Origin of the sequence: Marinifaba aquimaris, assembly GCF_013328345.1 — a bacterium.
Classification (GTDB): Bacteria; Pseudomonadota; Gammaproteobacteria; order Enterobacterales; family Alteromonadaceae; genus Marinifaba; species Marinifaba aquimaris.
Map to the genome: position 1 here is coordinate 1 of NZ_JABULX010000021.1, position 57,671 is coordinate 57,671.

Consider the following 57,671-nt stretch of genomic DNA (forward strand, 5'->3'; position numbering starts at 1 on the left):
GTTCAATGACAGATGGTTATGACTGCTATCAAAATGCACTGGCTGAGAGAGTAAACGGTATTCTTAAAAACGAATACGTGTTAATGAAACCAAATAACCTAAATGAGGCAAGGGAAATGGTAAAACAATCAGTCGATTTATATAATCAACAAAGGCCACATTCGGCCTTAAAATACAAAACGCCCGATGAAATTCATCAGGCGTTTTAATCAAAAAAGTGTCAACCCATACTAGGATGGGTCATATGGGGTAAATGTTGGTTTATGCGCCACAGCACTTTTTGTATTTTTTGCCACTGCCACAAGAGCAGGGGGCATTGCGCTTTGGGGTACTAGAGACCGTTTCTGATTTAGGCTTATTTAATACTGCTTCAAGCTCAACAATATCTTCTGGTTTTTCGCTATCGATTTGAATATCTGCAACGAGTTCGTGCTCGCTTAGCATTGCTTGAATTTCTAACTTACGTTCCTGTGAGTTGACCAACAAAGTCAATGGTTTGAGCTTAGTGCCAAGTTTAACCACATTTTTAGGGTTATAACCTGACGTACCGTATTGACCTTTTTTAGTAATACGACCTTTATAAAAAAACTTTGACATAATGGCCTCTGAGCAGAAAAACAGCAAAGGATATTAACTATCCCAATTTCGGGCGCATTATCCAGCTATTTAAGATGAAAAACAAATGATAACCACAGACTACAGCTAGCTTGCTTGTTTATTAACAACCTTTGAGTAAGCGATGACTTTATTTCTTCCCGTGCGTTTTGCTGTATAGAGGGCCTCATCTGCGTGTTTAAGGAGATCGGCTATTTCCTCATGTGGTTGCATCTGGGCTACACCAAAAGAACTAGTAAGCATTAAATTCTCAGGCCAAACACCATTTGCTATTATCTGTCTTAGTTTTTCAGCAAATAACACGCCATCTGCTTCTGTAGTGACAGGACAAAAAAGCACAAACTCTTCTCCTCCCCAACGAACTAAAATATCTGTGTCGCGTTTATTTGCTTTAATCAAGTTGGCAAAACCTTGTAGTACCAGATCACCCACATCATGGCCGTTTTCATCATTGACACTTTTAAAGTGATCAATATCGAGAAAAACCACACTCGTTGATTCCCCTAGCTCTTTTACACCGCGAGAGAGGGCCGGTAAATATTGACTAAGACCGTGTCTGTTATAAACATCTGTAAGTGAGTCTTTGGTACTGATGTCTGCCAGTTCTTGTTTTTCAATCTCCAATGCCTGATTAATTTTTTCTAATTCATCTTTGAGCTTGCGCTGTTTTTTGGCTTCTAGCGTAGTTTGGTAATAACTTTGTCCTAAAAAGGCAAAACCAAACGCTATCCAAAGCACTAAAATTAACATCAACAAAAGCTCTTTGCTTATCCACTTTCCGTGTAAACGGATATCGTCGATGTATATGGTGTGCTTTCCTGCTTCTCTAAAGTCGCCAGTTGACACTTCTATATAATAGACATTGCTTAATTCGGTTGCCGCATCAAAAGGGGAAAGTGATCTTTCATGCAGCCACCAAGAGGGCACAACAAAGGTATTCAGTGGTATTTTCAGTGGCGCTTGATGTTTGTTGGTATCAAATTGTATTTCATTAATTTTATAGGTCTCCATTTTGGCTTTATCTGTATAAGCATCATCAGCATGGCGCAGATAAAAACGTACTTTTTGCGGGCCTTCGCCAAAAGATAAAATGGATAATTCAATGTGGCTGAACTCAGAAAAATCGATGCCTTTGTCTTGTGCTATTTGAAAACTAACTTCACAAAAAGGCCAGCGATAGCTTTTTTCGATTGTGCAATGCAAAATATAGGAGTCGTCATCTTTGGTGTGGCTAACAAGACTTTTGCCACCGTGGACCTGATCTGACACGATTTGACTATCAATTAAGGTATCGTCGTCTAAAACAAATGTTTTGGTCATACCAAAGTGATGCCAAGTAATTAAACTCAATGTAATTATAATTAACGAGCTAAACAGCGTCTTTAAATTGAGCACAGCGATAAACCAAGTAATTAAATTGGCTATATTTTCCCACAAAAAAATACTTTTAATGTTTCTGTAGCGTTTCTACTTGCTCCTTTATTATTAAAAATTGTTTCAGTAATTTCATTTCTCAATATTTATTACTTTCTGCGATTAATAAGCCTGTCATGTTATTCAAGTTTAATAAAAATTCAGCACTTAATTTTTTCTGCTGATGACGTATTTTCCATCATCAATGTGAATTTAAACGTGTTTTTGTTGGTTAATATTTATTCATACTTTTAAATGACTGTTGCAGTTTTTCGGCAAAAACATGTCAATCCACTTGAAATGAGTTTTAGTCAATTAACTGAGTTTTGGCCGTAGGTAAATTGCTTTGAAACTTATATGTTATGGGGTTTGGCTGTTTATCGTGATGGTTTTTAATCTGTTTTTATTTCTTTGTTATATTTCAAATTGTCATTTTATTAACTCAAAAGTGTAACTTTTTTGTCATTTTGCCCCCGTAATCTTTGCCGCAATTCTAATTAAATCAAAAACAATTCCTTGGGGAAGCAAAAATGCAACTTAAAGATTTATTTAAATTGTCAGCAATCACAGCTGCACTTGTATTAGCTGGTTGTGGTGGTGACATCAAAATTGACGCAACAGAAGATGCGGAAAACATCGTAGTTAAAAACCCAGAGCCATCAGAGCCTACTGAACCAACTGACCCAGTTGTTGAATACCCTGCTGAATCACCAATCACTAAAGGTTTAGCAACACGTGACGCTGCTTTATCTGATCGTTTAGGTAAAGAAGTTTACACAGTTGAAGGTACAATCACTGAAGAAATTTACTTCCACAATGACGTAGTATGGGCATTAAACGGTGCTGTATTTATCGGTCAAGATTCTGCTGAAGGTACAGTGACTGAAGGTACTTCTGTATTATCAATTCAAGCTGGTACAACGGTTATCGGTAAATCAGGTGCTGACGTTTTAGTTGTTTCTCGTGGCTCTCGTATCGAAGCTGCAGGTACTGCTGCTGACCCAATCGTATTCACATCATTCCAAGACGCTGAAGGTACAGTTGACCCAGCAGACTCAGGTTTATGGGGTGGTTTAGTTATCAATGGTCGCGCACCAAACTCAAAAGGTGACAACGTACCTGGTGAAGCAAACACGGGTACATACGGTGGTGACATTGCAGATGATAACTCTGGTACATTACGTTATGTTCAAGTTCGTTTCGCAGGTTTCAAAGTAGACGGTGAAAACGAATTAAACGGTATCGCTTTCCAATCTGTAGGTTCAGCAACAACAGTTGAATACATCCAAGTTCACAACAACTCTGATGATGGTGTTGAGTTCTTCGGTGGTACAGTTAACGCTAAATACGTAGTGTTAACGGGCAACCAAGATGACAGCATGGACTGGACTCAAGGTTGGACAGGTAAAGTACAACACGTTTACATCAAGCAAAACAACGAAGGTGGCGACCACGGTTTTGAAGGTGACGGTTCAGGTTCAGCTGATTCAACACCTAACTCTATGCCACAAATTGCTAACATCACTTTCTTAGGCGGTACGGGCGAGAAATCTAACGGTATGGATATCCGTAAAGGTTCTCAAGGTGCTTTCTATAACTTCGCTTTCAAAGCAACTAACGACAACGCTTGTTTAGATATTGATGACGCTGATGCATTAGGTTATGCAGCAGATGGTTCATTAGATATTCAATACTCTTTCCTAGAGTGTGCTAACAACTACGCAGAAGCTAAAGCAGACGGTTTTGACGCAACAGCTATCCAAACTTGGTTTGAAGGTACTGATACAGATATGAACCGCACAGGTGCTGCTCAGTTAGTTAACTACATGCCTGCTCCAAGTTCACCTTTATTAGGTACGGGCTTAAACGTAGCAAACGAAGTTGATTCATTCTTCGACGAAGTTAACTACGTTGGTGCTTTTGATGGTGAGAATGACTGGACATTAGGTTGGACTTACGGCATCCATAACACAGTTTCACAGTGTCCTTCAGGTACAGTTGAAGTCGCTTCTGTAGATGGTTCAACATTAACGTGTGCTATCTCAGGTACAGTTAAAGGTGAAGTAACATTATCACCTGGCGCACACTACCAGTTATCTGGTGCAGTATTTGTTGGTGACGACACTGCAACTGAAGGTTACACATCTGCTGATGCGGGTGTTTTAAATATCGAGCCAGGTGTAACAGTATTTGGTCAATCAGGTGCTGATTACTTAGTGGTTAGCCGTGGTTCACAAATCAACGCTGTAGGTACAGCTCAAGCGCCAGTTGTGATGACTTCTTACTCTGATGTTATCGGTACAGTAGCTGCTGATGATTCAGGTTTATGGGGTGGTTTAATCATTAACGGTCAAGCGCCAAATTCTAAAGGTGCTAACGTTCCTGGTGAAGCAAATACAGGTACTTACGGTGGTGACATCGCTGATGACAACTCTGGTGCATTAAAGTACTTACAAGTTAAATTCGCTGGCTTTAAAGTTGACGGTGAAAACGAATTAAACGGTATCGCTTTCCAATCTGTAGGTTCTGCTACAGAAGTTGATTACATCCAAGTTCACAACAACTCTGATGACGGTGTTGAGTTCTTCGGCGGTTCAGTAAACGTTAAACACTTAGTATTAACGGGCAACCAAGACGACAGCTTAGACTGGACTCAAGGTTGGACAGGTAAAGTACAACACGTATTAATCAAGCAAAACGATGTGGGCGGCGACCACGCATTTGAAGGTGACGGTTCAGGTTCTGCTGACTCTACACCAAACTCAATGCCTACAATTGCTAACGTAACTTACATCGGTAGCGCAGTAGCGGCTAAATCTAACGGTATGGATATCCGTAAAGGTTCACAAGGTCACTTCTATAACTTCGTATTCGATGCTAAGTCTGAAAACTCTTGTTTAGATATCGATGATGCAGACGCTAAGTCATACGCATTAGACGGTTCTTTATCTCTACAAACTTCAGCTATCGATTGTGTTAAGCCATTCGCTGGTGAAGGTGAAGTAGAAGCTTGGTTCAACATGCCAGGTAACAACGAACAAGTTTCAGGCATCATGGTTGATGAAGCGACATTCGTTCCTGCTTCAACAGGTACAGTTACAGCAACTGATATGAGCACTGTTGATGCATTCTTCGACGCAACTGATTACATCGGTGGTGTTAGAGATGCAAGCGACGAGTGGTGGAAAGGTTGGACTGCAGGTCTTTAATAAAACGGCCTTCTAACTGAATCAGAAGGCGCTCAAAGCGCCTTCTTTTTTGGCTGACGATTCAATCTTTTTTTGAGGCAGAAAAATGAAAAACTCTATTCTTACAAGATCAAGATTAAGTACTTGTATCTTAGCTGCACTGTCTTGCTCAGTAATCCCTTCTCAAGCTTTTGCTAACGAATCTGAAGAAATTCAAATGGAAGAGGTTGTTGCAACCGCTTCTCGTTTAAAAGGTAGTGCTGGCGCTGTATTAGAAGAGCGTAAACAGCAAGCTTTCGTAGCAGACTTACTTGGCGCAGAGCAAATTTCACGTACAGGTGATAGCGACGCGGCATCAGCATTAAAACGTGTTACCGGTTTAACACTTGTTGATGGTAAATTTATTTATGTGCGTGGTTTAGGTGAGCGTTATTCATCAACGACATTAAACGGTGCAAACGTACCGTCACCGGATCCTACGCGTAAAGTTGTACCATTAGATATGTTCCCTGCGGGCATCATCGAGAACTTATCGGTACAAAAAGCTTATTCACCTAGCATGGCAGGTGAGTTTGGTGGTGGTGCGATTGATATTCGTACTAAATCTATTCCTGATGAGTTTGTGTTAAACGTTTCAGGCAAGTTAGGTTACAACACTGAAAACAGTGATGATGGCTTAACGATTTCGGGTGCGGGTAAAGATTTATCAGAGTCAACTCGTCGTAACGCCATTAACTATGGCGTTATCAACGAACAGATTTTATCTATCAAGCTAAACAACCCAGAAGAAGCACAACGCATTGTTGATGAGAGCGCTTTATCTTTCACTAATTCTAACCAAGTGCAAGAAGATAGCATCGACCCTGACTATGGCGTGGGCTTCTCAGTAGCTAACCGTTTTGATATCGACAATGACCAAGTATTTGGTTTCTCTTTTGCGGTTGATTACGAAGATAGCTGGGATAATTCTGAAAAACGTAAAGTGCGTTACGATACGGCTACAGATGGCATTAATGCGATTGAAGACCGTTCAATTTTAAGCACTGAGAACAACATTGATACCAGCGGTATTTTAAACTTAGGTTATGAGTTCAACTCAAACCACCGTTTTGAAACAACCAGTATCTACTTAAACAACGAGCGCGATAAAGTAGAGCGTTCTTCAGGTGAAAGCTTCGACTTTGACTCGTATTCAGATGAATACACGTTATTGTTTGAAGAGCGAGAATTAGTTACGCACCAAATTCGCGGTATGCACAACTTCCCTGAGTGGTGGAATATTGGAGTTGATTGGCAATTCAGTGATTCAAAAGCTGAGCGTAGCGCTCCAGATGAGCGTGGCATTGTTTACTTACCGCGCGGCGGTGAGCAAGGCGGTCAATTAGCATTAGCTGACCAATCAGTGACTCCTGCACTGACGCGTTTCTTCTCTAATCTTGAAGATGAAGCGGAGACATTCCAGTGGAATGCATCATTACCTATTTATACCAACGATTATGAAATCGAATTAAAAGTAGGTGGCGATCACTCTGATAGCTGGCGTGAATCACGTGCTTATTTCTTCCAATACTTATTCAAAAATGGCGATTACTTAACGAACCCAATCGATGAAGTATTAACACCTGAAGTGTTAACATCTGACGATACGCGTTTCCAACAGTTACTTCGTGTTGATGACTACGTAGCTGCACGTAAAATCGATGCAGGTTACGGCCAGTTTGATGTGTTGTACAAAGGTGAGTACCGCATCAGTGGTGGTGTTCGTTACGAAGATTGGCGTCAAGCTATTGTACCTGTAGGTTTTGAAGATAACCGTAAAACACCATTAGACCCAACGCCTGTAGTAGAAGACGTATGGTTACCGGCTTTATCATTCACTTATATTCTTGACCAAGAAAACCAAGTGCGTTTAGGTTACGGTAAAACAATTGTTCGTCCTGATTTAAAAGAGCTTTCACCGGTTCGTTATCTAGACCCATTAACGGATAATCCAATTTTTGGTAACCCATCACTAGAAGTGACAGAGATCCAAAACTTCGATTTACGTTGGGAAAACTATGCTGATAACGGTGATAACTTATCGGTTGCGTTATTCTACAAAGATTTAGATAACCCAATTGAAAACGTGCAATTACCAGGTGCCGATGAGAGTAACGTCACTTTCATTAACGCTAAATCGGGTGAAGTATATGGTGTGGAAGTTGAGTTCTTAAAAGACTTAAGCTTCATGGGTGACTTTATGTCTCAGTTCTTCTTATCAGGTAACGTGACATTAAGTGATTCTGAAATCACTATCCCAGATACTTACTACTATTACAGCCTTGCTAACCAAGCATTATTACCTATTACATCTGATGACAATGCTTATGTGACAAACAAATCTCGTCGCATGACAGGTCATTCAGAATATGTAATTAACATGCAGCTGGGTTATGACTCAGTGAATGGTGAGCACTCAGCATCTGTTGTATACAACGTATTTGGTGAGCGTGTGATGAGTGCAGGTATCGATAACATGCCTGACTTAGAAGAAGAGCCAATTCACTCTTTAGACTTGGTTTACACGTATTACCCAACGTTTGAAACTAAGGTTAACTTCAAGATCAAAAATATCTTAGATGAGAGCCAAGAATTCACTCGTATGGGACAAACAGCCGAAGAAAAAACAAAGGGTACAGAGTTTAGTTTAGGTTTCTCTTGGGACTTCTAATCTAACTTTTTCCTAGGTTTATTCAAAAGCCCCGCATTTTGCGGGGCTTTTTGCGTTTTGAAACACTCATAATAATGACAAATGGCAAAGGCACTGGAATAATATAATAAGAAACAAGGTTAATTTAAGGCTGTTATGTCAGACGCAATACAGAGTCGAATTCAAACATTAATTCAAACACTCAACGACTATAACCATCAGTACTATGTACTTGATCAACCAACGGTACCAGATGCAGAGTACGACAGGTTGATGATTGAGTTGAAAGAACTTGAAGCCAAGCACCCTGAATATTTGCAGGTTGACTCACCCAGCCAAAAAGTCGGTGGCGCCGCATTAGATGCATTTGAGCAAATTGAACACGAACTACCTATGTTGTCGCTTGATAATGCTTTTAGCGATGATGACTTACAAGCCTTTGAAAAACGTATCCACGATAGGTTAAAAGATAACGCAGCGATCACCTTTTGCTGTGAACCCAAACTTGATGGTTTGGCGGTGTCCTTGTTATATCGAGATGGTAAATTAATTCGCGGTGCTACGCGCGGTGATGGTCGTATTGGCGAGAATATTACTGAAAATGTTAAAACGATTCGCAGTATTCCACTTTCACTTCGCGGCGAAGTGGGCGTTGATTTCCCTACGGTATTGGAAGTTCGCGGCGAAGTTTTTATGCCAAAAGCGGGTTTTGACAAATTAAACGAAACACAAAAAGCCAAAAGGGAAAAAACGTTTGCTAACCCGAGAAATGCCGCTGCTGGCAGCCTTCGCCAGCTAGATTCAAAAATTACTGCGACAAGACCGCTTAGCTTTTACGCCTACTCAGTAGGTTATATTGAAGGCGATACCAATTTACTTGCCGATAGCCATTATCAGCGAATGCAGCAATTAAAAACGCTTGGTTTACCTGTTAGCCCTGAAGTTAAACAAGCCATTAGCGCCGTTGAATGTGCACTTTACTACGGTTTAATTGGTAGTAAGCGAGATGCACTACCTTATGAAATTGACGGTGTCGTTTACAAAGTCGATAACATTGCATTACAGGAACAACTTGGCTTTGTTGCCCGAGCACCGCGCTGGGCCACATCACATAAGTTTCCTGCTCAAGAAGAAATTACCACCTTACTTGATGTTGAATTTCAGGTTGGACGAACAGGTGCAATCACTCCCGTAGCCCGCCTTGAGCCAGTATTTGTCGGTGGTGTTACCGTATCTAATGCTACTTTACACAATGCTGATGAGATAGCGCGTTTGGGCATTAAAATTGGCGATAGCGTTGTTATTCGACGAGCAGGTGATGTGATACCACAAATCGCCTCGGTTGTACTTGAGCGCCGCCCAGAAGATGCTAAAGCCATTACCTTCCCAACACAGTGTCCAGTTTGTGACTCAGATGTTGAACGCGTGGCAGATGAAGCCGTCACACGATGTAGCGCAGGCCTTTATTGCCAGGCTCAATTAAAAGAATCACTGAAACACTTTGTATCGCGAAAAGCGCTAAATGTTGATGGCTTAGGTGACAAACTAATTGAAGCTCTCGTTGATAAAGAAATGGTGAAAACGCCTGCTGACTTATTTCGCTTACACGAATTTGATGTCGCATGTATGGAGCGAATGGGACAAAAGTCTGCAGCTAAATTGATTAAAAACCTCGACAAAGCTAAAGCAACTAGCCTAGCTAAATTTGTCTATTCTTTAGGTATCCGTGAAGTTGGGGAAGCAACGGCGCAAAACCTCGCTAATCATTTTTTAACACTCGAAAATATACAAGCTGCCAATGAAGAGGCCTTACTTGCTGTATCTGATATCGGTCAAATAGTGGCAAAGCACATCCTTGCCTTTTTCAAAGAACCACATAATCAAACCGTTGTTAATGAGTTGCTTGAACTGGGTTTATCTTGGGCTGATATCGAAGTTAAAGATGAAGGCGATTTAGTACTCGCTGGGCAAACATTTGTTTTGACTGGTACGTTATCGTCAATGGGACGCAATGATGCAAAAGCAAAATTACAAGCTTTAGGTGCAAAAGTCGCTGGCAGTGTTTCTGCTAAAACGCATTGTTTAGTTGCGGGTGAAAAAGCGGGTTCAAAATTAACTAAAGCGCAAGATCTCGGTGTACAAGTATGGACCGAGGAAGATATGCTGAAGTTCTTTACCGAACAAGGTGTATAAACGCTCGTCAAATGGGTAATCAACTGCCGATAGGTATATTTGACTCTGGAATAGGTGGCTTGTCTTTACTTAGAGAAGTTCAGGCTAAGCTACCGTCCGAACATCTCATTTATATTGCCGATACTGCTTATGCGCCCTATGGCGATAAAACCGCTGAGGTTATTGAAGCGCGTGCTTTTGCTCTAACCCAATATTTAATTGAACAAGGCGCAAAAGTCATTCTTGTTGCCTGTAATACGGCCACAGTCAATGTCATTAATTTATTACGAGTAGAGTTTCCAAATATCCCTTTTGTGGGTATTGAGCCTGCCGTTAAACCTGCCATTTTAGACAAAAATACTAAAGTAGTTACTGTTTGGGCAACTGCAAAAACAGCAACTAGCCAAAGGCTTAAAGATTTAGTTGATACTCATTACTGCCCACAAACCAAAGTACATATTCAGGCTTGTCATGGGCTGGCATCTGAAATTGAAAAAGGTGATATCGCTTCCATTTCACTTGAGCAGTTAGTCACCGAATATCTAAATGAGCTTGTTGTAACTGGCACGGATACTTTAGTACTAGCTTGTACTCACTACCCTTTTGTTTTGCCTGTTATAGAGGCTATTTGGCCAACGTTGAGCCAGCAATCGTTAACGGTTATTGAACCCGCTGGTGCTGTGGTTAAACACCTTAAACATATTTTGAACGATAAAACCTTATTAAACTCCGATGAATTTGAAGGGGAGACGTGTTATCTAACCACAGGCGTTGCTGGTGCGTTAAAACAAAGTATTCTTTCTTTGTTTAATAAAAATGTGTCAGTAGATAAGATTGAGGTTTAAATGCAGGCATTTTTAATAAAGCTAAGTCAGTTTACTCGTCCTTACCTAGATGAAGTTGCTTTGGCTGTTGTGGCTACACTTATGGTCATTTACGGTGATGTGATCAATAAACACATACGCCAAATGTTAAAAAATTTGCCTTTTATTGTTCGTGCTTTTTTGTTTATTTGGATTTGTGCATTCGGCTACGGTGCCGCCATTATCTTTTTAACACCTTTTACCACCCAACTACTTAGCCAAATTGGTAATCAATATTTGTTTGTCGCATTAATGGGTATTTTCACGACATTAGGTTTGCTCGCTGAACGAAGACGTTATATGTAAGTCGTCTTTTATAATGATATGGGATAAGAAATGAGCTGGGAATTGTTTTTATCTGCGGTGGTTTTTATTGCTTCTGCTTCTATTACGCCAGGCCCAAACAATATTATGATCATGACATCGGGGTTAAACCACGGTGTTAAAGCCAGTTTAAATCACTTATTGGGCATCAGTATTGGTTTTCCTTGTTTATTTATTGCTATGGGGCTAGGGGCAGGGCAGCTATTTGAGACCTGGCCATTTCTTCATACCCTGATCACAGCTTTGGGTTTGGTGTATTTACTGTATCTTGCTTATTTGATTGCCACTTCAGACCCAACAGAACTCAAAGGCAAACAGCGTCAACCTCTTACATTTATACAAGCAGCTGGTTTTCAGCTTTTGAATGGCAAGGCTTGGATCATGGGGATGAGTGCGATTGCTGTTTTTACTCAAGCTGAACAGGCGATGTTACCTCAAGTACTTAAGCTAACAGCAATATTTGCGGTTTTTACGCTCTTATCTTGCTCTATCTGGTTAGTGTTCGGTCAGGCACTACAAAAGGTTTTAAAACAAGCTCATCATCAGGTGATATTTAATCGAGTGATGGCTTCATTGTTAGTGTTATCTATTATCCCTTCAATCACACACCTGTTTTAACAAAAAAGGCGCTTATTGCGCCTTTTCTTCATCTTCCTTTTCGTCTTCTTCATCTTCTTTTTGAGCATCTCCCTTTGCTTTTTTGATTCTTGCTTGCTCTTTTTCAAACTTCTCTATCGCGTTGGGGAGCAGCGGCTCTATGGTTTTATACATAATAGGATGGATGACAAGTGGGTAGCCAAGCACAATACCCAGTAATGGCATGATGAATTCTGATGAGCCAAAGCTTCTCGCTAACCAAATAAATAAAATAGACAAAAGTGCTAATTTTAAGATGTTTAACATCATTTTTTTCGGAACGGGTAGTTCAGCCATAGCGATCGCAAGAATTTGAGCTCTTTGATTAAAACGGTAGTTTTTTAAACAAGGGATCAAGGATGATTTGAAATAAATGGCCATAACTTCTCTCTTAAAATCAGTGAGCCGCTATTATATTCTTTCAACGCTCAGATAACAAAAAATAGGAAAATTTAGGACTAGGCTTAACTTAGTGCTATAATCTGGCGCCATTTTTATTGCCTATAGTTAGTTCAGGGCTTTTGTTTTTTCAGTTAAGAGGTTTTCATGTTACCCGTTATTGCTTTAGTTGGTCGTCCTAATGTGGGTAAGTCGACTTTATTTAATCGCTTAACCAAAACTCGCGATGCCTTAGTTGCAGATTTCCCTGGACTGACACGTGATCGTAAATACGGTCAAGCTCAATACCAAGGCTATCAATTTATTGTTATTGATACTGGTGGTATTACAGGTGATGAGCAAGGTATTGATGCTGAAATGGCTGAGCAATCGTTACAAGCGATTGAGGAAGCCGATGTTGTACTTTTCCTTGTTGATGCAAGAGCTGGCGTCACATCAGCAGATGAAATCTTAGCAAATGAATTTAGAAAGTTAGACAAAGAAGTTCACCTTGTTGTTAATAAGACAGATGGTATCGATGCAGATAGTCATTCAGCTGAATTCTACAGTTTAGCCTTGGGTGATTGTTATCAAATCGCAGCATCTCATGGGCGTGGTGTGACTCAATTACTGGAAAAGTTACTGCTTCCATTACAAGAACAATTTCCCGACATGCTAGTGCCTGAAGAGGAAGAGCTTGATGATTTCGATCGTGAAGTACTGGCTCTAGAAGCGGCTGAGCGCGGTGAAGTTTTAGAAGATGAAAGTGAAACTGAACTGGCAGAAGAGTTTACAGATAAGCCAATTAAGTTAGCTATCATCGGTCGACCTAATGTAGGTAAGTCTACACTTACTAACCGCATGCTAGGTGAAGAGCGAGTGATTGTTTACGATATGCCTGGTACGACTCGCGATAGTATCTATATTCCAATGGAGCGTGAAGAGCAAAAGTACGTACTGATAGATACAGCAGGTGTACGTAAACGCAAAAAAGTAAACGAAACGGTCGAGAAGTTTTCCGTTATTAAAACGCTAAAAGCCATTGAAGATTCAAATGTCGTTTTAGTGGTGATTGATGCGCGCGATAGCGTCAGTGATCAAGATTTAAGCTTGATCGGTTTTGCCCTTAACGCTGGTCGTTCGATCGTTATTGCTGTTAATAAATGGGACGGTTTACAAGAGCACGTTAAAGAACAAATTAAATCTGATATTGACCGCCGTATGGGCTTTATTGATTTTGCTCGTTTGCACTTTATTTCTGCTTTACATGGTACAGGCGTTGGGCACTTATATGAGTCTATTCAAGAAGCTTATTTATCGGCAACGAAAAAGCTAACGACTTCACTTTGTACCCGTATTATGAAAATGGCACAAGAAGATCACCAGCCGCCTATGGTTCGTGGTCGTCGTGTGAAACTAAAATACGCGCACGCAGGTGGTCATAACCCACCTAGAATTATCATTCACGGTACGTTAGTGGGTGAGTTGCCTGATTCATATAAGCGTTATTTAATTAACTATTATCGCCGCACATTAGAAATGATGGGGACGCCGATTAAAGTTGAATTCAAGACAACAGATAACCCGTTTGCCAAAGATTTAACGCCTGCACAGCAACAAGCAAAACATCGTCAGCGCCTTACTGAGTTTAAGCTAAAACATAACAAGCGTTTGAGATAGCTCCTGTTAATCGAATTTAAAATAAAAAGCCCCGCATAAAGTGGGGCTTTTTGTTTACATTAGTGGCCTATTTTACACTTTTTAAATTGCCTTATATCTGAGCGAGCAATTTACAAAAAAACTTCCATACTCTCTAATAGCCAGCCTTATTTTTGGCCGAGTTTTATTCAGGCTATTCGCAGGAGTCAGTATGGAAATTTTATCTGCGGCATTGATCTTCTTTTTGATCATGGACCCGCTTGGCAACATCCCCATTGTTATTTCATGTTTAAAAGACATAGAAGAAAGACGTCGCTATAAGATCTTAATTCGCGAGTTATTGATCTCGTTACTTTTAATGATGGCGTTTTTACTCTGGGGCCAAAATATTCTTGATTTTCTTCATTTAAAACAAGAAACCGTTGGCGTATCGGGCGGTATTATTTTATTTATTATCGCCCTTCGAATGATATTCCCATCGCGCCATGGCGGGTCTATAACGGGCCTGAAAAAAGGTGAAGAGCCTTTTATCGTGCCGTTAGCTGTGCCTATGATTGCAGGGCCTTCAATTTTAGCTTCTGTAATATTGTTAACCAACCAACAACCTGATCGCGTGTTGGATTGGGGCATTGCCTTGTTTATTGCTTGGTTAGCTTCGTCCATTATTTTAATGGCAGCACCGTTTTTACAACGCGTACTGGGTGATAAAGGCACGGCCGCTACTGAACGTTTAATGGGGATGATCTTAATAATGATCGCGGTACAAATGTTAATGGATGGCGTGAAAAACTTCTTCGCTACTTAACGTTAAATCACTTGTTAGATAAACAAAAAGCCCAGCGGTTGCTGGGCTTTTCATTATAAAGTTTACATTAAGCTAATAATTAGCTTCTTTGTACCACTGACTCAAATAAGTCGAAGTACGTTGGGAATGTTTTGGCTGTACACTTAGGGTCGTTGATTGTCATTGCGGTGTTCCCCATTGCTGCTAATGAGAAACACATGGCGATACGGTGATCGTCATAGGTATCGATTGCAGCGTGTGTCAACTGTGCTGGTGGCTCAACAACGATGTAATCTTCACCTTCTTCAACTGTCGCACCCACTTTTCTCAATTCAGTGGCCATAGCATTTAAACGGTCCGTTTCTTTAACACGCCAGTTGTAAATATTGCGAATTGCTGTTGTCCCTTTGGCAAATAAAGCTGTTGTTGCAATAGTCATTGCCGCATCTGGGATGTGGTTTAAGTCGACATCAACTGCGTTAAGTTCACCAGTGCCTGTCACTTCAATGTATTCATCTTGCCAGATGACTTTAGCACCCATCATCTCAAGTACTTCAGCAAAACGAGCATCACCTTGAACGCTCTTTGTACCTACACCGTTTACTTTGATTGTGCCGCCTTTGATTGCAGCGGCTGCCAAGAAGTACGAAGCGGATGATGCATCACCTTCAACTAAAACTCGGCCTGGAGACTGGTAAGTTTGATTGCCTTTTACACGGAATACTTCAAAGTTGTCATTTTCAACTTCAACACCAAATAGTTTCATTAGGTGTAGCGTAATTTCAATGTAAGGTTTAGATACTAGCTCGTCGATTAGCACAATTTCCATATCGCCTTGAGCTAATGGAGCTGCCATTAACAATGCAGTTAAAAACTGGCTAGAAATACTGCCTTTTATCTCAACTCTGCCACCTTTAAGGCCTGTTGCGTTTATTTTTAATGGTGGAAAGTCTGTATCTTTTAAATAATCAATATCCGCACCCACTTGGCGTAAAGCATCAACTAAGTGGCCAATCGGACGTTCAAACATTCTTGGCTCACCCGTTAACGTGAACTCGCCTTGACCTAAACAAAGTGCCGCACAAAGTGGACGCATCGCTGTACCAGCATTACCTAAGAATAATTCTTCACTACCCGAGATAGAAAGTGGGCCAGCTAAACCTGTTACTTTACATTCGCTTTTGTCGTCTGAAAGTGCGTAATTGACGCCAAGCTTAGAAAGGGCAGTTAGCATGTGACGGATATCGTCACTATCGAGTAGGTTAGTAACTTGCGTTTCGCCTTGTGCCATTGCGGCTAATAATAAAATACGGTTTGATAAACTTTTAGAACCAGGAATGGTTACCTCACCAGAGACATGTGAGATAGGTTGAATCGTTAAGCTTTCCATTATTATTTCGTTATTGATCTTATTTGTGTGACGAAGATTATCACAAAAGTGAGCAAAATGGCGGCTAACTTTATAGCGTTATTGACTAACTTGTAAAATTAACGTCAATGGGGCTTGATTAAAGGGGCTGCTTTATGGATAATGCGCCCGCTTTCGCATTATGGTGACTTTATCGGTTGCCTCGCAATGATAGCTCGTGAACCTGGTCAGGCCCGGAAGGGAGCAGCCACAGCGTGTGACTCATGTGCCGAGGATTGGCTGGTAAGGTCGCCACCTCTTCTTACTAAATCATCTAGAATTTACCAAATACCGTCAATAAATAGTGTTTATAATCAATTTGCTATTATATTTTGACTATCTTCTATATAGTTTAGATTGCTAAAGTTGTTGAGTTTATCTATGCATCATACCGTTTTCATTTTTTTATGTTTTATCCAATTAGCATTATTTACCAGTAATGCTAATGCTGAAGCTGTAGAAAAATATGTCGATATTTCATTGCGTGATGATGTTTATACTGATTATCTAGTGTTTTTAAACGACCGAGATGTTTTATCGATAGACAGCTTTGAGGGGGTTAGAATTCGCCGTGATGTTGTCGATATGATCATCGCCCAACAAGCACTTGCTTTAGGTGGGTTTCAATCTAAGTTTAATTACTTCCCGGGCCGCTCTAATTATCGAAATGCAAAACTGCTTGAACAAGGCAGTTTGTTAATAAGTTTTGATACTTATTGGTTAGAAGACGCCAAAGCTATCGATTATGCAATATTTGTCAGTGAGCCTGTGATCCGAAAAGGTGAATATGTTGCTGGTATTTACGCTAACCCAAAAAATGAATCGGTATTTAATATCCTTTATTTGGAAGACTTAAATCAGTTTACAGCTGTATCCACACCTAAGTGGAAAACTGACTGGGCAACACTGTCTTCTTTGCCATTAAAAGAGCTCATCAGGGAAGACCGTTGGTTAGGTATGGCTAGGATGGTGGATAAAATGTGGGTCGACTTCATGTTAATGCCTTTTTATCGCTCTGAGGACAAAATTTACCGCCTTGAGAATATAACGTTAAAACCGGTTGAAAACGTTGCTGTGGTTTTGAACGACAGTCGACACTTTGTCATCAGCCGTGCCCACCCATTAGGCTCTGAAGCTTTTTCGGCGTTACAAAAAGGCCTAAAAATATTGCGTGAGCAAAAGAAAATAGCCCGCGCTTATAAAGAAGCTGGCTTTTTCATTGACCGCAATAAATATAAGATTCTAAATCCTGTCCAGTAACCCGATATTAATTATTTACAAAACCAGATTGGTAAATTAGTCATTCGCCACTAATACTCTTTACTATCTTTTGATGTGTATATGAGGTGAGATATGGACGCCAAATTACCTTTGTATGACTCGCTGGGTTTATCCGCGGCGCAAGGACGATTTCCGCAAGCTGATTCTTTAGTCAATGTCTATGATGTAATGGATTTAGACATTATCTTATCTAGCCATCCAAACTGGGCGCGGATCAGTCAATTTCCCCCACTATTTTTACATAACAATCCTAAATTTATCCTCGATTCCGCGTTTGCTGCTGATACATTTGAAAATGAACATATAAATGTGGCGCATTTAAAGTTCAGTGATAGGGCTGAATCAACACCTGATGGCCATAAGCAATTTTATCGCCTGTGTTTATTCTCAACCGCTGACCCAACTTACCCAATTGCGTTTGGTGCAATGGACATTGAGTTACTGAAAGATTGGCAAGTTAAAGAGCAGGTAAATAACGAAAACGAATTTGCTTTGCGACTTGAATTTCTTCACAACTATGTTGTGCCCGAGTTTCGAGAACTAGGGTTAGCGAAATTGCTCAGTGCTGCAATGGGCGATATTTTCTGGCACCAGCTACAGCATGTTATGGAGCAGCTAGAAGATACTGACTTTTTAGTTAGACCAATTATTAAAGGCCATGTGACTAAGGCGGGAGGTTCGATGATTTTAGATATTGTTGAACGCGAAATGCGAATGATGTCCAAGCTATTTGCTAAAGAAGAGCGAGACTTTAGGTTAGAGCCTACTTTGATTGACTCTCCTGAGATAGCTGAGCCTGCTTAAGTTCAAAGTCTTGAGTGACAATGGCTAAGGCTTTTAACGCTTCATCTGTTGGTACTTGGTTTTCTTCGAGCAGTTGAATTAAATCTACTGCTAATTTGACGTGGTACGGGGCGGTTTCTAGAGACATTAGGTGATCTATTTTGATGTTTTTCTATCGCAAAGGAGAGGGATGCAACTGCCTTTGACAGTTGCATCGAAGGCTATTTTTCAGCAGCGTCTTCTGAGTCTTCTTTTTCTTTTAAAAATCTAAGCGCACTTTTTATCGCAGTATTAACGTTCATTTCCATTTGCAATCTTTCTGCTTGCGGCAAGTAAAACGCCATATCCACTTCATAACGAATATACTTAGGTGGAAGTTGATTCAGCACTAAACAACTCAAGTCAGCCAGAAAATCAGAGCCTTTTGAATCTGCTAATCCTGAGTCGGTTAATTTATCTACTACTAACTTCTCATAATAATTATGGATGTCGTCGTCTAACTTCATGTAAGCCTGCCTAATTTGTTTCTTGCTTAATGCAAACTTAGCTGCAATCGATTGATTTGCCAAGCGGATATTTACACTTTAGCTAAAGCTTGCTCGAAATCAGCGATAAGATCGTCCAAGTCTTCAATGCCAATCGACAGCCTGATCATATTTTCACTGATGCCCATTTCTTGTCGTCTAGCTAATCCCATCTCGTAGTAGATGGTAGGTGCTACTGGTATAGCCAAAGTGCGATTATCGCCTAAATGAGTCGAATTAATCACAAGTTGTAAGTCATTTAAAAATTGAATGCAGTCTGTACCTTCAACTAAATCAATACTCATTAACCCACCAAAGTATTTGAAGTAATCAGCTGCTCTTTGGTGCTGAGGGTGAGAAGGTAGTCCCGGATAATACACTTTGGCAACTTTAGGGTGGCTTCTGAAAAATGCAGCAAGGTTAAGTGCATTTGCACAGATTTTGTCTAAGCGTAATGCAAGTGTTTCCGCACCGACTGACAATAAGTGACAAGCTTCAGAAGCAATACTGCCACCCATATCGCGAAGACCTTTTTTCTTTATTTGGGTGATACCCCACAAATTCGTGTCGGCTTTTTTATAACAATCTGCAATGTTCGGGTAATCTTGCCAATCAAAATTACCAGTATCTGTAACCCAGCCACCAAGTGCATTGCCATGCCCTCCAAAGTACTTTGTCAAAGAGCCGACAATTAAATCGACGCCATATGATTTAGCATCAAATAAATAAGCGGGGGTCATTGTTGTATCGGCAATAAATAGAATTTTATTTTGCTTGCAGATTTGGTTTATACCCTCAATATCAGCCACTTGAGTGACGGGGTTGGCAATAGTTTCAGTAAAAACAATTCGGGTATTGGCTTTGACTTTTTCCTGAACATTAGCGGCATCGGTCACATCGACAAAATCAACATCTATTCCATATTGTTCTAGCTGTTGCATAAAGCTATTGGTGTTGCCAAACAAATAGTGGCTAACAATAATATGATCACCGGCTTTTAATAGGCTTAGCAAGCATGTTGATATTGCTGACATACCCGTGGTAAAAACACAGGCACTCACGCCACCTTCCATATCACAAATCATATTTTGCAGTGCAACGACACTGGGGGTTGATGAACGGGCATAAGCATGATTGGCTGATTTGCCTTGGAAAACATCAATCAAGCCTTGAACATCTGGGTATTCAAATAGCACTGAGTTGTGTAAGGGTTGGTGAACCGCTCCCGCTTCTGGCTGTTGTTGGCGGTCTGAATGAACGATGCGAGTGGTAAAGCCTTTTGCTTTCATCAAAGTCTCTTGTATACAATCAAAAAAGTTAATGGAACTGAGCGATTAGATTGGATGTCTATTGCTTCACTTTCAGTATATGTGAATATTTTCGAGTTATAGTCTTATTAAGGTGATTTTATGTCAATCCAGAACCACAAAGTAACATGGCAAAAAGAGCGTCAATTTTTAGCTACATCCGACAGTGGCCATGAGGTTTTATTGGATGGCCGTGGAGCCGCCGATGGTCCAAGGCAAGCGGCAAGCCCAATGGAAGTTGTGGCGCTGGGGTTAGGAGGATGTTCCTCTGTCGATGTTGTTTCTATTTTAGAAAAGAAGAAACTGGCCGTCAGTGGATGTGAAGTTCTGGTTAAAACAGTGCGAGCGGAATCAGTACCTGCTGTTTTTACGCATATCCATCTACACTTTGTTATCACAGGTAAGGATATTCCCGAAAAAGCCGTTGAAAGAGCAGTCAGTTTATCGGCTGATAAATATTGCTCTGTGTCTAAAATGTTAGAGGCGGGTAAGGTTGAGATCACCCATGATTTTGAAATTGTGGAAGGGTAATCTAAAAAATCGTTTGTAATTATCTGTTTTAATCATTTTTATCTTCGCCATCGCTGGCTTAGACTAAGCACATCAAATCAGTAACAACTTTAATTTAAGAGAATGTGATTATGTTAGAGAATAAAGAAGGACAAACTGTACCAAACGTTGATTTCCCTGTACGAGTAAATGACGAATGGCAAACATGGAATAGCGAACAATTATTTAAAGGTAAGACGGTGGTTTTATTTGCCTTACCAGGCGCATTTACGCCAACTTGTTCGTCTACACATTTACCGCGTTATAACGAGTTATCGGGCGTTTTTAAAGCTAATGGTGTGGATGACATTATTTGTTTATCTGTTAACGATACATTTGTGATGAATGCTTGGGCAGCTGATCAAAATGCACAGAACATTACGTTTTTACCTGATGGTAATGGCGAGTTCAGTGAAAAAATCGGCATGTTAGTTGATAAAACTAATATAGGTTTTGGAAAACGCAGCTGGCGCTATTCTATGTTAGTGAAAGATGGCGTGATTGAAAAAATGTTCATCGAGCCAGACGTTGAAGGCGACCCGTTCGAAGTTTCAGACGCAGATACCATGCTAGCTCACTTCGCTCCAGAAGCTGTTAACAAAGCTGAAGTAACTATTATTACTAAACCTGATTGTCCTTTCTGTGCTAAAGCAAAAGCGCTACTAGCAGAAAAAGGTTATGCCTATGAAGAGTTAACGCTAGTCGACCAAATCTCTATCTCTGGTTTAAGGGCTTTATCTGGTCGTGATACTGTGCCTCAAGTATTTATTGATGGCCAGCACATTGGTGGAAGTGACGACCTAGAGGCTCACTTTGCGTAAGCTCAGCGCAATAAAGTAAAGAAAAGTAAAAGTGCGCCTTTGATGCGCACTTTTTTTGCCTTCACAGTCTGAATAGGTATTCGTAAAGTGAATAACTGGAGAGTACTATTATGAAGCTTATGCATCTTACTTTGATTACTGTATTAATTAGCTTTGCTAATACCGCTTTAGCAGGGCAGTTTGAGATTAATTGGCAGAATGTAGAGCATTACAGCGATGTCAAACGCACAGGGATTACACCCCAAGAAAGTTATAATAACTTTATTATTAAAGAACTCAGCGAAGAGATAATCTATCTCACTGAACAATTACCCAGTGAACAAACTTTAGTAGTCAACATTACAGATGTGAATTTAGCCGGTTGGGTTGATCCAAGGTTAATGCCTGAGCGAGTTAGGGTAGTTGTCGATCATAAACCTGCTCAAATCACACTGAATTACCAACTTGTTGAGGCTGATAAAATTATCAAGCAGGGCAATGTTGAATTAGACGATAGGGGTTTTAGCCCCACGCGAACGGCTGGCAATGAGACGCTTTACTATGAAAAAGAATTGATACAAAAGTGGTTTAGACAAACGTTTGCTTAAATATAAAACACAAAAAAATGTGGGCCTTATGGCCCATTTTTTATTACAACGTTTTTAAGTTATATTGCGTATATAAAGTAATGATAGGTTGTTAAAAACAATAGGTGGCAGATGAAACAGCTTTTATTAGTGTTAGGATTATTGGTCGCACCTCTATCTCAAGCTGCAAAGCTAGATATAAAGTGGCAAGACTTTGAAAGCTTTACCGATGTTAAAAGAGACGATATTCGCACGCAGCAGAAATTTAATGCTTTTATAAAAAAAGAATGGTCTGAAGAATTACACAAGTGGGCTGTTAAATTGCCTGAAACCCAAACGCTTAAAATTGAATTTACTAATATTGATTTAGCGGGTTGGAATGATCCAAGACTATTACCAGATAGAGTAAGAATAATTAATCAGGCCAAACCTGCCAAAATTAATTTAACGTATGCTTTGTACGAGGGAGAAAAGCTCATTGCACAAGAACAAGTTCAACTGAGTGATAAAGGCTTTAGCCCAACTGCATCGAGTATGCGATTAAAAGATACTTTCTACTATGAAAAAGCGCTGTTAAAAAAGTGGTTCAAGAAAACTTTCCAATAAAGACAAAAAAGCCGAATCAGTGATTCGGCTTTTTCTTAGTATTTTAGTTTTAGCCTTAGCCTTCTCTTGCTTCACAAGCGGCAAGTGTATTCTCTATTAAAGTGGCTACTGTCATTGGACCAACACCACCTGGTACAGGTGTAATATAACTAGCAGATTGCTCTGCTGCTGCAAAACCAACGTCACCGACTAACTTTCCAGTATCTAAACGGTTAATACCAACATCAATCACCATCGCGCCTTCTTTGATCCATTCACCAGGAATAAATTCAGGTTTACCGACAGCAACAACAACTAAATCTGCACGGCGGACATGCGCTTCTAAATCTTTAGTGAAGCGATGGCATACTGTTGTTGTACAACCTGCTAACAGAAGCTCAAGTGCCATAGGACGACCTACAATATTAGATGCACCTACTATTACGGCATCCAAACCGTGAAGGTCAACACCTGTAGACTCTAGTAAAGTGATAACGCCTTTTGGTGTGCAAGGGCGAAGAGCTGGGATACGTTGAGAAAGTCTGCCCACATTATAAGGATGGAAACCATCTACGTCTTTTTCAGGCAAGATTCGCTCGATAACACTGGTTTGATCTAAACCTTCAGGTAGTGGGAATTGTACTAAAATACCGTCTATTTCATTATCGGCGTTGAGTTGGTCGATTAACTCGAAAAGTTTCTCTTGTGTAGTATCAGCCGGTAAGTCGAAAGATTTAGAGATGAAACCCACTTCTTCACACGATTTACGCTTACTACCTACATATACTTGAGAAGCGGGATCGGCTCCCACTAATACCACTGCTAAACCTGGCGCTCGCTTTCCAGCTGCAATACGAGTCGCTACTTTTTCTTTTACATTGTTTTTTACTTGTTGGGCTATTTGTTTGCCATCAATAAGCGTTGCGGACATAGTGGAGTTAACCTTTTAAAAAATCACTAATATATACTGCGAAGTATTGTCTCATGATTACAAAATCATATTCAATCTGTTATTTACTGTGATAAAAGCTAATCTGTATTCAATAAATGTTTAAGAAATATGCATTTCAAAAAAAACATGAAAAAACTGAAAAAAAACTGAAAAAAACGTTTGACCCGCCCCATAAGTATCAGTAATATGCGCCCCGCAGTTGAGGCAGACCTCAAAAGCAAATGTCGGTGATTAGCGCAGTTTGGTAGCGCACTTGGTTTGGGTCCAAGGGGTCGCAGGTTCAAATCCTGCATCACCGACCACTTTCTTTAGGATTGCCTTTAGGCATAGCAAGAATATGCGTCCTTAGCTCAGCTGGATAGAGCAACGCCCTTCTAAGGCGTGGGTCGTAGGTTCGAATCCTACAGGACGTGCCATTCTTTCTTCTACGTGGTGGCTGTAGCTCAGTCGGTAGAGCCCCGGATTGTGATTCCGGTTGTCGCGAGTTCAAGTCTCGTCAGCCACCCCACTATCGGTGATTAGCGCAGTTTGGTAGCGCACTTGGTTTGGGTCCAAGGGGTCGCAGGTTCAAATCCTGCATCACCGACCACCTTCTTTCTTATATTCTTTTTTTTATTATCCTCAAACGAATTGATAGATCATTTTTCTACTATCTCTCAATCCTTACTCGACTATCGCTTAACTCACCGCTATAATGCCGCGTCATTTTATTAATCGAATTTTTATCAGTGGCTATAACGGTCGTAAGATCACGAAATGAGAAACTGGTAAGTTGTTTTAAAAATAAGGGTGTGACACACCCGAAAGGATCATTAAGCGAATCATCGCTTAGAAATTTTGAGGTAGAAAAATGCAAGTTTCAGTTGAAACAACTCAAGGTTTAGAACGCCGAGTTAAAGTTACTGTTCCAGCGGACAATGTTGATAAAAAAGTTACAGAGCAATTACGCCGCTTATCTAAAACACAACGTATCGATGGTTTCCGTCCTGGTAAAGTACCAGTAAAAGTTATCGAAAAGCGTTACGGCGCAGCTGTACGTCAAGACGTTGCAAATGAAGTAATGCAACAAAACTTCTATCAAGCTGTTATTCAAGAGAAGTTAACACCAGCTGGTGCACCTCAAATTGAAATCGACAACTTAAAAGCGGGTGAAGATTTCTCTTTCACTGCAACTTTTGAAGTTTACCCAGAAGTAACGGTTGAAGGTTTAGACAAATTAGAAGTTGAAGCAGTTTCTGCTTCAGTTGAAGATGCTGACCTTGACAACATGCTTGAAACGCTTCAGAAGCAACACGGTGAGTGGAAAGACGTTAAGCGTATGCCTAAGAAAGGCGACAAAGTAACAATTAACTTTGTTGGTTCTATCGACGGTGAAGAGTTCGAAGGCGGTAAAGCTGAAGGTTTCGACCTTGAATTAGGTTCTAACAGCATGATCCCAGGTTTCGAGAAGGGTATCATCGGTCAAAAACGTGATGAAGAATTCGATTTAGAAGTTACTTTCCCTGAAGATTACCAAGCAGAAAACCTTAAAGGTAAAGATGCAGTATTCAAAGTAACAATCACTAACGTTCAAGGTTTAACTTTACCTGAAATCAACGAAGAATTTACTAAGTTATTCGGTGTTGAAGAAGGTGGTGTTGATGCGCTTAAAGCAGAAGTTCGCAAAAACATGGAACGTGAATTAACAAACGCTGTTAAGAATACGAATAAACAAGCTGCTATCTCTGCAGTTGTTGATGCGGTTGAAGTTGAATTACCAAAAGCATTAATCGACCAAGAAGTAGAAGCGTTACGTCAACAAGCATTACAACGTTTTGGTGGTGATGCTTCTAAAGCGCCTGAATTACCAGCTGCTTTATTTGAAGAGAATGCAACACGTCGCGTTAAGACTGGTTTAATTTTATCTGAAATCGTTAAAGCTAACGAAATCAAAGCAGATGACGAAAAAGTTGATGCGTTAATCGCTGATATGGCTTCTGCATACGAAGATCCAACTGAAGTAATCAACTACTACAAAGGCAATGAAGAAATGTTAAACAACATTCGTAACGTTGCAGTTGAAGAACAAGCAGTAGACTTCGTACTTGAGCAAGCTCAAATCACTGAAGTAACTAAGTCTTTTGACGATATTATGAATAAACAAGGTTAATTCGATTAATTTACATTGACGAATTACCTTAATGCTTGTTTTAATGGCTTGAATGTTCGCATTCAAGCCATTTTTATTTGAGTAAAGGAATTTTCCACAATGCAAACGAATTTCGACCCGCTTAATGCATTGGTCCCAATGGTCATCGAGCAAACCGCAAAAGGTGAACGCTCATTTGACATTTATTCTCGTTTATTAAAAGAACGTGTCATCTTTTTATGTGGTCAAGTTGAAGATCACATGGCTAACTTAATTGTTGCTCAATTATTATTCTTAGAGTCAGAGAACCCAGATAAAGATATTTATTTATATATCAATTCTCCTGGTGGTTCTGTGACTGCAGGTATGGCTATCTACGATACGATGAAGTTTATTAAACCAAATGTATCAACAGTTTGTATCGGTCAAGCTGCAAGTATGGGCGCGTTTTTATTATCTGCAGGCGAGCCTGGTAAGCGTTTCTGTTTACCGAATTCTCGTGTAATGATTCACCAACCTTTAGGTGGTTTCCAAGGTCAAGCATCTGATTTTGAGATCCATGCTAAAGAGATATTAAGTATAAAAGAAAAGCTAAATCGATTATTAGCTGAGCACACTGGACAAGATTACGACAAAGTTTGTGATGACACAGACCGAGACAATTTCTTAAGTGCAGCTGAAGCCAAGGAATATGGTTTGATTGATGATGTGTTAACGCATCGTAATCATGATTTAAATAAGTAAAAAAATTGACTAAACTTTAGTTTAGTTAGAGTAAGTTCAAAGGTAGCTAGATGACAGATACCCCAAAAGGTGAAAACTCAGACGGCAATGGCAAGTTATTGTATTGCTCGTTTTGTGGTAAAAGCCAACACGAAGTCAGAAAGTTAATTGCTGGGCCATCTGTTTTTATTTGTGATGAATGTGTTGAGTTATGTAACGACATCATCCGTGAAGAAATAAAAGAAATCGCACCTAAGCAAGAAGGCGATAAATTACCAACGCCAAGTGAAATCCATGCTCACTTAGACGACTATGTAATTGGTCAAGAAGTGGCAAAAAAGGTTTTAGCTGTTGCTGTTTATAATCACTACAAACGTCTTCGCAAAGGTGATGTAACAGCATCGGGCGTAGAGTTAGGTAAAAGTAATATCCTACTTATTGGTCCGACTGGTAGTGGTAAAACACTCCTTGCAGAAACAATGGCTCGTTTATTAGATGTGCCATTCACTATGGCTGATGCAACTACATTAACTGAAGCCGGTTATGTTGGTGAAGATGTAGAGAACATCATTCAAAAGCTATTACAAAAATGCGATTACGATGTAGAAAAAGCACAACGTGGCATTGTTTACATCGATGAAATTGACAAGATTTCAAGAAAATCTGATAACCCTTCAATCACACGTGATGTGTCTGGTGAAGGTGTACAACAAGCATTATTAAAACTCGTTGAAGGTACAATTGCTTCTGTTCCTCCTCAAGGTGGTCGCAAACATCCTCAGCAAGAGTTTTTGCAAGTTGATACGTCTAAAATCTTATTCATCTGTGGCGGTGCATTTGCTGGCTTAGATAAAGTTATCGAGCAAAGAACTGCAACTAATGTTGGTATTGGTTTTGGCGCTGAAGTTCGCAGTAAAGACGAAGAGCGTTCATTGTCTGATACTTTCTTAGATGTTGAACCGGAAGATTTAGTTAAATATGGCTTAATTCCTGAGTTCATTGGTCGTTTGCCTGTTGTTGCAACATTGACCGAACTTGATGAAGATGCCTTATTGCAAATCTTACGCGAGCCTAAAAACGCACTGACTAAACAATACGGGGCCCTTCTGGAAATGGAAGGTGTTGAACTTGAGTTTAGAGAAGATGCATTACGCGCAATTGCCAGAAAAGCAATGGAGCGTAAGACAGGTGCACGTGGACTTCGCTCAATCGTTGAGAATGTTTTGTTAGATACTATGTATGATTTACCTAACATGGAAAATGTTAGCAAAGTGGTCATTGATGAAACAGTTATTGGTGGCGAATCGAAACCAATCCTAATTTACGATAATCCTGAGCAAGCACAAGCTGCTTCGGAATAATCTTTCTAGAATAAAAAGCGAGCAATAGCTCGCTTTTTTTATATTTACCGCTAACTTATTGAAAATAAGCATTGATCTGAATTACTCAATCCCCATATAAATTCAATGCACATTTAATTTCTTGCCAAAAAAGAGAGCCCGAAACATGACACAAGAAAATTCTGGCCAAATAAATATCCCAGTTTTAGCACTACGTGATGTGGTTGTTTACCCGCATATGGTGATCCCATTATTTGTGGGAAGAGAAAAATCTATTCGTTGTCTTGAAGCGGCTATGGAAAATGAAAAACAAATTTTCCTCGTTGCGCAAAAAGATGCATCAATTGACGATCCAACAAAAGACGATCTGTACCCAATCGGTACCGTTGCCACTATTCTTCAGTTACTCAAATTACCTGATGGTACGGTTAAAGTTTTGGTTGAAGGTAATCAAAGGGCGAGTATTCAAGATTTCACCGATACTGAACAGCATTTTGTCGCTGATATCGAAATGTTGAGTATTGAAGAAATCGATGAGCGCGAGCAAGAGATCTTAATTCGTTCTGCAATTTCTCAATTTGAAGGTTATGTAAAGCTCAACAAAAAAATTCCACCAGAAGTGCTGACTTCATTAAATGGAATTGACGAACCTGCACGTTTAGCTGACACCATGGCTGCTCATATGCCATTAAAGCTGGAAGATAAGCAGAGTGTACTAGAGATTTTAGACGTCAGTGAGCGTTTAGAGTTTTTAATGGCATTAATGGAAGGCGAAATCGATTTATTACAAGTCGAGAAAAAAATTCGTACCCGTGTCAAAAAGCAGATGGAAAAGAGCCAACGTGAGTATTATTTGAATGAGCAAATGAAAGCAATTCAAAAAGAACTCGGTGAAATGGAAGAAGGCCAGCCAGATGAGTTTGAGACGTTAGCACAAAAAATCAAAGACGCTAAGATGCCAAAAGAGGCAGAAGAAAAAGCAACTGCAGAATTACAGAAACTTAAAATGATGTCTCAGATGTCAGCAGAAGCAACTGTCGTTCGAAGCTACATCGATTGGATGATCAATGTACCTTGGGTTAAGCGTTCTAAAGTTAAGAAAGACTTACCAAAAGCTCAGGAGATCCTTGATTCTGATCACTTTGGTTTAGATAAAGTGAAAGAACGCATTATCGAGTATCTTGCAGTACAGAGCCGTATTAGTAAGGTTAAAGGTCCTATCTTGTGTTTAGTAGGCCCTCCAGGTGTTGGTAAAACGTCTTTAGGCCAATCTATTGCTAAGGCAACCGGTCGTAAATATGTTCGTATGGCACTAGGTGGTGTACGTGACGAAGCTGAGATTCGTGGTCACCGCAGAACATACATAGGCTCTATGCCAGGTAAGTTGATTCAAAATATGTCTAAAGTGGGGGTTAAAAATCCATTATTCTTACTTGATGAAATCGACAAAATGTCTTCGGACATGCGTGGTGATCCTGCTTCTGCATTATTAGAAGTGCTCGATCCTGAGCAAAATGATAGCTTTGCCGATCACTACTTAGAAGTTGACTACGACTTATCTGATGTGATGTTTGTGGCAACAAGTAACAGTATGAATATTCCTGGTCCATTATTAGATCGTATGGAAGTTATTCGTTTATCGGGTTACACAGAAGATGAAAAGTTAAATATTGCTACGCGTTATTTACTACCAAAGCAGATCAAACGCAATGGTTTAAAAGAAGCAGAAATTGATGTTACTGAATCAGCAATTTTAGGCATTATCCGTTATTACACTCGTGAAGCCGGTGTACGTAGTCTTGAACGAGAAATTTCAAAGCTGTGCCGCAAAGCAGTTAAAAACATCCTACTCGATAAGAAGATTAAGAAAGTCACGATTGATGGTGAAAACCTAAATGACTTCCTTGGTGTTCAACGTTTTGATTATGGTAAAGCTGATAACAATAACCAGATTGGTCAAGTGACAGGTTTAGCTTGGACACAAGTTGGCGGTGACTTACTTACCATTGAAACGGCCTCAGTAATGGGTAAAGGCAAAACAACGGCAACAGGTTCGTTAGGCGATGTAATGCAAGAGTCTATACAAGCGGCTATGACGGTTGTGCGTTCTCGAGCTGAAAAGCTGAGAATTAACCCAGAGTTTCACGCTAAGCGCGATATTCACATCCACGTACCAGAAGGTGCTACACCTAAAGATGGGCCTAGCGCGGGTATTGCAATGTGTACTGCCTTAGTTTCAAGTTTAACGGGGAATCCTGTGCGTTGTGATGTAGCAATGACAGGTGAAATCACATTACGTGGTGAAGTGCTGGCTATTGGCGGTTTAAAAGAAAAGCTATTAGCTGCACATCGCGGTGGTATTAAAACGGTCATTATTCCAAAAGATAATGAACGCGATTTAAAAGAGATTCCAGATAACGTTAAAGCTGATCTGGCTATTCACCCGGTTAAGTGGATTGACGAAGTTTTAGAGTTAGCGCTACAGGAAAATCCAGAAGGTTTTGAACCTGTAAATCAAGATGACTTAGAAAAAAAATCTGATTAAAGAAAGCTTGATTTTTGCTAAATTCAGGGTTAGCGTTCTGTAGCCCTTTTGTGACAAGGGCTACAGAAAAGTAAAAAAAAACACTTTTTTTGCTTTTAAGCGTAAAACAAGCTTGAATACTGCTTCTAAGACTGATATAAATTTTGACGAAACGCTTAACAAGGCATTACGTCAGCTTAAGCGACATATAATAACAATCAAGGGGATGATAAAGTGAACAAGTCTCAACTTATCGATAAAATTGCTGGCGGCGCGGATATTTCTAAAGCAGCTGCAGGACGTGCATTAGATTCTTTAATTGAAGCGGTAACTGATGCTTTAAAGGAAGATGATCAAGTTGCATTAGTTGGTTTTGGTACTTTCTCTGTACGTGAGCGTGCTGCTCGTTCTGGCCGTAATCCACAAACAGGTGAGACTATCCAAATTGCTAAAGCTAATATTCCTGCATTCAAGCCAGGTAAAGCTTTAAAAGATGCTGTAAACAGCTAATCTTTATTTGTGATTGATTAATTCAACAGGCTTTGGCTAATACCCAAAGCCTGTTTCATTTAAAGCGCAACAAAAACTTCTAAAGCACCCATAATTATTATAAATAAAGGTGCCTCAAACCTAGTCAAGTCTTAGGCCGATGGTTACAATATCGCGCAACAAAATAAAATAACTATTCGAGAAAATCATGTTAGAAAGAATCCGTGAAGGTAGCCAAGGTGTTGCTGCCAAAGCCATATTAGGCTTAGTTATCGCGAGTTTCGCATTTGCTGGTGTTGGTTCATATATCAATATGCGTGGTGACATTGCAGCGGCTGAAGTTAATGGCGAAGAAGTATCTCAAAGAGATTTCGTTCAAGCGTTAGAGAGCGAAAGAAACCGTATGGAATCTCAGTATGGTCAAATGTTTTCACAATTGGCTGCAAACCCTGAGTACATGCGTAATTTCCGTGACAGTGTATTAGAGAAACTAATTAATCAAGAGTTAACGGATCAAGCTGCGAAAAATTTGAGTCTTCGTGTTAGTGACGAAGAAATCAAAGAAGCTATCTTTGCAATGCCTGCATTCCACATCGATGGTAAATTTGATAACTCATTATTCTTACAAACCATTACGCGTGCAGGTTACCAAGCATCGACTTTCCGTGAAACATTACGTGCGGATATGACGCGTTCTCAACTATTACAAGCATTAACGGCTTCTGAGTTCTCTTTACCGTCAGAGTCTGATGCTTATCAAAGCTTAATGTCTCAAACGCGTGACTTTACTTACGCTACAGCTAATGTTGAACAATTCAAAGCTGACGTGAGAGTTGAAGCATCTCAACTAGAAGCTTTCTATCAACAGAATATTGCTCGTTATGAAACTCAAGAAGAAGTGGCTTTAGCATACATTGAGTTGAGAGTTGAAGATTTAATGGCAGGCGTTGATGTTACTGATGCTGAGCTAGAGTCTGACTATGAAAGCAATAAAGCAGCTTACACTTCTGAAGAGCGTCGTCGTGCTTCGCATATCTTAATCGATTTTTCATCAGGCGAAGATGAAGCAAAAGTAAAAGCTGAAGACTTACTTGCGCAAATCAAAGCTGGAGCAGATTTTGCTGAACTTGCCAAAGCGCATTCAACAGATACGTTTTCTGGTGAAAATGGCGGTGATTTAGATTTCTTTGCTAAAGGTGTTATGGCACCTGAGTTTGAAGAAGCGGCATTTAGTTTAGCGAATAAAGGTGATGTTTCTGAGCTTGTTCAAACTGATTTTGGTTTCCATATTATCAAATTAACGGACGTAGAAGCACAAGCGGTTAAGAGCTTTGCTGAAGTGAAAGATGAAATCGCTGATAAAATTAAACGTGAAAAAGCGAACATCTTATTTGGTGAAAAGCAGCAAGTTATTGCTGATTTAGTTTTTGAAGTATCTGATTCACTTGACGATGCAGCTGCTGAAGTAGGTATTGAAGTTAAGACAACTGAGTTATTCAATCGTAACAACGCACCTATTGCCGTTTCTAATGCATTAGTGCTGAACGCTGCATTTTCTGAAGAAGTGGCTAAAGACGGTTACAACTCAGAGGTGATTGAGTTATCTGCTGATCACATGATTGTTGTTCGTGCAAATGATTATAAAGCTGCTCGTACTCAAACATTAGATGAAGTAAAACCACAAGTAGAAGCTGCTGTTACTCGTGAACAAGCAACAAAAGCCGCGCAAGAATGGGCACAAGGTGTACTTGCTAAATGGTCTGCTGGTGAAGATGTAACTGAAGCTCTTGCTGAAAAAGGCGCTGTGTTAAAGTCTGTTGAAGCAATTGGTCGCGATGCAGGTGATATGCCATCAGCTGTTCGTGAACAAGCGTTTTCTTTAGCGAAACCAGTAGAGGGTGAAGTTAGTGCAACATGGTTAGATGTAAACCAACAAGTTGCAATTGTTCGCCTTGATAAAGTAACGGATCAAGCGGTAGTTGCTGATGGGTCTATCACACAGCGTTTACAAGCGGCTTATGCCGATGCTTCTTACCGCGCATTCATCGCGTCATTAAAAGACAGCGCTGAAATCGTAAAGGTTAATCAAGCTGAGGCTGAGCAATAATTGCCAATCAATATTAAAAAAGGCCGCATTTAGCGGCCTTTTTTGTTTTTACTAGGAATCTAAAATTATTTAATTTCTTTTAGCATTTGCTGACTGTATAGCAGCTTGCGGGTAGCTGTGTGTCTTGGGTTGGCAAATACCTCTTGAGTGTTTCCTCGCTCAACAATCTTTCCGCTATCCATCACAAACACTTTATCACTGATGTGTTGCACAATTTGCAGGTTGTGAGATACAAAGATATATGCCAAACCAAAGGTTTGTTGTAATTCTAAAAACAGGTTTACCATTTGTGATCGCGTTGATGGGTCCATCGCAGCAAAGGGTTTATCTGCAACTATGATTTGAGGGTCAAGAATAAGTGCTCGTGCAAGTGCTACACGCTGTTTTTGACCACTCGACAGCATATGTGGGTAATACCAAGCATAATCAGCTAAAAGGCCTACACGGTTAAGAATTTTTTTTACTTTTTCTTCACGCTCTTTTGCAGACATCAAAGTATTGAGTTTTAATGGCTCTTCAAGTGTTTTGCCAATTGGTAAACTCGGGTTGAGTGAGGTTGCTGGGTCTTGAAAAATCATTCTTATATGGCGAGAATGATGACGTAAATTCGTCATATCTAGCTTTTTACCATTGAGAATGACACTGCCCGTTGTCGCATTTTCTGCCCCTGCGAGCAGTTTCGCTAAGGTTGATTTTCCTGAGCCACTATCACCAACAATCGCTAAAGTCTCGAATTTATCTAGGCTGAAGCTAATTTTTTCAAGAGCAACACTGCTTTCTTTTTTCCAAAAAGAGCGTTTGGTATAACTTTTTGATAAGTCGATAACTTCGAGCAGTGTCTTATTCATTGCCTTTTCGCTCCATGTTTACAGGAAAATGGCAATGGTAAATGTGGCCATGCAGCTTTTTGGCTTTTGGTGTTTTAACACATTGTTTCTGAGCTTTAGGGCAGCGAGGCCCCAATCGGCAACCTATAGGAAGGTGTTGAACAGGAGGTGTTGTACCTTCTAAAGCAAATAAAGGCGATTTGTGTGCACCTGGCTCACTAAACTTTTTGATATTTTGAAACAGGATTTGAGTGTAAGGGTGCAATGGACGTTTTAAAATCGCTTTTTTAGTACCTGACTCAACACTCTGGCCAGCGTATAAAATACTGATATCATCTGACCAATTGGCAATGGCGTTTAAATCATGGCTGATAAGTAAGATAGACATGTCTTTACTTTCATTGAGCTTTTGCAGCAGACGCATGATTTGAACTTTTGTTGTACTTTCCATTGCATCTGTTGGCTCATCAGCAATCAGTAATTTCGGATTACGGGCAATAGCCATTGCTATCATAACCTTCTGGCATAACCCTTCAGAGAGCTCGTGAGGGTAGCTACTCAAACATCTTTGGTAGCTTTTAATTCCAACTTTTTTAAGTAGGCCCTCAGCGTGCTTGTGGCGAGCTTGTCGTCGCCCCCAAAATGAATTAGGCAATTCCGAGCTTGGGATGACTTCTTCTATTTGTTCAATAATTGGTGCTGTAGGATCAAGACTGCGAGATGGTTCTTGGAAAATCATGGCGATGTCTCTGTGGATGATAGCTTGGCGCTGTTCATCCGACATTCGCAGTAAGTCCTGATCTTGCCAGAATAAGCGATCGGCTTTAACCGACCATTCTCCATCTAGCAAACCCATAATAGCTTTTGCGACGAGTGTTTTTCCCGATCCAGACTCACCGACTAAGCCATGAATACTGCCATTTCTGAGCGTTAGGCTCATTTTATCTATCGCATTAATAGTGCGATATTCATTTTCCAAAGAAACGGTTAAGTTGCGAATATCTAATAAAGGCATACTATTGAGTCCGGAACTTAATCGCTCGGCGCAGGCTGTGGCCGATAATATTAACACTTAATAAGCACATGAACATAAATACCCCTGGTAGGGTAACAAGCCATGATGCTCGATAAAGCAAATCGATACCTTCGTGCAGTAAGGCTCCCCATTCGGGTGTTGAGGGGTCGGCACCTAGGCCTAAGAAACCGAGTGCAGCGATATCAAGCATGGCAGTTGATAGTGCAAAGGCAAATTGAATGACCACAACATCTAGGATATTAGGTAAAACTGAACGCGTTAGTATTTGCCAATCGTTGGCACCATCTAACCGTGCAGCAATAATGTATTCTTTTCTGAGTTCTTGGCGAATAGCATTTCGTGTATGGTGAATAAAGTGGGGCACCAGAGCGAGAAATACGGCCCAGACTGCATTCTCTAAACCTTGGCCTAATATTGCCACAATGACAATTGCTAGTAACAAAGAGGGAATGGATAAAATTGAGTCGAGTAAGTGGTTGAATAAGCTTGATTTAAAGCCTCTGCTCATACCAGCCATAGCACCTAATGTACTACCCGTTAGCATTGCACAAAGCGATACAATAATTGCGCTTCCAAAGGTTAGTTGAGTACCGTGCAATAAACGCGATAAAAAATCTCTTCCTAAATCATCAGTGCCTAACAAGTAGTCAGCATCGCCATTAGCGTTCCAACTAGGTGGTACTAACATTTGATCAGGGTTTTGATAATAAGGGGAATAGGGAGCTAAGATTGGCGCTAAAATCGCAATCACTGTGAAAACCATCACTATCCACAGTGATATCCAAGCTATGTGGTTGTTTCTGAAGTTTCGCCATATTTGCGACAGCGGAGTAGGAAAGTGCGTTTCATTGTATATCGACTGAGCCATAACTACTTCCTAATCAATGGATTAAGTACGGTATGCAGTACATCAACGATAATGTGCATAAACATAACAAAAGTTGCTACTACAATTAGTCCTGCTTGGATGGCTGGATAGTCTCGTTGATAAATCGCCTCTATTAGCCAATTTCCTATGCCTGGCCAACTGAAAATAACTTCTGTAATCATCGCACTTGTCATTAGCGTGTTCAATGTTAGGGCTATTTGCGGTAGCACGGGTAACAAGGCGTTACGCAAAATGTGTTTTCTAATCAATTTCCAGTTAGATAAGCCTTTTGTTTTTGCGGCTTTAACATAACTGGTTTGCATGACCTGGATAACAGATGAGCGGGTTATGGTCAAAAACAAAGTAATGGGAACCATAGCCAAAGTTAGTGTTGGTAGAATTAAGTGCGACATGGCATCTTTTAATGCTAACCATTTGTAGTCTGCTTGCAATAACAAAGTATCGAGCAATACAAAGCCTGTGATATTTGGTATTTCGTACAATAAGTGATGTCTGCCAGACATTGGCAAGAGTTTAAAATTCAATGACAAAAACAGGATAAACAGTAAACCGAGCCAGAAAATAGGAATTGAATTGGCAACAATCGAAAATGAATAAAGTACATTGTCTGTTGGCTTTTTATGTTTAATGCCTGCCAATATGCCTAATGGAATACCGATAAAAATAGCGATTAATAAAGCGTAGACACTTAGCTCTACTGTGGCAGGTAGTACTTGCTTTATCTCATCAAGTACCGGGGTTTGGGAGTTTAAAGATAAACCCAGATCACCAGAAAAGGTACGTTGGATATACGCCCAATATTGCACGACTAAGTTTTCATCAACTTTATAAGCTTCTGTTAAGGCGATGTATTCAGAATAAGTGAACTCTTTGATACCACTATAGTTTTCAACCGGATCGCCTGGAAATAAATGTCCCAGTGAAAAACCTATCAAGCTGATGATGAATAAAGTGGATAGCATTAAATTAAAGCGACGTAAAAGAAATGCAAACATTTAGTGCTTCTCCACTTTGGCAAAATTAATCCCAGAATAAGGACTAAAATTCAAATTGGTTACACGCGTGCTCTTAGCTTGAAATCGCATCGAATGGGCAATTGGTAAAATTGGCATTTCTTCACGGAGAATTTCTTGAGCTTTATGGTAGTGCTTTCGGCGTGCTCTTTGGTCTTTAGCGTTTAAAGCCAGACGAATTTGGTCGTCAAATTCTTGATTACACCAAACTGAACGATTTGCGCCTACTATGGTAGCAGAGCAGCTCAATATTGGGCTAAAGAAACTATCTGGATCTGGCGTATCAGCAGACCAACCAATTAATACCGTATCGTGTTTACTTTCAGATAAAGCGCGTCTGAACGTTGTCCATTCAAAACTAACCACATTAACCTTAATACCAATTTGTTCAAGGTCTTGGCTGATCAACTCTGCCATTTTTAGCGCATTGGGGTTGTATGGTCGCTCAGTTGGCATTGCCCAAATATTCATTGTGAAACCAAAGGGTACACCTGCTTCACGCAACAGGTTTTGAGCCATTGCTGGGTTGTACTTTGGATTTTTGACCTTGGGGTTATACGCCCAAGATAAAGGTGGTAGCAAGCCATTTGCAGGGAATGCTGTGCCATAGTAGACCGCTTGCATAATTGAATCTTTATCAACGGCCATCGATAAAGCTAACCTAACTTTTGGGTTATCAAATGGTGGTTTGATGGTATTAAACGCCCAAAAAGCGGTGTTCATAGCCGGTTGCGCTTGTACTTCTATTTCTTCTGATTGCTCAAGAATGGCCATTTCACTTGAAACAGGATAAGCAATGACATCACAAGATTGAGTCAAGATTTTAGCTAAGCGGGTAGAGCTTTGAGTCGTTATATCGAAAACCAATTGTTTGATTTTCGGTTTACCTTCCCAGTAATTAGGGTTGGCGTAATACCTGATATAAGCATCTTTTTGATACTTTACAAAGTGATAAGGCCCGGTACCTATTGGGTAATTGTCGATATCGTCAAATTCATTCAGTACTTCAAGCTGAGTACCATACTGTTCAGATAAGATGATTGAATAATCACTGGCGAGTTGATGAATGAAGCTGTGATCGGCTTGGTTTAATTCAAAGCGGACAACGTAATCAGAAACCTTGACGATATCAGCAATATTTTCGCCTAAGTTAACACTATCAAAGAAGGGATAAATACCGCCGCCAGTATCGTGAAAAGGGTGATCCTTTAATCGCCAGCGATTAAAAGAAAATAACACGTCGTCAGCATTAAACTCTCGAGTAGGGATAAAATAAGGTGTGCGGTGAAACTGAACCCCTCGTCTTAATTGGAAAGTATAGTGTAAGCCGTCTTCTGATACTTGCCAATAACTGGCCAAATCATGGGTGATACTGCCATCTTCCTCATCAAACTTAATGAGTGTGTTGTAAAGCTGTCTGGCGGTTGCATCAAGTGTTGTGGCAGAATTGGTCAATTGAGGATTGAAGCTTTCAGGGTTGCCTTCTGAACAATAAACGACACCTTGTTTGAGCACGCCAGATTCTTGCTTTTGACACCCAAGCATCACAGCAATAGAACAGAGCATTGATAATGTGTAAAACAGTTGGCGCATTGTTTTTATTGTTTGTCCTGATCCAACAAATTATATTTTTTTAGGTAGCCTCTTAACTGGTGATAAGTGACCCCCAGTAGCTCAGCCGTTTTTTTCTGGTTGAACTGTGCAGATTCTAACGCTTTTTTAAGCATTTGAATCTCAAAATTTTGAGATTTTTGTTTAAAATTGAGCGGAAATGTTAAATTTATTTGATCTGCAGCATGAATTACTGGCGTTTGAATGTGTTTTTCTTCATTTTCTTCGCTAGATTCCTCTTCTTTAATGTCCTGAGTTGCTGCATGAGTGCTACTTGCTGTTGTCTTTAAAGATTGAGCCGTTGGTCTGAAAGGTGACGCAAAAGGGTCTAAAATAACATCGCGTATCGGAGAGTGAGGTGATTGCAGTCGGTACAAGCTTCGCTCGATGACATTTTTGAGTTCACGAATGTTGCCAGGCCAGGCATAATTGAGTAAGGTGCGTTTGGCTTTTTCACTAAATCCAGAGAAAAATTCGAACTCAAGTTCTTTGGCCATATTCACTGCAAAGTAATCGGCAAGCATTAAAATATCTTCTTGTCTTTCTCTGAGTGGGGGCAGTGTAATCACCTCAAATGCTAATCGATCGAGTAAGTCCGCTCTAAATCGGCCTTGTTCAACTAAAGAAGGTAAGTCCTCGTTTGTCGCAGCAATTAACCGTGTATCCACTTTTACCGTTTTAGCCCCACCAACACGTTCAAATTCACCGTACTCAATGACTCTAAGTAACTTTTCTTGAACTAAAGATGAGGTGTTAGCTAACTCATCAAGAAATAAAGTACCACCGTTGGCTCTTTCAAAGCGCCCTTCATGACGCTTGCTGGCACCTGTGAAGGCGCCCGATTCATGACCGAATAGTTCACTTTCAAGCAAGTTCTCATTCAAAGCTGCACAATTAAGACTGAGGTAATTTTGCTGCCAGCGCTCAGATAAATAATGCAATCGAGCTGCAATGAGTTCTTTACCTGTTCCGCGCTCACCAATGATCAAAACTGGCTTATGCAAAGGTGCTAAACGGGATACTTGGTCAAGTACAGCCAAGAAGTGATTAGATTGGCCGAGTAGGTTATCTCTAGTGTTTGTGGAATTCATCTTTTTTTGGTCAAAAAAACTATTTGTTGGTTATTTTTCTTATTTTAATCGCTTTTGATTATTTTGCTATTTAATTTTTAAATCCTTAAAAATCAATGATTTAATTGTTTTTTAACAGGTTGGCATAGTTCCTGATAACAATTTAAGTGTCGGATAGGTTAATTGTAACCAACTTATTTAAAGAGAGAGATGTATTATGGGTATTTTTTCACGCTTTGCAGACATTGTTAATTCTAACATTACCGCGCTGCTTGATAAGGCTGAAGATCCTGAAAAAATGGTGCGTTTAATCATTCAAGAAATGGAAGACACATTAATTGAAGTGCGTTCTTCTTCAGCAAGAACTTTAGCCGATAAAAAAGAACTCACTCGCCGTTTGGCCCGCTTGAAAAAAGAAATCGAAAGCTGGGCAGATAAAGCAGAATTGGCCATCAGTAAAGGGCGCGATGATTTAGCAAGAGCGGCACTTATTGAAAAAAGTCAGTTAGAAGAGCAAGCAGAAAGCTTAGCAGCAGAATTAACATTATTAGATGAGCAGATTGACCGTTTACAGGACGAAATTGCTCAACTGCAAGAAAAGCTTATTGATGCTAAAAATAGAAAACAAGCACTGGCATTAAAGCGCAAAACAATGAGCTCTCGTTTAGATGTTAAAAAGCAAATTGATTCGGGTAAATTAAACGACACGCTCAATCGCTTTGAACATTACGAGCGAAAAATTGATGAATTAGAAGCTGATGTCGAAAGTTATGACTTAGGCAATAAAAGCTTGGCTGATGAATTCGCCGAACTAGAAGCATCAAGTAAAGTTGATGACGAATTAGCTGCATTAAAAGCGAAAGTCGCTAAAAAAGATAAGGAATAATTAGATGGAAGACGTCGTTGGGATTCTTGTTGCACCGATTATCATATTTTTGATTTTTGTTGCTCCGTTTTGGTTATTTTTCCATTACCGAAGTAAGAGTCAAGTGAGCCAAGGCCTATCTGAAACTGAATTAGCTCAATTACTTGAATTGGCATCAAAAGCAGAAAAAATGTCAGATAGATTAGATTCTTTGGAAAAAATTCTTGATACCGAATCGCCTCATTGGCGAGAAAAAGAATAGGAGTTGTAGATGCGTGACTTAAAATCAACTTTGTACCGTGATAGTGATGATTGCAAAATTGCTGGTGTCTGTTCTGGTATCGCTCATCACTGGGGCTGGGAGACTTGGTTAGTCAGAATTATCGCCTTAAGTGGTTTGTTCTTATCGGGTACTTTGTTCTTTTTCGCTTATATCGCAGCTTGGATTATTTTAGACAAGAAACCGGCTGAGTCGAAATGGCGTCAAAACATCAAACGCGAAAGCTCTGCCCCTTTAGAGATCAAATCTAAAGTATGGCAAGCAGGCTCTCCACCGAGACAAGCTTTTTTTGAAGTAAAAGGTGCATTTGACGAGCTGGACAGACGTTTACAACGCTTAGAAACGCATGTTACTTCAAGACGCTTTAACGTTGCCCGAGAAATTGACCGATTGTAATTTATACAGCGTTCATCACTCAAATTTGATAAAGTCAGCAAAACGCTGACTTTATTTTTTTGGGGTACATCAATGACTGAACAAGCACAACTCACTCTTTTTCAACAACAGGTTCAGGAAATGCAGCAAGGTGAAATGACCGAGCAAGATTTTTGGCCTGTATTTTTAAATGCTGAGTTTTATATTCCTATTCGTAAAATTGAAGACAGTGTCGTTGAAAAAGACTTTGCCTTTATTGTTTATGATTCTAAACAAGTTGCTGGTGGCAAAACCGTTTTAATTTCTGATAGTCCTGAATACTTAAAAGGCACTGGTGCGACAGACTTGATGATGATGAAGGGCGGGCAAATTGTCGAGCTCGTTTATCCTGATGTTGAGATCTCATTTGCTTTTGTTGGCGGTGGCTTTGGTATTCCTGCCCAATTCGTCAAACAGTTAAAAGATGCCATTACTAGTAAGACAGAGTAAACCTTATTACTCAAAGAAGCTCAGTTGCTCTGGCGCCGATGCATTAATTTCGGCCAGTAACTCAGCTTCTTTTTGCTTCATCTTCTTGTTGTTCAATTTCTTTTTACGCATCTCACACAGGGTTAATACTTTAATTTTCTGCCCTTGGCTTAGATTATCCCAGTAAAACCTTTCTTCTCTGCTTCTCAAACAACCTTTGCAATAACCGCGCTTCCCTGATTGGCAAACACCAATACAAGGATTTTTCGCGTCAATATCAAAAAGTTCTGTTTGTTGCATTATTCAAAAGTGGATTCTTCAACTAAGCTCTTTATAAGTTTAGCAATTACAGCACCTTAGCGTCACTATTTAGCTTATTTTCGGATATTTATTCTGCGCTTATGCCAAATAATTGTTATTAAGGTCAGAAAATTAAGAGCTTTTTTACTATTTTCTCATTTATTTACCCTAGATATTCGTTACAATGCAAACAGCTATTATCTAGATGTTATTGAATTAAAGGCTATTTATGAACGCGAATTTCGTAAATCCATTTTTATCGTCACTGTTAAACGTACTGAGTACGATGGCGATGTTAGATCTCAAACCTGGTAAACCTCGTTTAAAAAGAGACGAAATTGCTCGTGGTGATGTTTCAGGCCTAATTGGTATGGTTGGTCCACAGACAAAAGGTTCCTTTTCCATAACTTTTGATGAATCTTTAGCACTTGAAATCATGAGCCGTATGTTAGGTGAAAAGCCAGATTACATTAACGAAGAAGTTACAGACATGGTTGGTGAGATCACTAACATGGTTGCTGGCGGTGCAAAGCGTTTGCTGGGCGAAAAAGGTTTTGAGTTCGATATGGCAACGCCTATGGTTGTTGCAGGTAAAGGCCACACTATTGCGCACAAATCAGAAGGCGGTTTAGTACTAATGCCATTTACTGCTGAAGCAGGCTCTGCTCATATTGAAATTTGTTTCGATAAAACGAGCTAATGTGGCAACAGTTTGAAATCAGTTTATCAGCTAAGCAGAGAGGTTTTCACTTAGTTGATAATGAGGTAATTAAGCAATTACCCGCACTTTCGCAATACAAAATTGGCATTGCTCATTTGTTATTACAGCACACATCAGCCAGTCTGACGTTAAATGAGAATGCCGATCCTACCGTTAGAAGCGATTTCGAAGCACATATCAATAAAATGGTGCCTGAAAATGCACCATACTACCAACACATCTATGAAGGGCCAGATGATATGCCAGCGCATATAAAATCGAGCTTGTTGGGCGTGTCTTTATCTATACCTGTTGCCAATGGTCGATTCGCAATGGGGACTTGGCAAGGTATCTATTTAGGAGAGCATAGGGACTATGCATCAAGCAGAAAAATAATCGTTACGCTTAATGGCGAGCTACGTTAACTTAGCCTGTAAGTAATTGAATTAGCTACAGGTTAAGATTAGTATTATTCTAATTCTCCTACACTTTATATAATAATAAATAGTTACATTTCTCTATACTCGATCCAAAGAAAATTTGTTTTAGTATAAGAATAGTAAGTGAGTTTGTGATTTAAGGTTTTATCTGTTTTATGAGATTAATTGCTTTAACCTTTTTGTTGTTTATCTCTTTATTTTCTGTGACAGCCAAGGCAGCTAAAGAGCCCGTTGTGATCAGAACACTTCCAGAAGATTCAGCAATTTATATTAGTTATCTAGACTTTGTTAAAGGCAAAGATATCGCTAATATCACAGACTTCTCTTTGCTCAATAACGCGGGTCAACGTGAGATCATTGAAATGGTGCTTATCCAACAAGCACTAGAATTTGGTGGGTTAAACCGACCTGTCATGTTTCAGCCTTTAGCAAAATTTTATATCCGCAATATTCACGAGCTCGTTAAAGGTCGCTTTTTAATGTCAACCGAAACCGTCTGGTTTAATGATATCCGCGGCCACAGCAACTGGTTATACATTACCGATCCTACAATTGAAAAAGGTCAATTTGCAGCAGGTTTATACACCTCTCCAAACAATCGAAAAGCGATGCGCGCCAATGTAGCTGATTTAGCCGAATTGACTGCTGTATCGAATCGCTCATGGTCTGCCGACTGGGCCGCATTACAGTCAATTGATTTAGGTGGCTTGGAGACCTATGACGAGTGGTATTACATGGTTAAATTAGTTGACCGCCGCATGGTTGACTTTATGTTGGCACCGGTTAGCTCGGCAGAAGATTTCTCCATCACTATGGACAATATGAAAATAGTGCCAATTCCACATTTAAAAGTATTGCTACCGGATAGCCGTCACTTTGCCGTGTCGAAAAGTCATAAAGATGGCAAACAGGTTTTTGAAGCGCTAAACAAAGGTTTGAAAAAATTAAAATCGTCAGGTCGATTATTAAAAGCTTATCGCAGTGCGGGCGTAATTAACCCAAGAATAGAAAACTGGACTGTGGTTAACCCTCATGTGTTAACTCAAGCACCAAAATAGCATGCGCCATGCACACATCTGATGGTGCTCATCTGCTTTCAACAAATGAGCGCCAAAACTATCAAGGTATCCTACTAACTCGCCATTGCTTTGATAGTCAAAATCGCTACCAAATCCACTATTGGTTAGCTACCCAACAAGGTCCAATTAAGCTCGTTGTTAACAAACAGCAAAGTACGTTTTTTGTTATCGAGTCAGAGGCGGATAAAGCTGTCCGAACGCTTGCAAAAGCCAATATTCAATATGAAGAAAAAGCCCTCCAGTTAAAAGATTTTCATCAGCAAAACGTGGTGGCGTTTTATTTCCAATCCCTCAAGCAACACTACGCTGCCATATCTGAGTTAGAAGCTTCAGGTATTGAGGTGTTAGAAGGGGATATTAGACTACCAGATCGTTATTTAATGGAACGCTTTATCTATTCAAATATCGAATGCACTGGCTATCTATCATCTGAGCCTGGTCACTTAACCTTACAGCAAGCACAACTCAAACCGAGTGAATCATTACGCGGCAGTATTGCACTTTCTGTGCTCTCTATTGATATTGAATGTGCTTATGATGGTGAGCTTTACTCAATTGGCATACAAGGAACAGGTAAGCTAGGTGATATCGCTTTAGTTTTGATGGTAGGCCAAGAGCAACCTTGTGATGATGTCAACATACACTGGTGCCAAGACGAAAAGGCGTTAATAACGGCTTTTATCGCTCAAATCCAGCTCAATGATCCTGATATATTAATTGGCTGGAATGTGGTTAATTTTGACTGTCGTATCTTACTTAAAAGAGCAGAGTATTTGGGTATTCGCCTAGCTATCGCGCGCGATAATTCTGTACCTAAGATGAGACAAGCCAGAGATGACAGTAATCAGTCGTTTATCAGTATTGCTGGGCGAGTGGTAATTGACGGTATCGATGCGCTAAAAGTTGCTACCTATCATTTCGAAAGCTTTGCTTTAGATAATGTTGCCCATGCTCTATTGGGGCGGGGAAAATTAGTGGATGATAATGAAAATAGAATGGATGAAATAACCCATGATTTTCATCACAATAAAACTAAGCTAGCGCGCTACAACTTAGAAGATTGCCAATTAGTCTCTGATATATTTGTCCACACCAAATTACTCGATTTCTTATTATTACGCAGTGAACTAACCGGACTTGAACTCGATAGAGTTGGTGGCTCAGTTGCCGCGTTTACTAATCTTTATTTACCAAAATTACATCGCGCAGGTTATGTTGCGCCCAACTTGCCGCCGGGTGGAGGCTTAGTTAACCCAGGTGGTTATGTGATGGAGTCTCAACCTGGGCTTTATGAAAATGTAATTGTGCTGGACTTTAAAAGTCTATACCCGTCTATTATTCGCACCTTTAAAATTGATCCTATGGGGTTAATTGAAGGTTTAAAAGCGCCGGATAAAGCCATCGAAGGTTTTAAAGATGCGTATTTCTCTCGAGATCAGCACTTTTTGCCAGACATCATTACTGCGTTGTGGCAACAACGAGATGAAGCGAAAAAAGACAAAGACTCGGCGCGCTCACAAGCGATCAAAATCATTATGAACTCATTTTATGGTGTTTTGGGATCGGGCGGGTGCCGCTTTTATGATACGCGTTTGGCCAGTTCGATTACCCTTCGTGGGCATCAAATTATGCAACAAACGGCTAAGTGGATTGAGCAAGATGGCTATAAAGTGATTTATGGCGATACCGACTCGACCTTTGTCTGGCTCGATGGTATTGAGCAAAGTGAAGTTGCGGCTATTGGTATCGAGTTACAAGATAAAATAAATACACTTTGGCGCGTTAAGTTACACGACGACGATAATTTACAATCGGCGTTAGAAATTGAATTTGAAACCCACTTTCAGCGATTTTTAATGCCAACCATTCGCGGTACAGAGAAGGGAAGTAAGAAGCGCTATGCCGGTACTAAGCTCAGTCAAGATGGCAGTACAGAGCTTATTTTTAAAGGTTTAGAGACAGTTCGTTCTGATTGGACAGAGCTGGCTCGTGAGTTTCAAAATAAACTTTATCAGCTGGTGTTTGATGGCGATGATCCCATTAGTTATATTCAGCAAACGATAGAAGCGCTACAAAGTGGCCAAAAAGATAAGCTATTGGTTTATCGAAAACGTTTGCGCAGAAAGCTCGCTTCTTATGTTAAAAATGTGCCTCCACATGTACGTGCTGCGCGCATTGCCGATGAGCATAATGCGGCATTGGGCAGACCACTGCAGTATCAAAACAAAGCTTGGATCCAATATGTGTTAACTGTGAATGGCCCGGAACCAAAGCAATTTATCCAATCACCACTTGATTACCAACACTATATCGATAAGCAAATTAAACCCATAGCTGAAGGTATTTTGCCCTTTATTGGTTTAAATTTTGAAAAAATAAATAATCCACAATTGAGTTTATTTTAACAATATTGAGCTAAGCCTTTACTCACCTAGCCTAGGCTTAAGCAAGCTTATCTAAATATATCTACTGCCTTAAAAATGTTAAAAATAATCTCTAATTTTACATTGCATTAACATTTATCTGTGTATATATTTCTTAACATAATTACAACAATTAGCTGTGAGCGTGTTCGTCATTGCTCTGAAGTTGGCTGCTTAACTCTCTATCTAGGAAGATGTTATGAAAACTCACTTTAAACGTACACTGATCTCAACTGCGGTATTAGCAACGACCGCGTTTTCTAGTCAGGCCTTTGCTATGGCTTCACAATGTGAAGGTGTAGAAGAATGGCAAGCCGATAAAGTTTATACAGGCGGCCAACAAGCTGTTGAACTCAACAAGCTTTACGAAGCAAACTGGTGGACTCGTGGCAACAAGCCTTCTGCTCACTCTGGTAACTGGCAAGAATGGGATTACATCGTAGATTGTGACCCTCAAGATATTACTTATTACGTACCTCAATACCAATTAATGTTGACGCCAGCTTCAGCAGAAGAGGGGACAGAAGTTGCAATTTCTGTACTTGATATGATTGATCCTGCACCAGGTTCTCGTCCATACGAGGTAGCAAGCTATGAAGTTAAGGTTGACGGTGTAACGGTTCGTCAAGCAGCTACAGCTGAAGTTGTTAATGTTGTGGCAACTGGTATTGGTCAGCACACAGTTGAAGTGATGGTAACATTTGACGGCACGACTGAAACACAAAACGTGACAGGTCAGTTTACTGTTACTCAAGCTCAAGAAAATATCCCACCAACAGTAACGTTAACATCACCAAATCGCGGTGAAGAAATCCAAGAAGGTTTCTTAACATTCTTAGAAGCAGATGCATCTGATGCCGATGGCACTGTTGAAAAAGTTGATTTCTACGTTGATGACGCGCTTATCGAAACTGATTTTGACGCGCCATACAGTGTGACTTGGTCAGCAGTATTAGGCGACCATGCAATTCAAGCGCGTGCTACCGATGATAAAGGTGCGGTAACACTGAGCACAGAAATCACAGTTTCAGTTATCAATGGCACAGGTGGCGGCAGCGGCTGTGCTGATGTTCCAGTTTATGAAGTAGGCGGCAACTACAACATTGGCGATCAAGTATCAAACGGCAACGAGAAGTTTGAATGTAAGATTGGCGGTTGGTGTTCATCAAATGCAGCATGGGCGTATGAGCCGGGCGTAGGTGCACACTGGACTGATGCTTGGGAAGGTCTAGGCGTATGTACAATTGAGCCAGAAGTATCAATTACTTCACCTAGCGATAACGCAGTATTACTAGCGGGTACTGAAGTGGCATTCACAGCCAATGCATCAGATGCTGACGGCATGGTAACAGAGGTTGAATTCTTCGCTGATAATGTGAGCTTAGGTGTAGATACAACAGCGCCTTACGCAACAACTTGGACGCCAGTAGCAAAAGGCAACGTTCAGTTAAAAGCGGTTGCACAAGATGATGAGAAGAACAAAGTAGAATCAACGGTTTCTGTAACTGTAAGTGATGAGCCAGTTGTCGCTACATTAACAGCGCCAGTCTCAGGTTCGAAAGTGGGTTTAGGTAACAGTGTTACATTTGCCGCAGACGCTTCATCAGTAGCGGGTGCAGTAACTAAAGTTGAATTCTTAGTTAACGGTCAAGTTGTTGGTTCAGATATGTCAGAACCATACAGCTTACAGTGGACACCAAGTGCAGTAGGTAGCTACACAGTAACAGCTAAAGTGACAGATGATATGGGCAATATGTCTACATCAGCAGGTAGCACAATTAGCGTTTCAGAAGTGGTGTTATCAGAGCACAAATTAGTAGGTTACTGGCACAACTTTGAAAATGGCGCGGGCTGTCCAATTGACTTAGGCGATATTTCTCCAGATTGGGATGTTATCGATATTGCTTTTGCCGATAACGATCGCAACTCAAACGGTACGGTTCACTTTAACTTATACGCTGGCGGTCAATTCACATCGTGTAAAGCAATCGACCCTGCTAAATTCAAGCAAGACGTTAAAGACTTACAAGCACAAGGTAAGAAGATTGTATTATCACTAGGTGGTGCCGAAGGTACAATCACACTTAACACAGACTCAGATGAAGTTAACTTCGTTAACAGCTTAACGGATATTATCGCTGAGTGGGGCTTCGACGGTCTTGATGTTGACTTAGAAAGTGGCTCAAACTTACTTCACGGTACGCAAATTCAAGCTCGTTTAGGTCGTGCATTAATGCAAATCGAGCAGAACATGGGCGGTGACATGTACTTAACAATGGCACCAGAGCATCCATATGTTCAAGGTGGCCACATTGCTTACTCAGGTATCTGGGGTGCATATGTACCGGTTATCGATGCAACGCGTGACACGTTAGATTTATTACATGTACAGTTATACAACAACGGTGGTTTACCGCACCCTTATAACGGTGGTCAAATCGCGCAAATCGGTTCAACAGATATGATGGTGGCGTCGGCTAAAATGTTAATCGAAGGTTTCGAATTAGCAGATGGCTCAATGTTCGCACCACTTCGCCCAGACCAAGTATCTTTAGGTTTACCATCTGGCCCTAAGGCGGCAGGTTCTGGTCAAGCAACGAACCAAGCAATTTTCGATGCACTTGATTGTTTAACAACAAAAACTAAGTGTGGCGAGATTGTACCGAACGAAGCTTATCCGACTTTCTCTGGTGTGATGACTTGGTCAATCAACTGGGATATTTACGATGGCTTCATCTTCTCTAAACCAATTAAAGAGAAGCTTAACACTTTACCTAAAAAGTAAAGACACACTTCCCCAATGAGTGTGAAAGGGCGATGTGAGTAATCACATCGCCTTTTTCTATTTAGGGCTGGTAACTTTGACGTTGTGTTTAAGCCCTAGGCTAGGTAGAATAGGGCATACGTTAGAGTTATTGGTTTGTTTATTAACCAATTGCTGACAACTCATTCGGGGCTGATTAGGATTCGACGGGGTGCTGCAACTCTAAGGTGCATGTCGTGGGGCGGTTGGCCACGTAAAAAGCCGCAAAAAAATAGTCGCAAACGACGAAACTTACGCACTAGCAGCTTAATAACCTGCTGAGAGCGCTTCTGCCCTAGCTTCCGCCAGTAAGACGGGGAATTACAGAAGTTCAAACCCAAACCGGCTAGTGAGGGAACCTCCCGCTTGAGAGGTGAACCACGAAATATAATTCAAGCTAGCTAGTATATGGCGTGTCTGTTCGCAGTTGCTGGTGAAATTAAAGACAGACTAAGCATGTAGTACCGAGGACGGAGGTATTTCGGACGCGGGTTCAAATCCCGCCAGCTCCACCACATTCTTATTCTATAAGAATCGAAAAAAGACAGCTTAGGCTGTCTTTTTTATGCCTGAGGTTTATTGAATCACTGTTATGACTAAAGCTTAAAAAACAAAACCTCTAAGCTTTTTCTATTTGTTGTAAAACACTTATCAAAACCACTAACTCAATATTTTTATTGGGTTTTCTTGAAAATACCACAGACGTTTCCTAGCATGGTTAGTACGCTAAATTTAACGTCAAAAAGTTAAATTTAGCCATTGAGTATCCAGTTAAGCGGTTCTTTTTAATTGTTTAAGTACAACTATTGGCTGCAATAGTTAATCAAAGGAGTGTTATATTTTGGCGCAAGTAGAAATCCCACTAGGTAAAGAAGAGCAGTTAATTCAACTTTATTCTTTTCCCAATATTCCCGGTAGCAAAGAGACCTTATCTGAAACCATTTTACATTGGTTTAAACAAACGTTAGAACGAGATGGTTTTGCATCAAAGGATAACCCTGCAACGGCTGAGATCAATGTTAATGGTGATGACTATACCTTAGTTATTACCGGGCCTGATGCAATTGAAGGTTATAAGGAGCGATTACCTAAATTTCACGAGGACGGGCTTAAAGCACTAAAAGTCATTGAAGCATTAAAGCATGAAACAAGAACTTGGCCCAAAGGGCTAACCATACCCACTGAAGATAAAGTGTGGGACCCACAAAATACCGGGCAGTGGCGCTTTTTTATGTCGTTAGGTATGGCGATGTTAAACCAAAAAGCGTTGAACTTTTTCCATTACCCGCCAATACGCTTGTTAGACCCGATGCGCGATTATTTAAATGACCCGGTACCGGTACGATTAATTGAGTTGATGGCGGCCAATGGCCTGACAGAAAAGGAAGATGCTTGGCTGTATTCTACCGTGATGGACGGTGCACCTATTGCTGCGCCTGATAATCAAGGTACGCAATACATTGGTGAGTACCCAAATCAAACAGCGGTGCATTTAATTCCTATTAATGCGTTTCACGATTATCAACGTTCGCAAGTGGAATTATTACTCAATACCAGCCAATTAAATGAAGCTTATACCGTACCTATCGTCGTTTATGGCTCACCGGCTTGTGATGCATTTTCTGAACTTTACTTAGCACCAGACGATAGGTTAAAGCCTCTGCAAACCCGCACGGTTGAAATTATCAAAGGCAAAAAAACAGCGGTTATCGGTTCATCTCATCCATATCGCTTTTATGCGCAAGCGCAAATCTCTGATAATACTGAAGTGGGTTTAGGTCATATTTTGCCTGGTAAGTGTGAGGGCGCAACCAAATCTATGGTTGATGATTTAATTGTGGTGCGTTGGCAGTTAACGATGGCACAAGACCCAACTAAAGACCCAGAAACCGCCTTAAAAGAATGTAAAGATTATTGGCAACAGCGCGATGCCGATAGAGACCACAAACTTTGTACTTTAGTGCAGCATCAAGGCTCGCTTTATTACAGTAGCCCAACATCGCTTGATTTTACCTTTAACAAAGATATGGATGAGGCGAGTGCATTTTGCTCGGCAGAAAATAATGATCCATGTGCTTGCAAATAGTGATAATGCTTATGTGATTTAAGGTACAAGGTATAAAAAAAGACACCCTAGGGTGTCTTTTTTTATCTAGCTGTTAGTTGCTAGGCTAGGGCAATTAAACCTTATGCACCATAGCCAAACATCACTGCTAACATTAATACGACTGACGCAGCTGCCATTAACTTAAGTAATAACGGCAGGCAGAATTTAAACCACAAATGGTAAGGGATACCCGCCATACCTATGATGCCCATTAATACCGCATTAGTGGGTACGATCATATTGGAAAAGCCATCACCAAATTGATAAGCCAGTACCACTACTTGACGTGTAACCCCGACTAAATCGCCAACTGGTGCTAATAGCGGAATAGTGACATAAGCTTGGCCACTGCCAGATGGAATAAATAAGTTTAAGAAGCTTTGCATAACAAACATACCGACAGCAGCAAGTTCAGAACCTAAAAAAGAAAGTGGGTAAGACATACCGTAAACTAAAGAGTGTAATATTTGCCCGTCTTCCATAATCAGTGCAATACCGCGTGCCACACCAATTAACATGGCGGTGGTGGCTAAATCTTTTACCCCTTCGATAAATTCTTGTGCGGCTGTATCGGCATCTAACTTACCAATTACGGCCGTAAATAAGCCCCATAATATAAATAGCGCACCTAGCTCGTATAAATACCAGCCTTTTTGAGAAATGCCCCAAACTGCTGCCGCAATAGTGGCCACTAATCCTAGTAAGACCAGCTTATGGCGAAGGGCTAATTGCGGGTAACCTTTGTTTTCTGTACCTGCGAGCGGGCAAGGTAAATTAGCTGTCAACGATTGCGATGGGTCGGCCAAAACTTTTTTGGCGTAACTCCAAACATGATGAAAACCAATCAATACAAATGGGATGAAAATGGCTAATCGTAGCTCGATACCTGAATAAACGGGTACATCAGCAATGCTTTGCGCCACCATAACGGTAAATGGGTTAAAGGCCGATACGCCATAACCAATGCCATAACCGGTTACCACCATACCAACGGCCGTCATTGAATCTAAGCGCATGGCTTTACATAAGCCAACTAAAATCAATACAAAAGGAATGTATTCACCCGCTACCCCAATGGCGCCAGATGCCATGGCAAAACAAAATACCACCATAAAAATAAGCAGGTTAGGTTTGTGGCCAAATTTATCTAATAAGCTGCCAATGAGTGCATCTATGGTGCCTGTTGCTCTGGCAATGGCAAGCACACCACCAACAATAAATACAAAAAAGATAATATCTTGCGCAGCGGCTAACGCTCTGGGAATAGCAATTAAAAAGTCCATCGGGGTTAAGCGCACTTGCGTATCGCTTAATGCAAAGGTCCCGGGTACAACCGATTGTCTACCATTTTCAAGGGTGACCATTTCAAAATAACCTTGCGGTACGAGCCATGTTGCAATGTAGGCAATTAGCATCATAGATAGCAGCAAGATAAGGGTGTGTGGCACTTTAAATGTTTTCGTCATAATGATTACTACAGCCTGTTAGTCAGGCTTAATTCTTTGTTTTTAAATTGATGCAACGGGAAATCAGTTGTTCGCTCATCAAACTAACCTTCAAGTATATCGAACGCTATCTAGATTTGCAGTTAAGCGACTAAATCAGTTATGGGCGCTAGGCTTAGCTTCGGAAGATTGCTCTTACAACTTGGTTAATGAACAAAAGGTAGGTGTTTATAAAGCAATGTAAGATCAGTTACTTAGAAAAGTTACATTAGTAGATTTGGCTAACGGCTTGGTGCTACTGCAGCACTTAAGGTTGCGAGTAGGTAATTTAGGTCGGTGATTTTTATTTGTTCTCACGATTTGTACTCCGTTTGATTTTTTCATCTCTGCTCGATGTTAACTTGAGTTAAAACGCGTGATTTTCGTCTGTTTATAGCTATGATTTTTTATAGCTAGATCAATCACATCAGGATGCCTTTCATGCGCACTTCAAATGTTTTACACATTTTTTCTCCCTTTTCGAAATTTAAGCTCAGTGCTTCATTGTTAATACTAGCGAGCACTTTAGTGGCTTGCCAAATGCAAAAGCCGTCAGACTCAGCTAATGGTCAATCTACACCCAATGAATTAGCGCAATGGCCAAAAATTAACAGTGCAATTGAAACGGATACTGAAATTGAGCGACAAGTTGCTGCTATGGTGGCCAAGATGACCTTAGCGCAAAAAGTGGGGCAGATGTTACAAGCTGAGGTTAAATCCATTACCCCTGAACAAGTTAAGCAATTTCACATAGGTAGTGTATTAAATGGCGGTGGCTCAATTGCAGGTAGTAAAGATGGGTTTGCCACGGTAGATGAATGGCTGGCCATGGCTGATGGCTACTATCAAGCTTCGATGGATGATACCGACGGTGGAATTGCGATCCCTATTATCTGGGGAACCGATTCAATGCACGGGGCCAGTAATATTATTGGCGCGACCATTTTTCCACACAACATAGGTTTAGGCGCGGCTAATAACCCTGAACTGATCAAAAAGATAGGCGAGGTTACCGCCAAAGAATCTTTAGTATCGGGGGTTGATTGGTTATTTGCACCGACGGTTGCTGTGGTACGAGATGATAGATGGGGGCGTACATATGAAGCGTTTTCAGAGCACCCTGACATTGTTGCCCGCTATGCACCCGCTATGGTCGAAGGTTTACAAGGTAAAGCCGGCAGTAAAGCACTATTCACGGCAGATAAAGTGCTCGCTAATGTTAAACACTTTATTGGTGATGGTGGGACAACCAATGGCGATGATCAGGGCGATACACAAATTAGTGAAAAAGAATTAAGAGAAGTTCATGGAGCGGGCTATTTTACTGCGCTCGATGCCGGTGCTCAGGTTGTCATGGCGTCGTTCAATAGTTGGAATGGCGAAAAAGTACATGGCCACCAATACCTGTTAACGCAAGTTTTGAAACAGCAAATGGGGTTTGATGGCTTTATTGTCAGTGACTGGAATGGCCACGGACAAGTTAAAGGCTGCAGCAATGACCGTTGTGCTCAAGCGATTAATGCAGGAATAGATATGGTGATGGTACCAACGGATTGGCAGGCATTATTTTACAACCTGATAGATGATGTCGAAAAAGGCAATATAGCGATGAGCCGTATTGACGATGCGGTAACACGTATACTCAGAGTTAAAATGCGCATGGGCATTTTTCAGGCGGGTTTGCCTTCAAAGCGCCCGTTCGCAGGTAAAACGGAGCACTTATATTCAGCTGAGCACAAAGCCGTTGCCAGACAAGCCGTTCGTGAATCATTGGTCTTATTGAAAAATAACGAGCAAACGTTACCGATTTTACCTAGCCAAAAAGTACTACTCGTTGGTCAAGCAGCAGATGATATTGGCCAAGCCAGTGGTGGCTGGACTGTGACTTGGCAGGGTGTCACTCAGGCCAATCAACACTTTCCCTCTGGCACATCCATTAAGCAGGCTATTGAGCAGCAAGTAAAATCAGCCGGAGGACAATTTGAGTACAGCTTAGATGGCCAATTTAACCAAAAGCCTGATATAGCCATTGTGGTTTTTGGTGAAAAACCTTATGCAGAAATGCATGGCGATTTAACGACGCTTGAATACCAAGCGGGGTTTCACAGTGATTTGAAGTTGATCAAACAACTCAAGTCGCAAGGCATTAAAGTGGTATCTGTATTTTTATCAGGCCGCCCTTTATGGGTTAATGCTGAGATTAATGTCTCAGATGCATTTGTCGCAGCTTGGTTACCAGGCTCTGAAGGAACAGGGGTTGCAGATGTATTACTTGCCACCCCCTCTGGTAAAGTTCAGTATGACTTCGTCGGTAAGTTGAGCTTTTCTTGGCCTAATGAACCGACTCAGGCGACTATTAATTGGCAAGATAAACCTTATCAGCCTGCATTTGCCTACGGTTATGGTCTTAATTATCAAGATGGAGGCTTTGTCGGCCAATTAAGTGATGTAACAGCTGAAGATACTCACTCAGAGAAAATCGACCTATTTGTGGGCCGACCCTTAGCACCATGGCAAATTGAAATCAAAAATACTCAGGGTGAAGCTCAATCCATTCGAAGTTTACTGCCACAAAAAATTAATGACATTTATTCGATCAGTACTGACCATCTGATTCAAGGTGATAGCCGTCATATTGGCTGGATTGAAGGTGGCGCTAAAGTTGGCTTGTTTTCCAAATCGGCGTTGGATTTATCGGCTTATCAACAAAAAGGCGTGTTGCAGGTATTTATCAATTTACCTGTTAAATTAACTGCAAATTTAACGTTGAGTATGGAACAAGCCAGTGGGCAGGTTGCTTCGATCGATTTAACCGATGCGCTTTCGTCAATGAGTGCAAAAACCTGGTATCAGCTAAATATTGGGATGAAATGTTTTGCTAAACAAGGTGCTGACTTTAGTCATATCAGCGCCCCTTTTGTACTCAGTAGTAATGCCAAAGCTGAGGTAAAACTGAGTAATATTCGTTTGTTCCAAATGAAGCCGGATTTAAATCCAGCTAAAAGCATTAATGTCTGTTTATAGTTGGCTGCGCAATGGCATCAAAGCTTGATGCCATTACATTATTGGGCACCGCGAGATTTGGGGTATTGCACTATGGCTTCTTGTTTGTGCGTTTTGGCAAGTCTTAAAGGGGTAGAGCCTTTTTCGGTGATCGCATTGATTTTTGCTCCTTGACCAACCAAATACTTGGCCACGTCTAAATGACCCTTGAATGCAGCCCAGTGCAAAGGGGTTGCACCTTGTTGGTTGAGCTTATTAACATCGGCCCCGTCTTTGATGAGCGCTTTGACCTCGGCTAAATCACCGCGCATGGCTGCATCGTGCAGCGCAGGTTCGTCCCATGGCTTGGGGCCACATGCTGATAACATCAAAGTTAAAAATAAAATGAAAAGCGAGTGAAGTATTCGCATTTTGTTTCCTTTTTCTGTTAACCAAAAATATAGCCAAGCTTTTCACTCCGTTCTAATTTTTTAATATAAATACGACATTGGTCTGATTTACTTCACTGGTTTTAGGTAATTAATATGATGAAAATTAAACGCTTAAAACTCATGTTATAAATTTGTTAAATTATTTGTTGAAATAATTTGAAATGTTTTGTAAAACTATAGTCATGGTTATTTGGCGTTAAGCGCAACTCTTGTCAAAGATTTAGGAGTCGTAGTATGGCTTTACATAAACAAATCGAAAGTATTCGACAAAGTATCCGTTCTGAGCTTTATCAAGTTGCTCTAGAGCAGACGCAATTAGCATTAAATGAGTATGACGAACAGGCAGAACTTTATGCCTTAATGAGTCAAATTAAGTACAAACTCGGACAAAAACAATTAGCCATTGTTTATCTCAAAAGGGCGATCTTTTTAGGTGAGGAGCCTACCCAAGAGCTCGTGGTGCATTGTTTTACGTTAACGCGTTATTTAATCAATGACAGACGCTTTCAAGAAGCGTTAGTTTACGCAGGTAAAGTGATCAGTATTGAAGCGCACCTTCAAGTTAATAACTTTTCCGACACCATCTATTTCTTCAAGGCATGGGCTTATTTCTACCTCGAAGATTTCCAATCAAGCAAAACATCTTTATTAAAAATCTCTGATCCACAATGCGATAGAGAGTCTTTTTTGGGTAAGTTACACACCAAAGATGATCTAATAAGCCAAATTGATGATCTAAAACAACGAATAAACTACGCGTTGATTTAAGCTATTTACAATTCTGTAGCCAAATAATATGAACTTTTGATTGCTTTTTAGTCTAAAAAAAAGCGAGCGTTTATGAGGTGGTAAGATGCAAATTTATCAAGAGCTTTCGCAAGTAAAAAGTTTACTTCTGCAAAATGACTTAGAAACAGCATTACACTTGGCTGATTCTTTGTGTCAAATCTATGATGATCACGCGCATGCCTTATCGGTTAAAGCGACGGTGCTTTATCGATTAGGTCAAAAGGAACAAGCTATTGAGTGTTTAGCTTTGGCAATTGAACATGCTGAAGCCGTTGATGAACAGCTCATTGTCGATTGTTTTACTCAAATGTATCACTTAATCAATAGTTCTCGCTTTGCTGAGGCATTAACTTATGCAGAGTTAGTTGTGAAGTTTGAGTTAGAGATGCAAAGAGATGACTTTACCGATAGCAGCCTATTTTTTGCGGCTTGGTGCCATTTTTACTTAGGTGATTATCAACAAGCGAGTGTAGCGATAAAGCAAATCTCTGACCCGCTTTGTGATCGCGAGTTTTTCTTATCTAAACTACACACGCTAAATGAATTAAAGTTACAGCTGAGTGCCTCGTTACATTAAAGTGTGACGAGTGCATCAATTAAGTTATCTGCACCTGCTGCAATTTGGCTGATTTTTGCATCCAACATGTAGCATGGTGTGGTAACGAGCTTATTGTCTTTATCGATAATAATTTGCTCGTGCGTCGTGTTTTTGTGCTGACTACCAAAAGCGCTAATCGCTCCAGCAACACCTTCATCAGAGCCAATCGTTACTTTGGCATTATCGATAACCTTGGCTAATAAAACAGGTGCAATACACAGTGCGCCAATAGGCTTTTTAGCAGCGTACATTGCTGTGATAGCAGATTGAAC

At 40.4% G+C, this 57,671-nt stretch carries 51 protein-coding genes, 4 tRNA genes, 2 other RNA genes and 1 pseudogene (1 of these 58 running past the window's edge); 40 read left to right on the forward strand and 18 right to left on the reverse strand.

Translation table 11 applies throughout. From position 1 onward, the window contains the following. On the forward strand, window positions 1-209 hold a 209-nt coding region (locus HR060_RS13030; RefSeq protein ID WP_174198497.1), incomplete at its 5' end, for an integrase core domain-containing protein. A gap of 52 nt (window positions 210-261) precedes the next feature. On the opposite strand, the gene HR060_RS13035 is transcribed toward HR060_RS13030, so the two are convergent. Then, window positions 262-597, reverse strand: coding sequence for a PBPRA1643 family SWIM/SEC-C metal-binding motif protein (locus HR060_RS13035; protein ID WP_174200738.1), 336 nt, complete (start codon window positions 595-597; stop codon window positions 262-264). Between the two features lie 105 nt (window positions 598-702). Then, window positions 703-1,935 carry a GGDEF domain-containing protein gene (locus HR060_RS13040; protein ID WP_174200739.1) on the reverse strand — a complete coding sequence of 411 codons (1,233 nt, stop codon included), beginning with the start codon at window positions 1,933-1,935 and terminating at the stop codon, window positions 703-705. Window positions 1,936-2,558: 623 nt separating this feature from the next. Between HR060_RS13040 and HR060_RS13045 the strand changes: the two genes are divergently transcribed. The 6 genes from HR060_RS13045 to HR060_RS13070 all read left to right on the forward strand — a co-directional run bounded on the left by HR060_RS13045 (window position 2,559) and on the right by HR060_RS13070 (window position 11,882). Beyond that, window positions 2,559-5,237, forward strand: a complete 2,679-nt coding sequence (locus tag HR060_RS13045) for a hypothetical protein (protein ID WP_174200740.1) — start codon at window positions 2,559-2,561, stop codon at window positions 5,235-5,237. A gap of 85 nt (window positions 5,238-5,322) precedes the next feature. Next, window positions 5,323-7,926 (forward strand): TonB-dependent receptor domain-containing protein, encoded by a 2,604-nt coding sequence (locus HR060_RS13050; RefSeq protein WP_174200741.1) that lies wholly within the window; start codon window positions 5,323-5,325, stop codon window positions 7,924-7,926. A gap of 135 nt (window positions 7,927-8,061) precedes the next feature. Then, complete coding sequence (gene ligA, locus HR060_RS13055; RefSeq protein ID WP_174200742.1) at window positions 8,062-10,098, forward strand: NAD-dependent DNA ligase LigA; 2,037 nt, start codon at window positions 8,062-8,064, stop codon at window positions 10,096-10,098. An 11-nt stretch (window positions 10,099-10,109) separates the two neighbouring features. Continuing rightward, on the forward strand, window positions 10,110-10,922 hold the full coding sequence (gene murI / locus HR060_RS13060; RefSeq protein WP_174200743.1) for a glutamate racemase: 813 nt from the start codon (window positions 10,110-10,112) through the stop codon (window positions 10,920-10,922). Beyond that, window positions 10,923-11,246 carry a DUF3392 domain-containing protein gene (locus HR060_RS13065; protein ID WP_174200744.1) on the forward strand — a complete coding sequence of 108 codons (324 nt, stop codon included), beginning with the start codon at window positions 10,923-10,925 and terminating at the stop codon, window positions 11,244-11,246. Window positions 11,247-11,276: 30 nt separating this feature from the next. After that, complete coding sequence (locus tag HR060_RS13070; RefSeq protein WP_174200745.1) at window positions 11,277-11,882, forward strand: LysE family translocator; 606 nt, start codon at window positions 11,277-11,279, stop codon at window positions 11,880-11,882. A gap of 12 nt (window positions 11,883-11,894) precedes the next feature. Here the strand turns inward: HR060_RS13070 and HR060_RS13075 are convergent, their stop codons facing one another. Further along, window positions 11,895-12,281 (reverse strand): DUF6170 family protein, encoded by a 387-nt coding sequence (locus HR060_RS13075; protein WP_174200746.1) that lies wholly within the window; start codon window positions 12,279-12,281, stop codon window positions 11,895-11,897. A gap of 165 nt (window positions 12,282-12,446) precedes the next feature. On the opposite strand from HR060_RS13075, the gene der reads away from it, so the two are divergent. Then, window positions 12,447-13,958, forward strand: a complete 1,512-nt coding sequence (der, locus tag HR060_RS13080) for a ribosome biogenesis GTPase Der (protein ID WP_174200747.1) — start codon at window positions 12,447-12,449, stop codon at window positions 13,956-13,958. A 190-nt stretch (window positions 13,959-14,148) separates the two neighbouring features. After that, window positions 14,149-14,742: a YhgN family NAAT transporter gene (locus tag HR060_RS13085; RefSeq protein WP_174200748.1), complete on the forward strand. Its 594-nt coding sequence runs from the start codon at window positions 14,149-14,151 to the stop codon at window positions 14,740-14,742. A gap of 79 nt (window positions 14,743-14,821) precedes the next feature. Here the strand turns inward: HR060_RS13085 and aroA are convergent, their stop codons facing one another. Continuing rightward, window positions 14,822-16,111, reverse strand: a complete 1,290-nt coding sequence (aroA, locus tag HR060_RS13090; RefSeq protein ID WP_174200749.1) for a 3-phosphoshikimate 1-carboxyvinyltransferase — start codon at window positions 16,109-16,111, stop codon at window positions 14,822-14,824. 170 nt (window positions 16,112-16,281) lie between these two features. Here aroA and ffs point away from each other — a divergent pair. The 3 genes from ffs (at window position 16,282) to HR060_RS13105 (ending at window position 18,214) form a co-directional block, all read left to right on the forward strand. After that, an RNA gene (gene ffs / locus HR060_RS13095) (signal recognition particle sRNA small type) lies at window positions 16,282-16,378 on the forward strand. 132 nt (window positions 16,379-16,510) lie between these two features. Next, window positions 16,511-17,389 (forward strand): hypothetical protein, encoded by an 879-nt coding sequence (locus HR060_RS13100; RefSeq protein WP_217434930.1) that lies wholly within the window; start codon window positions 16,511-16,513, stop codon window positions 17,387-17,389. A gap of 93 nt (window positions 17,390-17,482) precedes the next feature. Further along, entirely contained in the window at window positions 17,483-18,214 is a 732-nt protein-coding gene (locus tag HR060_RS13105) for a hypothetical protein (RefSeq protein WP_174200750.1), read from the forward strand. Here HR060_RS13105 and HR060_RS13110 read toward each other — a convergent pair. From HR060_RS13110 to HR060_RS13120, 3 genes are all read right to left on the reverse strand, one after another. Further along, on the reverse strand, window positions 18,174-18,341 hold the full coding sequence (locus tag HR060_RS13110) for a YbaM family protein (protein ID WP_174200751.1): 168 nt from the start codon (window positions 18,339-18,341) through the stop codon (window positions 18,174-18,176). The genes HR060_RS13105 and HR060_RS13110 overlap by 41 nt on opposite strands. A 73-nt stretch (window positions 18,342-18,414) precedes the next feature. Then, window positions 18,415-18,699 carry a late competence development ComFB family protein gene (locus HR060_RS13115; RefSeq protein WP_174200752.1) on the reverse strand — a complete coding sequence of 95 codons (285 nt, stop codon included), beginning with the start codon at window positions 18,697-18,699 and terminating at the stop codon, window positions 18,415-18,417. 71 nt (window positions 18,700-18,770) lie between these two features. Beyond that, window positions 18,771-20,006 carry a cystathionine gamma-synthase family protein gene (locus HR060_RS13120; protein ID WP_174200753.1) on the reverse strand — a complete coding sequence of 412 codons (1,236 nt, stop codon included), beginning with the start codon at window positions 20,004-20,006 and terminating at the stop codon, window positions 18,771-18,773. Between the two features lie 120 nt (window positions 20,007-20,126). Between HR060_RS13120 and HR060_RS13125 the strand changes: the two genes are divergently transcribed. The 4 genes from HR060_RS13125 (at window position 20,127) to HR060_RS13140 (ending at window position 22,566) form a co-directional block, all read left to right on the forward strand. Beyond that, on the forward strand, window positions 20,127-20,555 hold the full coding sequence (locus HR060_RS13125; RefSeq protein WP_174200754.1) for an OsmC family protein: 429 nt from the start codon (window positions 20,127-20,129) through the stop codon (window positions 20,553-20,555). 110 nt (window positions 20,556-20,665) lie between these two features. Next, window positions 20,666-21,394, forward strand: coding sequence for a glutathione peroxidase (locus tag HR060_RS13130; protein ID WP_174200755.1), 729 nt, complete (start codon window positions 20,666-20,668; stop codon window positions 21,392-21,394). A 110-nt stretch (window positions 21,395-21,504) separates the two neighbouring features. After that, window positions 21,505-21,981, forward strand: a complete 477-nt coding sequence (locus HR060_RS13135; RefSeq protein ID WP_174200756.1) for a DUF3016 domain-containing protein — start codon at window positions 21,505-21,507, stop codon at window positions 21,979-21,981. A gap of 111 nt (window positions 21,982-22,092) precedes the next feature. Next, window positions 22,093-22,566 carry a DUF3016 domain-containing protein gene (locus tag HR060_RS13140; RefSeq protein ID WP_174200757.1) on the forward strand — a complete coding sequence of 158 codons (474 nt, stop codon included), beginning with the start codon at window positions 22,093-22,095 and terminating at the stop codon, window positions 22,564-22,566. 55 nt (window positions 22,567-22,621) lie between these two features. Here the strand turns inward: HR060_RS13140 and folD are convergent, their stop codons facing one another. Further along, window positions 22,622-23,476, reverse strand: a complete 855-nt coding sequence (gene folD / locus HR060_RS13145; RefSeq protein ID WP_174200758.1) for a bifunctional methylenetetrahydrofolate dehydrogenase/methenyltetrahydrofolate cyclohydrolase FolD — start codon at window positions 23,474-23,476, stop codon at window positions 22,622-22,624. 246 nt (window positions 23,477-23,722) lie between these two features. On the opposite strand from folD, the gene HR060_RS13150 reads away from it, so the two are divergent. From HR060_RS13150 to HR060_RS13195, 10 genes and pseudogenes are all read left to right on the forward strand, one after another. Continuing rightward, window positions 23,723-23,799, forward strand: a tRNA-Pro gene (locus HR060_RS13150). A gap of 37 nt (window positions 23,800-23,836) precedes the next feature. Further along, window positions 23,837-23,913, forward strand: a tRNA-Arg gene (locus HR060_RS13155). Window positions 23,914-23,929: 16 nt separating this feature from the next. Then, window positions 23,930-24,005, forward strand: a tRNA-His gene (locus HR060_RS13160). Between the two features lie 4 nt (window positions 24,006-24,009). Continuing rightward, a tRNA-Pro gene (locus tag HR060_RS13165) sits at window positions 24,010-24,086 on the forward strand. 261 nt (window positions 24,087-24,347) lie between these two features. Continuing rightward, complete coding sequence (gene tig, locus HR060_RS13170; RefSeq protein ID WP_174200759.1) at window positions 24,348-25,646, forward strand: trigger factor; 1,299 nt, start codon at window positions 24,348-24,350, stop codon at window positions 25,644-25,646. A gap of 99 nt (window positions 25,647-25,745) precedes the next feature. Next, the gene (gene clpP, locus HR060_RS13175; protein ID WP_174200760.1) at window positions 25,746-26,369 is read left to right on the forward strand and encodes an ATP-dependent Clp endopeptidase proteolytic subunit ClpP; all 624 of its coding nucleotides are present in this window, start codon (window positions 25,746-25,748) and stop codon (window positions 26,367-26,369) included. Between the two features lie 50 nt (window positions 26,370-26,419). Further along, the gene (gene clpX / locus HR060_RS13180) at window positions 26,420-27,709 is read left to right on the forward strand and encodes an ATP-dependent protease ATP-binding subunit ClpX (RefSeq protein WP_174200761.1); all 1,290 of its coding nucleotides are present in this window, start codon (window positions 26,420-26,422) and stop codon (window positions 27,707-27,709) included. Window positions 27,710-27,854: 145 nt separating this feature from the next. Then, entirely contained in the window at window positions 27,855-30,233 is a 2,379-nt protein-coding gene (gene lon, locus HR060_RS13185) for an endopeptidase La (protein ID WP_174200762.1), read from the forward strand. A gap of 207 nt (window positions 30,234-30,440) precedes the next feature. Beyond that, a pseudogene (locus tag HR060_RS13190) lies at window positions 30,441-30,722 on the forward strand (HU family DNA-binding protein); the annotation flags it as partial. Between the two features lie 187 nt (window positions 30,723-30,909). Then, the gene (locus tag HR060_RS13195) at window positions 30,910-32,808 is read left to right on the forward strand and encodes a SurA N-terminal domain-containing protein (RefSeq protein WP_174200764.1); all 1,899 of its coding nucleotides are present in this window, start codon (window positions 30,910-30,912) and stop codon (window positions 32,806-32,808) included. A gap of 65 nt (window positions 32,809-32,873) precedes the next feature. Here the strand turns inward: HR060_RS13195 and HR060_RS13200 are convergent, their stop codons facing one another. Genes HR060_RS13200 through pspF form a run of 6 tightly spaced genes read right to left on the reverse strand, consistent with a single transcriptional unit; the run spans window position 32,874 to window position 39,275 of the window. Beyond that, window positions 32,874-33,656: a peptide ABC transporter ATP-binding protein gene (locus HR060_RS13200; protein ID WP_174200765.1), complete on the reverse strand. Its 783-nt coding sequence runs from the start codon at window positions 33,654-33,656 to the stop codon at window positions 32,874-32,876. Further along, complete coding sequence (locus HR060_RS13205; protein ID WP_174200766.1) at window positions 33,649-34,650, reverse strand: oligopeptide/dipeptide ABC transporter ATP-binding protein; 1,002 nt, start codon at window positions 34,648-34,650, stop codon at window positions 33,649-33,651. The genes HR060_RS13200 and HR060_RS13205 overlap by 8 nt, the downstream gene beginning before the upstream one ends. Window position 34,651: 1 nt before the next feature. Continuing rightward, complete coding sequence (locus HR060_RS13210) at window positions 34,652-35,539, reverse strand: ABC transporter permease subunit (RefSeq protein WP_174200767.1); 888 nt, start codon at window positions 35,537-35,539, stop codon at window positions 34,652-34,654. A gap of 2 nt (window positions 35,540-35,541) precedes the next feature. After that, window positions 35,542-36,555 carry an ABC transporter permease gene (locus tag HR060_RS13215; protein WP_174200768.1) on the reverse strand — a complete coding sequence of 338 codons (1,014 nt, stop codon included), beginning with the start codon at window positions 36,553-36,555 and terminating at the stop codon, window positions 35,542-35,544. After that, window positions 36,556-38,166, reverse strand: a complete 1,611-nt coding sequence (locus HR060_RS13220) for an ABC transporter substrate-binding protein (RefSeq protein WP_174200769.1) — start codon at window positions 38,164-38,166, stop codon at window positions 36,556-36,558. A gap of 5 nt (window positions 38,167-38,171) precedes the next feature. Further along, window positions 38,172-39,275, reverse strand: a complete 1,104-nt coding sequence (gene pspF, locus HR060_RS13225; RefSeq protein ID WP_174200770.1) for a phage shock protein operon transcriptional activator — start codon at window positions 39,273-39,275, stop codon at window positions 38,172-38,174. Between the two features lie 196 nt (window positions 39,276-39,471). Between pspF and pspA the strand changes: the two genes are divergently transcribed. From pspA to HR060_RS13245, 4 genes are all read left to right on the forward strand, one after another. Continuing rightward, the gene (gene pspA / locus HR060_RS13230) at window positions 39,472-40,140 is read left to right on the forward strand and encodes a phage shock protein PspA (protein ID WP_174200771.1); all 669 of its coding nucleotides are present in this window, start codon (window positions 39,472-39,474) and stop codon (window positions 40,138-40,140) included. A gap of 4 nt (window positions 40,141-40,144) precedes the next feature. Next, entirely contained in the window at window positions 40,145-40,381 is a 237-nt protein-coding gene (gene pspB, locus HR060_RS13235) for an envelope stress response membrane protein PspB (protein ID WP_174200772.1), read from the forward strand. Between the two features lie 9 nt (window positions 40,382-40,390). Continuing rightward, window positions 40,391-40,795: an envelope stress response membrane protein PspC gene (gene pspC / locus HR060_RS13240; RefSeq protein WP_174200773.1), complete on the forward strand. Its 405-nt coding sequence runs from the start codon at window positions 40,391-40,393 to the stop codon at window positions 40,793-40,795. A gap of 72 nt (window positions 40,796-40,867) precedes the next feature. Continuing rightward, the gene (locus tag HR060_RS13245) at window positions 40,868-41,263 is read left to right on the forward strand and encodes a hypothetical protein (protein WP_174200774.1); all 396 of its coding nucleotides are present in this window, start codon (window positions 40,868-40,870) and stop codon (window positions 41,261-41,263) included. 6 nt (window positions 41,264-41,269) lie between these two features. Here HR060_RS13245 and HR060_RS13250 read toward each other — a convergent pair whose 3' ends face one another. Beyond that, complete coding sequence (locus HR060_RS13250; RefSeq protein WP_174200775.1) at window positions 41,270-41,542, reverse strand: DUF1289 domain-containing protein; 273 nt, start codon at window positions 41,540-41,542, stop codon at window positions 41,270-41,272. A 229-nt stretch (window positions 41,543-41,771) separates the two neighbouring features. Between HR060_RS13250 and HR060_RS13255 the strand changes: the two genes are divergently transcribed. The 7 genes from HR060_RS13255 (at window position 41,772) to HR060_RS13285 (ending at window position 51,073) form a co-directional block, all read left to right on the forward strand. Further along, window positions 41,772-42,242 (forward strand): chemotaxis protein CheX, encoded by a 471-nt coding sequence (locus HR060_RS13255; RefSeq protein ID WP_174200776.1) that lies wholly within the window; start codon window positions 41,772-41,774, stop codon window positions 42,240-42,242. Next, window positions 42,242-42,667 (forward strand): secondary thiamine-phosphate synthase enzyme YjbQ, encoded by a 426-nt coding sequence (locus HR060_RS13260; protein WP_174200777.1) that lies wholly within the window; start codon window positions 42,242-42,244, stop codon window positions 42,665-42,667. The genes HR060_RS13255 and HR060_RS13260 overlap by 1 nt, the downstream gene beginning before the upstream one ends. 170 nt (window positions 42,668-42,837) lie before the next feature. Further along, window positions 42,838-43,740 (forward strand): hypothetical protein, encoded by a 903-nt coding sequence (locus tag HR060_RS13265; RefSeq protein WP_174200778.1) that lies wholly within the window; start codon window positions 42,838-42,840, stop codon window positions 43,738-43,740. A gap of 8 nt (window positions 43,741-43,748) precedes the next feature. Further along, window positions 43,749-46,166, forward strand: a complete 2,418-nt coding sequence (locus HR060_RS13270; RefSeq protein ID WP_174200779.1) for a DNA polymerase II — start codon at window positions 43,749-43,751, stop codon at window positions 46,164-46,166. 217 nt (window positions 46,167-46,383) lie between these two features. Next, window positions 46,384-48,969 carry an Ig-like domain-containing protein gene (locus HR060_RS13275; protein WP_174200780.1) on the forward strand — a complete coding sequence of 862 codons (2,586 nt, stop codon included), beginning with the start codon at window positions 46,384-46,386 and terminating at the stop codon, window positions 48,967-48,969. Window positions 48,970-49,136: 167 nt separating this feature from the next. Continuing rightward, window positions 49,137-49,502, forward strand: a transfer-messenger RNA (tmRNA) gene (gene ssrA, locus HR060_RS13280). A 326-nt stretch (window positions 49,503-49,828) separates the two neighbouring features. Further along, window positions 49,829-51,073: a hypothetical protein gene (locus HR060_RS13285; RefSeq protein ID WP_174200781.1), complete on the forward strand. Its 1,245-nt coding sequence runs from the start codon at window positions 49,829-49,831 to the stop codon at window positions 51,071-51,073. Window positions 51,074-51,174: 101 nt separating this feature from the next. Here the strand turns inward: HR060_RS13285 and HR060_RS13290 are convergent, their stop codons facing one another. Next, complete coding sequence (locus HR060_RS13290) at window positions 51,175-52,560, reverse strand: YfcC family protein (protein ID WP_174200782.1); 1,386 nt, start codon at window positions 52,558-52,560, stop codon at window positions 51,175-51,177. A 558-nt stretch (window positions 52,561-53,118) separates the two neighbouring features. On the opposite strand from HR060_RS13290, the gene HR060_RS13295 reads away from it, so the two are divergent. Next, on the forward strand, window positions 53,119-55,602 hold the full coding sequence (locus HR060_RS13295; protein ID WP_246283169.1) for a glycoside hydrolase family 3 protein: 2,484 nt from the start codon (window positions 53,119-53,121) through the stop codon (window positions 55,600-55,602). A 38-nt stretch (window positions 55,603-55,640) separates the two neighbouring features. Here the strand turns inward: HR060_RS13295 and HR060_RS13300 are convergent, their stop codons facing one another. Next, window positions 55,641-55,991 (reverse strand): ankyrin repeat domain-containing protein, encoded by a 351-nt coding sequence (locus tag HR060_RS13300; protein WP_174200784.1) that lies wholly within the window; start codon window positions 55,989-55,991, stop codon window positions 55,641-55,643. A gap of 255 nt (window positions 55,992-56,246) precedes the next feature. Here HR060_RS13300 and HR060_RS13305 point away from each other — a divergent pair, with 255 nt between their 5' ends. Next, the gene (locus HR060_RS13305; RefSeq protein WP_174200785.1) at window positions 56,247-56,780 is read left to right on the forward strand and encodes a hypothetical protein; all 534 of its coding nucleotides are present in this window, start codon (window positions 56,247-56,249) and stop codon (window positions 56,778-56,780) included. An 85-nt stretch (window positions 56,781-56,865) separates the two neighbouring features. Next, the gene (locus HR060_RS13310) at window positions 56,866-57,378 is read left to right on the forward strand and encodes a hypothetical protein (RefSeq protein WP_174200786.1); all 513 of its coding nucleotides are present in this window, start codon (window positions 56,866-56,868) and stop codon (window positions 57,376-57,378) included. Here HR060_RS13310 and elbB read toward each other — a convergent pair. Further along, window positions 57,375-57,671, reverse strand: the final stretch of a protein-coding gene (gene elbB, locus HR060_RS13315) for an isoprenoid biosynthesis glyoxalase ElbB (protein WP_174200787.1). Its footprint extends 348 nt past the window's final position; 297 of the gene's 645 nt are visible here — the last part of the coding sequence; its start codon lies beyond the right edge, outside the window — the gene reads right to left on this strand; its stop codon occupies window positions 57,375-57,377. The genes HR060_RS13310 and elbB overlap by 4 nt on opposite strands.

Coding starts and splice junctions, on each gene's coding strand:
- HR060_RS13035 (WP_174200738.1), bottom strand. CDS start 597: ATGTCAAAGTTTTTTTATAAAGGTCGTATTACTAAAAAAGGTCAATAC.
- HR060_RS13040 (WP_174200739.1), bottom strand. CDS start 1,935: ATGACCAAAACATTTGTTTTAGACGACGATACCTTAATTGATAGTCAA.
- HR060_RS13045 (WP_174200740.1), top strand. CDS start 2,559: ATGCAACTTAAAGATTTATTTAAATTGTCAGCAATCACAGCTGCACTT.
- HR060_RS13050 (WP_174200741.1), top strand. CDS start 5,323: ATGAAAAACTCTATTCTTACAAGATCAAGATTAAGTACTTGTATCTTA.
- ligA (WP_174200742.1), top strand. CDS start 8,062: ATGTCAGACGCAATACAGAGTCGAATTCAAACATTAATTCAAACACTC.
- murI (WP_174200743.1), top strand. CDS start 10,110: ATGGGTAATCAACTGCCGATAGGTATATTTGACTCTGGAATAGGTGGC.
- HR060_RS13065 (WP_174200744.1), top strand. CDS start 10,923: ATGCAGGCATTTTTAATAAAGCTAAGTCAGTTTACTCGTCCTTACCTA.
- HR060_RS13070 (WP_174200745.1), top strand. CDS start 11,277: ATGAGCTGGGAATTGTTTTTATCTGCGGTGGTTTTTATTGCTTCTGCT.
- HR060_RS13075 (WP_174200746.1), bottom strand. CDS start 12,281: ATGGCCATTTATTTCAAATCATCCTTGATCCCTTGTTTAAAAAACTAC.
- der (WP_174200747.1), top strand. CDS start 12,447: ATGTTACCCGTTATTGCTTTAGTTGGTCGTCCTAATGTGGGTAAGTCG.
- HR060_RS13085 (WP_174200748.1), top strand. CDS start 14,149: ATGGAAATTTTATCTGCGGCATTGATCTTCTTTTTGATCATGGACCCG.
- aroA (WP_174200749.1), bottom strand. CDS start 16,111: ATGGAAAGCTTAACGATTCAACCTATCTCACATGTCTCTGGTGAGGTA.
- HR060_RS13100 (WP_217434930.1), top strand. CDS start 16,511: ATGCATCATACCGTTTTCATTTTTTTATGTTTTATCCAATTAGCATTA.
- HR060_RS13105 (WP_174200750.1), top strand. CDS start 17,483: ATGGACGCCAAATTACCTTTGTATGACTCGCTGGGTTTATCCGCGGCG.
- HR060_RS13110 (WP_174200751.1), bottom strand. CDS start 18,341: ATGTCTCTAGAAACCGCCCCGTACCACGTCAAATTAGCAGTAGATTTA.
- HR060_RS13115 (WP_174200752.1), bottom strand. CDS start 18,699: ATGAAGTTAGACGACGACATCCATAATTATTATGAGAAGTTAGTAGTA.
- HR060_RS13120 (WP_174200753.1), bottom strand. CDS start 20,006: ATGAAAGCAAAAGGCTTTACCACTCGCATCGTTCATTCAGACCGCCAA.
- HR060_RS13125 (WP_174200754.1), top strand. CDS start 20,127: ATGTCAATCCAGAACCACAAAGTAACATGGCAAAAAGAGCGTCAATTT.
- HR060_RS13130 (WP_174200755.1), top strand. CDS start 20,666: ATGTTAGAGAATAAAGAAGGACAAACTGTACCAAACGTTGATTTCCCT.
- HR060_RS13135 (WP_174200756.1), top strand. CDS start 21,505: ATGAAGCTTATGCATCTTACTTTGATTACTGTATTAATTAGCTTTGCT.
- HR060_RS13140 (WP_174200757.1), top strand. CDS start 22,093: ATGAAACAGCTTTTATTAGTGTTAGGATTATTGGTCGCACCTCTATCT.
- folD (WP_174200758.1), bottom strand. CDS start 23,476: ATGTCCGCAACGCTTATTGATGGCAAACAAATAGCCCAACAAGTAAAA.
- tig (WP_174200759.1), top strand. CDS start 24,348: ATGCAAGTTTCAGTTGAAACAACTCAAGGTTTAGAACGCCGAGTTAAA.
- clpP (WP_174200760.1), top strand. CDS start 25,746: ATGCAAACGAATTTCGACCCGCTTAATGCATTGGTCCCAATGGTCATC.
- clpX (WP_174200761.1), top strand. CDS start 26,420: ATGACAGATACCCCAAAAGGTGAAAACTCAGACGGCAATGGCAAGTTA.
- lon (WP_174200762.1), top strand. CDS start 27,855: ATGACACAAGAAAATTCTGGCCAAATAAATATCCCAGTTTTAGCACTA.
- HR060_RS13195 (WP_174200764.1), top strand. CDS start 30,910: ATGTTAGAAAGAATCCGTGAAGGTAGCCAAGGTGTTGCTGCCAAAGCC.
- HR060_RS13200 (WP_174200765.1), bottom strand. CDS start 33,656: ATGAATAAGACACTGCTCGAAGTTATCGACTTATCAAAAAGTTATACC.
- HR060_RS13205 (WP_174200766.1), bottom strand. CDS start 34,650: ATGCCTTTATTAGATATTCGCAACTTAACCGTTTCTTTGGAAAATGAA.
- HR060_RS13210 (WP_174200767.1), bottom strand. CDS start 35,539: ATGGCTCAGTCGATATACAATGAAACGCACTTTCCTACTCCGCTGTCG.
- HR060_RS13215 (WP_174200768.1), bottom strand. CDS start 36,555: ATGTTTGCATTTCTTTTACGTCGCTTTAATTTAATGCTATCCACTTTA.
- HR060_RS13220 (WP_174200769.1), bottom strand. CDS start 38,166: ATGCGCCAACTGTTTTACACATTATCAATGCTCTGTTCTATTGCTGTG.
- pspF (WP_174200770.1), bottom strand. CDS start 39,275: ATGAATTCCACAAACACTAGAGATAACCTACTCGGCCAATCTAATCAC.
- pspA (WP_174200771.1), top strand. CDS start 39,472: ATGGGTATTTTTTCACGCTTTGCAGACATTGTTAATTCTAACATTACC.
- pspB (WP_174200772.1), top strand. CDS start 40,145: ATGGAAGACGTCGTTGGGATTCTTGTTGCACCGATTATCATATTTTTG.
- pspC (WP_174200773.1), top strand. CDS start 40,391: ATGCGTGACTTAAAATCAACTTTGTACCGTGATAGTGATGATTGCAAA.
- HR060_RS13245 (WP_174200774.1), top strand. CDS start 40,868: ATGACTGAACAAGCACAACTCACTCTTTTTCAACAACAGGTTCAGGAA.
- HR060_RS13250 (WP_174200775.1), bottom strand. CDS start 41,542: ATGCAACAAACAGAACTTTTTGATATTGACGCGAAAAATCCTTGTATT.
- HR060_RS13255 (WP_174200776.1), top strand. CDS start 41,772: ATGAACGCGAATTTCGTAAATCCATTTTTATCGTCACTGTTAAACGTA.
- HR060_RS13260 (WP_174200777.1), top strand. CDS start 42,242: ATGTGGCAACAGTTTGAAATCAGTTTATCAGCTAAGCAGAGAGGTTTT.
- HR060_RS13265 (WP_174200778.1), top strand. CDS start 42,838: ATGAGATTAATTGCTTTAACCTTTTTGTTGTTTATCTCTTTATTTTCT.
- HR060_RS13270 (WP_174200779.1), top strand. CDS start 43,749: ATGCACACATCTGATGGTGCTCATCTGCTTTCAACAAATGAGCGCCAA.
- HR060_RS13275 (WP_174200780.1), top strand. CDS start 46,384: ATGAAAACTCACTTTAAACGTACACTGATCTCAACTGCGGTATTAGCA.
- HR060_RS13290 (WP_174200782.1), bottom strand. CDS start 52,560: ATGACGAAAACATTTAAAGTGCCACACACCCTTATCTTGCTGCTATCT.
- HR060_RS13295 (WP_246283169.1), top strand. CDS start 53,119: ATGCAAAAGCCGTCAGACTCAGCTAATGGTCAATCTACACCCAATGAA.
- HR060_RS13300 (WP_174200784.1), bottom strand. CDS start 55,991: ATGCGAATACTTCACTCGCTTTTCATTTTATTTTTAACTTTGATGTTA.
- HR060_RS13305 (WP_174200785.1), top strand. CDS start 56,247: ATGGCTTTACATAAACAAATCGAAAGTATTCGACAAAGTATCCGTTCT.
- HR060_RS13310 (WP_174200786.1), top strand. CDS start 56,866: ATGCAAATTTATCAAGAGCTTTCGCAAGTAAAAAGTTTACTTCTGCAA.